This window comes from Helicobacter pylori (genome assembly GCF_017594925.1).
Lineage (GTDB): Bacteria > Campylobacterota > Campylobacteria > Campylobacterales > Helicobacteraceae > Helicobacter > Helicobacter pylori_DP.
Genome location: NZ_JAALNT010000011.1, coordinates 1 through 50,859 on the forward strand (window position 1 = coordinate 1; position 50,859 = coordinate 50,859).

General features: G+C 39.4%; 56 protein-coding genes and 1 tRNA gene. 33 read left to right on the forward strand and 24 right to left on the reverse strand.

Annotated elements, in window-relative coordinates; all coding sequences use genetic code 11:
- The 4 genes from G6069_RS05015 to thiE form a co-directional block, all read left to right on the forward strand.
- A partial coding sequence (locus G6069_RS05015; RefSeq protein ID WP_414735855.1) for a type I restriction endonuclease subunit R, EcoR124 family occupies nucleotides 1–667 on the forward strand: 667 nt, incomplete at its 5' end.
- 91 nt (nucleotides 668–758) lie between these two features.
- Nucleotides 759–1,538 carry a hydroxyethylthiazole kinase gene (thiM, locus tag G6069_RS05020; protein ID WP_197293569.1) on the forward strand — a complete coding sequence of 260 codons (780 nt, stop codon included), beginning with the start codon at nucleotides 759–761 and terminating at the stop codon, nucleotides 1,536–1,538.
- The gene (thiD, locus tag G6069_RS05025; protein ID WP_197293570.1) at nucleotides 1,535–2,344 is read left to right on the forward strand and encodes a bifunctional hydroxymethylpyrimidine kinase/phosphomethylpyrimidine kinase; all 810 of its coding nucleotides are present in this window, start codon (nucleotides 1,535–1,537) and stop codon (nucleotides 2,342–2,344) included. Before thiM ends, thiD begins: the two co-directional genes overlap by 4 nt.
- Nucleotides 2,337–2,987, forward strand: a complete 651-nt coding sequence (thiE, locus tag G6069_RS05030; protein WP_197293571.1) for a thiamine phosphate synthase — start codon at nucleotides 2,337–2,339, stop codon at nucleotides 2,985–2,987. The genes thiD and thiE overlap by 8 nt, the downstream gene beginning before the upstream one ends.
- Nucleotides 2,988–3,040: 53 nt before the next feature.
- Here thiE and G6069_RS05035 read toward each other — a convergent pair whose 3' ends face one another.
- The 9 genes from G6069_RS05035 to der all read right to left on the reverse strand — a co-directional run bounded on the left by G6069_RS05035 (nucleotide 3,041) and on the right by der (nucleotide 11,469).
- Nucleotides 3,041–3,778 carry a hypothetical protein gene (locus G6069_RS05035; RefSeq protein ID WP_197293572.1) on the reverse strand — a complete coding sequence of 246 codons (738 nt, stop codon included), beginning with the start codon at nucleotides 3,776–3,778 and terminating at the stop codon, nucleotides 3,041–3,043.
- Nucleotides 3,778–5,055, reverse strand: coding sequence for a bifunctional phosphopantothenoylcysteine decarboxylase/phosphopantothenate--cysteine ligase CoaBC (coaBC, locus tag G6069_RS05040; RefSeq protein WP_197293573.1), 1,278 nt, complete (start codon nucleotides 5,053–5,055; stop codon nucleotides 3,778–3,780). The genes G6069_RS05035 and coaBC overlap by 1 nt, the downstream gene beginning before the upstream one ends.
- On the reverse strand, nucleotides 5,052–6,035 hold the full coding sequence (gene pseB, locus G6069_RS05045) for a UDP-N-acetylglucosamine 4,6-dehydratase (inverting) (protein WP_014533428.1): 984 nt from the start codon (nucleotides 6,033–6,035) through the stop codon (nucleotides 5,052–5,054). The genes coaBC and pseB overlap by 4 nt, the downstream gene beginning before the upstream one ends.
- A gap of 21 nt (nucleotides 6,036–6,056) precedes the next feature.
- Nucleotides 6,057–7,820 (reverse strand): OmpP1/FadL family transporter, encoded by a 1,764-nt coding sequence (locus G6069_RS05050; protein WP_197293574.1) that lies wholly within the window; start codon nucleotides 7,818–7,820, stop codon nucleotides 6,057–6,059.
- Nucleotides 7,817–8,434: an HP0838 family lipoprotein gene (locus tag G6069_RS05055; protein WP_001268507.1), complete on the reverse strand. Its 618-nt coding sequence runs from the start codon at nucleotides 8,432–8,434 to the stop codon at nucleotides 7,817–7,819. The genes G6069_RS05050 and G6069_RS05055 overlap by 4 nt, the downstream gene beginning before the upstream one ends.
- Nucleotides 8,435–8,453: 19 nt before the next feature.
- Nucleotides 8,454–9,059, reverse strand: coding sequence for an LPP20 family lipoprotein (locus G6069_RS05060; protein WP_050839938.1), 606 nt, complete (start codon nucleotides 9,057–9,059; stop codon nucleotides 8,454–8,456).
- A gap of 469 nt (nucleotides 9,060–9,528) precedes the next feature.
- Nucleotides 9,529–9,605 (reverse strand) — tRNA-Arg (locus G6069_RS05065).
- A 51-nt stretch (nucleotides 9,606–9,656) separates the two neighbouring features.
- On the reverse strand, nucleotides 9,657–9,941 hold the full coding sequence (locus tag G6069_RS05070; RefSeq protein WP_001029077.1) for an HU family DNA-binding protein: 285 nt from the start codon (nucleotides 9,939–9,941) through the stop codon (nucleotides 9,657–9,659).
- A 139-nt stretch (nucleotides 9,942–10,080) separates the two neighbouring features.
- The gene (der, locus tag G6069_RS05075) at nucleotides 10,081–11,469 is read right to left on the reverse strand and encodes a ribosome biogenesis GTPase Der (RefSeq protein ID WP_197293575.1); all 1,389 of its coding nucleotides are present in this window, start codon (nucleotides 11,467–11,469) and stop codon (nucleotides 10,081–10,083) included.
- 76 nt (nucleotides 11,470–11,545) lie between these two features.
- Between der and G6069_RS05080 the strand changes: the two genes are divergently transcribed.
- The 7 genes from G6069_RS05080 (at nucleotide 11,546) to G6069_RS05110 (ending at nucleotide 18,144) form a co-directional block, all read left to right on the forward strand.
- The gene (locus G6069_RS05080; protein ID WP_197293576.1) at nucleotides 11,546–12,433 is read left to right on the forward strand and encodes a hypothetical protein; all 888 of its coding nucleotides are present in this window, start codon (nucleotides 11,546–11,548) and stop codon (nucleotides 12,431–12,433) included.
- A gap of 84 nt (nucleotides 12,434–12,517) precedes the next feature.
- Nucleotides 12,518–13,306 carry a spermidine synthase gene (locus G6069_RS05085; protein ID WP_197293577.1) on the forward strand — a complete coding sequence of 263 codons (789 nt, stop codon included), beginning with the start codon at nucleotides 12,518–12,520 and terminating at the stop codon, nucleotides 13,304–13,306.
- Between the two features lies 1 nt (nucleotide 13,307).
- Entirely contained in the window at nucleotides 13,308–13,898 is a 591-nt protein-coding gene (gene coaE / locus G6069_RS05090; protein WP_197293578.1) for a dephospho-CoA kinase, read from the forward strand.
- Between the two features lie 58 nt (nucleotides 13,899–13,956).
- Nucleotides 13,957–15,318, forward strand: a complete 1,362-nt coding sequence (gatA, locus tag G6069_RS05095) for an Asp-tRNA(Asn)/Glu-tRNA(Gln) amidotransferase subunit GatA (RefSeq protein WP_197293579.1) — start codon at nucleotides 13,957–13,959, stop codon at nucleotides 15,316–15,318.
- A 9-nt stretch (nucleotides 15,319–15,327) separates the two neighbouring features.
- Nucleotides 15,328–16,773 carry an IMP dehydrogenase gene (gene guaB, locus G6069_RS05100; protein ID WP_001221705.1) on the forward strand — a complete coding sequence of 482 codons (1,446 nt, stop codon included), beginning with the start codon at nucleotides 15,328–15,330 and terminating at the stop codon, nucleotides 16,771–16,773.
- A 121-nt stretch (nucleotides 16,774–16,894) separates the two neighbouring features.
- Nucleotides 16,895–17,575 carry a F0F1 ATP synthase subunit A gene (locus G6069_RS05105; RefSeq protein ID WP_000401209.1) on the forward strand — a complete coding sequence of 227 codons (681 nt, stop codon included), beginning with the start codon at nucleotides 16,895–16,897 and terminating at the stop codon, nucleotides 17,573–17,575.
- 320 nt (nucleotides 17,576–17,895) lie between these two features.
- The gene (locus tag G6069_RS05110; protein WP_000790557.1) at nucleotides 17,896–18,144 is read left to right on the forward strand and encodes an RNA-binding protein; all 249 of its coding nucleotides are present in this window, start codon (nucleotides 17,896–17,898) and stop codon (nucleotides 18,142–18,144) included.
- Nucleotides 18,145–18,365: 221 nt separating this feature from the next.
- Here G6069_RS05110 and G6069_RS05115 read toward each other — a convergent pair whose 3' ends face one another.
- From G6069_RS05115 to G6069_RS05145, 7 genes are all read right to left on the reverse strand, one after another.
- Nucleotides 18,366–19,187, reverse strand: a complete 822-nt coding sequence (locus tag G6069_RS05115) for a glycosyltransferase family 25 protein (protein WP_197293580.1) — start codon at nucleotides 19,185–19,187, stop codon at nucleotides 18,366–18,368.
- A 370-nt stretch (nucleotides 19,188–19,557) separates the two neighbouring features.
- On the reverse strand, nucleotides 19,558–20,493 hold the full coding sequence (trxB, locus tag G6069_RS05120) for a thioredoxin-disulfide reductase (protein WP_197293581.1): 936 nt from the start codon (nucleotides 20,491–20,493) through the stop codon (nucleotides 19,558–19,560).
- Between the two features lie 5 nt (nucleotides 20,494–20,498).
- Nucleotides 20,499–20,819 (reverse strand): thioredoxin, encoded by a 321-nt coding sequence (gene trxA / locus G6069_RS05125; protein WP_000020199.1) that lies wholly within the window; start codon nucleotides 20,817–20,819, stop codon nucleotides 20,499–20,501.
- Nucleotides 20,820–20,910: 91 nt separating this feature from the next.
- A complete protein-coding gene (locus G6069_RS05130) occupies nucleotides 20,911–21,255 on the reverse strand; it encodes a YraN family protein (RefSeq protein ID WP_197293582.1) in 345 nt (114 codons plus the stop codon).
- A complete protein-coding gene (locus tag G6069_RS05135; protein WP_078303259.1) occupies nucleotides 21,255–22,520 on the reverse strand; it encodes a homoserine dehydrogenase in 1,266 nt (421 codons plus the stop codon). Before G6069_RS05135 ends, G6069_RS05130 begins: the two co-directional genes overlap by 1 nt.
- 9 nt (nucleotides 22,521–22,529) lie before the next feature.
- Entirely contained in the window at nucleotides 22,530–24,314 is a 1,785-nt protein-coding gene (uvrC, locus tag G6069_RS05140) for an excinuclease ABC subunit UvrC (RefSeq protein ID WP_197293583.1), read from the reverse strand.
- The gene (locus tag G6069_RS05145) at nucleotides 24,315–24,776 is read right to left on the reverse strand and encodes a hypothetical protein (protein ID WP_000437179.1); all 462 of its coding nucleotides are present in this window, start codon (nucleotides 24,774–24,776) and stop codon (nucleotides 24,315–24,317) included.
- Between G6069_RS05145 and G6069_RS05150 the strand changes: the two genes are divergently transcribed.
- On the forward strand, nucleotides 24,768–24,947 hold the full coding sequence (locus G6069_RS05150; protein WP_001926337.1) for a hypothetical protein: 180 nt from the start codon (nucleotides 24,768–24,770) through the stop codon (nucleotides 24,945–24,947). The genes G6069_RS05145 and G6069_RS05150 overlap by 9 nt on opposite strands.
- Before the next feature lie 2 nt (nucleotides 24,948–24,949).
- On the opposite strand, the gene egtV is transcribed toward G6069_RS05150, so the two are convergent.
- The 7 genes from egtV to G6069_RS05185 form a co-directional block, all read right to left on the reverse strand.
- On the reverse strand, nucleotides 24,950–25,600 hold the full coding sequence (gene egtV, locus G6069_RS05155; RefSeq protein ID WP_021173629.1) for an ergothioneine transport ATP-binding protein EgtV: 651 nt from the start codon (nucleotides 25,598–25,600) through the stop codon (nucleotides 24,950–24,952).
- Between the two features lies 1 nt (nucleotide 25,601).
- Nucleotides 25,602–27,263 carry an ergothioneine transport permease/ergothioneine binding protein EgtU gene (gene egtU / locus G6069_RS05160; protein WP_197293584.1) on the reverse strand — a complete coding sequence of 554 codons (1,662 nt, stop codon included), beginning with the start codon at nucleotides 27,261–27,263 and terminating at the stop codon, nucleotides 25,602–25,604.
- Nucleotides 27,264–27,331: 68 nt separating this feature from the next.
- Nucleotides 27,332–27,778: a hypothetical protein gene (locus G6069_RS05165; protein ID WP_001081241.1), complete on the reverse strand. Its 447-nt coding sequence runs from the start codon at nucleotides 27,776–27,778 to the stop codon at nucleotides 27,332–27,334.
- Nucleotides 27,775–28,548, reverse strand: coding sequence for a flagellar motor protein MotB (gene motB, locus G6069_RS05170; RefSeq protein ID WP_001085355.1), 774 nt, complete (start codon nucleotides 28,546–28,548; stop codon nucleotides 27,775–27,777). The genes G6069_RS05165 and motB overlap by 4 nt, the downstream gene beginning before the upstream one ends.
- Before the next feature lie 2 nt (nucleotides 28,549–28,550).
- Nucleotides 28,551–29,324, reverse strand: a complete 774-nt coding sequence (gene motA, locus G6069_RS05175) for a flagellar motor stator protein MotA (RefSeq protein ID WP_000366185.1) — start codon at nucleotides 29,322–29,324, stop codon at nucleotides 28,551–28,553.
- Nucleotides 29,325–29,339: 15 nt separating this feature from the next.
- The gene (locus G6069_RS05180; RefSeq protein ID WP_197293585.1) at nucleotides 29,340–30,107 is read right to left on the reverse strand and encodes a HesA/MoeB/ThiF family protein; all 768 of its coding nucleotides are present in this window, start codon (nucleotides 30,105–30,107) and stop codon (nucleotides 29,340–29,342) included.
- Nucleotides 30,108–30,725, reverse strand: a complete 618-nt coding sequence (locus G6069_RS05185) for an MBL fold metallo-hydrolase (protein ID WP_197293586.1) — start codon at nucleotides 30,723–30,725, stop codon at nucleotides 30,108–30,110.
- Between the two features lie 131 nt (nucleotides 30,726–30,856).
- Here G6069_RS05185 and G6069_RS05190 point away from each other — a divergent pair, with 131 nt between their 5' ends.
- The 6 genes from G6069_RS05190 to G6069_RS05215 all read left to right on the forward strand — a co-directional run bounded on the left by G6069_RS05190 (nucleotide 30,857) and on the right by G6069_RS05215 (nucleotide 36,628).
- Nucleotides 30,857–31,867 carry an SAM-dependent methyltransferase gene (locus tag G6069_RS05190; protein WP_197293587.1) on the forward strand — a complete coding sequence of 337 codons (1,011 nt, stop codon included), beginning with the start codon at nucleotides 30,857–30,859 and terminating at the stop codon, nucleotides 31,865–31,867.
- A 347-nt stretch (nucleotides 31,868–32,214) separates the two neighbouring features.
- Entirely contained in the window at nucleotides 32,215–32,541 is a 327-nt protein-coding gene (locus G6069_RS05195; RefSeq protein ID WP_197293588.1) for a dihydroneopterin aldolase, read from the forward strand.
- Entirely contained in the window at nucleotides 32,520–33,122 is a 603-nt protein-coding gene (rsmD, locus tag G6069_RS05200; protein ID WP_197293589.1) for a 16S rRNA (guanine(966)-N(2))-methyltransferase RsmD, read from the forward strand. Before G6069_RS05195 ends, rsmD begins: the two co-directional genes overlap by 22 nt.
- A gap of 8 nt (nucleotides 33,123–33,130) precedes the next feature.
- Nucleotides 33,131–33,682, forward strand: coding sequence for a flagellar basal body-associated protein FliL (gene fliL, locus G6069_RS05205; protein WP_000797017.1), 552 nt, complete (start codon nucleotides 33,131–33,133; stop codon nucleotides 33,680–33,682).
- A gap of 6 nt (nucleotides 33,683–33,688) precedes the next feature.
- Nucleotides 33,689–34,045: a holo-ACP synthase gene (acpS, locus tag G6069_RS05210; protein WP_197293590.1), complete on the forward strand. Its 357-nt coding sequence runs from the start codon at nucleotides 33,689–33,691 to the stop codon at nucleotides 34,043–34,045.
- Between the two features lie 204 nt (nucleotides 34,046–34,249).
- Nucleotides 34,250–36,628 carry a TonB-dependent receptor family protein gene (locus G6069_RS05215; RefSeq protein WP_231628030.1) on the forward strand — a complete coding sequence of 793 codons (2,379 nt, stop codon included), beginning with the start codon at nucleotides 34,250–34,252 and terminating at the stop codon, nucleotides 36,626–36,628.
- A gap of 10 nt (nucleotides 36,629–36,638) precedes the next feature.
- On the opposite strand, the gene G6069_RS05220 is transcribed toward G6069_RS05215, so the two are convergent.
- Nucleotides 36,639–37,259 (reverse strand): M48 family metallopeptidase, encoded by a 621-nt coding sequence (locus G6069_RS05220; protein WP_197293591.1) that lies wholly within the window; start codon nucleotides 37,257–37,259, stop codon nucleotides 36,639–36,641.
- Nucleotides 37,260–37,339: 80 nt separating this feature from the next.
- Between G6069_RS05220 and G6069_RS05225 the strand changes: the two genes are divergently transcribed.
- The 15 genes from G6069_RS05225 to G6069_RS05295 all read left to right on the forward strand — a co-directional run bounded on the left by G6069_RS05225 (nucleotide 37,340) and on the right by G6069_RS05295 (nucleotide 50,756).
- The gene (locus G6069_RS05225; RefSeq protein ID WP_197293592.1) at nucleotides 37,340–38,194 is read left to right on the forward strand and encodes a glycosyltransferase family 25 protein; all 855 of its coding nucleotides are present in this window, start codon (nucleotides 37,340–37,342) and stop codon (nucleotides 38,192–38,194) included.
- A gap of 180 nt (nucleotides 38,195–38,374) precedes the next feature.
- Nucleotides 38,375–39,409 carry a bifunctional 3,4-dihydroxy-2-butanone 4-phosphate synthase/GTP cyclohydrolase II gene (locus tag G6069_RS05230; protein ID WP_003015215.1) on the forward strand — a complete coding sequence of 345 codons (1,035 nt, stop codon included), beginning with the start codon at nucleotides 38,375–38,377 and terminating at the stop codon, nucleotides 39,407–39,409.
- A gap of 149 nt (nucleotides 39,410–39,558) precedes the next feature.
- On the forward strand, nucleotides 39,559–40,335 hold the full coding sequence (locus tag G6069_RS05235; protein WP_241869592.1) for a DUF3943 domain-containing protein: 777 nt from the start codon (nucleotides 39,559–39,561) through the stop codon (nucleotides 40,333–40,335).
- Nucleotides 40,336–40,423: 88 nt separating this feature from the next.
- Nucleotides 40,424–41,002 carry a GTP cyclohydrolase II gene (gene ribA / locus G6069_RS05240; protein WP_000825061.1) on the forward strand — a complete coding sequence of 193 codons (579 nt, stop codon included), beginning with the start codon at nucleotides 40,424–40,426 and terminating at the stop codon, nucleotides 41,000–41,002.
- 84 nt (nucleotides 41,003–41,086) lie between these two features.
- Nucleotides 41,087–41,308, forward strand: coding sequence for a MoaD/ThiS family protein (locus G6069_RS05245; protein ID WP_021176657.1), 222 nt, complete (start codon nucleotides 41,087–41,089; stop codon nucleotides 41,306–41,308).
- Complete coding sequence (locus tag G6069_RS05250; RefSeq protein WP_079373769.1) at nucleotides 41,309–41,746, forward strand: molybdopterin synthase catalytic subunit; 438 nt, start codon at nucleotides 41,309–41,311, stop codon at nucleotides 41,744–41,746.
- A 12-nt stretch (nucleotides 41,747–41,758) separates the two neighbouring features.
- Nucleotides 41,759–42,289, forward strand: a complete 531-nt coding sequence (gene mog / locus G6069_RS05255; protein ID WP_001193317.1) for a molybdopterin adenylyltransferase — start codon at nucleotides 41,759–41,761, stop codon at nucleotides 42,287–42,289.
- 9 nt (nucleotides 42,290–42,298) lie between these two features.
- The gene (moaC, locus tag G6069_RS05260; protein WP_001131570.1) at nucleotides 42,299–42,775 is read left to right on the forward strand and encodes a cyclic pyranopterin monophosphate synthase MoaC; all 477 of its coding nucleotides are present in this window, start codon (nucleotides 42,299–42,301) and stop codon (nucleotides 42,773–42,775) included.
- Nucleotides 42,776–42,893: 118 nt separating this feature from the next.
- Complete coding sequence (gene hpaA / locus G6069_RS05265; RefSeq protein ID WP_000646638.1) at nucleotides 42,894–43,676, forward strand: flagellar sheath lipoprotein HpaA; 783 nt, start codon at nucleotides 42,894–42,896, stop codon at nucleotides 43,674–43,676.
- 28 nt (nucleotides 43,677–43,704) lie between these two features.
- Nucleotides 43,705–44,541, forward strand: a complete 837-nt coding sequence (locus G6069_RS05270; protein WP_197293593.1) for an outer membrane protein — start codon at nucleotides 43,705–43,707, stop codon at nucleotides 44,539–44,541.
- 111 nt (nucleotides 44,542–44,652) lie between these two features.
- Nucleotides 44,653–46,008, forward strand: a complete 1,356-nt coding sequence (tig, locus tag G6069_RS05275) for a trigger factor (protein WP_078303228.1) — start codon at nucleotides 44,653–44,655, stop codon at nucleotides 46,006–46,008.
- A 20-nt stretch (nucleotides 46,009–46,028) separates the two neighbouring features.
- Nucleotides 46,029–46,616 carry an ATP-dependent Clp endopeptidase proteolytic subunit ClpP gene (gene clpP / locus G6069_RS05280; RefSeq protein WP_000540576.1) on the forward strand — a complete coding sequence of 196 codons (588 nt, stop codon included), beginning with the start codon at nucleotides 46,029–46,031 and terminating at the stop codon, nucleotides 46,614–46,616.
- 4 nt (nucleotides 46,617–46,620) lie between these two features.
- Nucleotides 46,621–47,145 (forward strand): peptide deformylase, encoded by a 525-nt coding sequence (gene def / locus G6069_RS05285; RefSeq protein WP_197293594.1) that lies wholly within the window; start codon nucleotides 46,621–46,623, stop codon nucleotides 47,143–47,145.
- Between the two features lie 5 nt (nucleotides 47,146–47,150).
- Nucleotides 47,151–48,671 carry a YifB family Mg chelatase-like AAA ATPase gene (locus tag G6069_RS05290; RefSeq protein ID WP_197293595.1) on the forward strand — a complete coding sequence of 507 codons (1,521 nt, stop codon included), beginning with the start codon at nucleotides 47,151–47,153 and terminating at the stop codon, nucleotides 48,669–48,671.
- 24 nt (nucleotides 48,672–48,695) lie between these two features.
- Nucleotides 48,696–50,756 carry a heavy metal translocating P-type ATPase gene (locus G6069_RS05295; RefSeq protein ID WP_197293596.1) on the forward strand — a complete coding sequence of 687 codons (2,061 nt, stop codon included), beginning with the start codon at nucleotides 48,696–48,698 and terminating at the stop codon, nucleotides 50,754–50,756.
- Nucleotides 50,757–50,859: the final 103 nt, after the last annotated feature.

Consider the following 50,859-nt stretch of genomic DNA (forward strand, 5'->3'; position numbering starts at 1 on the left):
AAACAGCTTTGAAAATTTCAACAAAGACGATTACATCAATCCCAGGGATTTTCAAGACTATCAAAGCAAATACCTTGATTTTTACGATGAAATGAGATCAGAAAAAGGGAGGGATAAAGAAGAGATTAACGACGATTTGATTTTTGAAGTTGAACTCATTAAGCAAGTGGAAGTCAATATTGACTATATTTTGAATTTGATTGAAAAATTCGCTAAAGAGCATGGGGTGGAAATTCAAGGCGTTAAAACCCAAATAGAGCCGATCCTTAACTCCAGCATAGAATTAAGGAATAAAAGAGATTTGATCATGGGTTTCATTGACAAATACAACAAAGACCAAGAAGTCCATGCACATTTTCAAGATTATATCCACCAAAAAAGAGAAGAGGAATTCCAAAATATCATAGAAGAAAACCGCTTGAATGAAGAAAAAGCCTATTCGTTCATGCAGCATGCCTTTAAGGGGGGTGAAATCAATTTCAGCGGGACAAAATTCCCTGAAATCATTGAAGAAAAACCCTCCAGATTTGACAAAAATTCGCGCTATCAAGAGGTGAAAGAAAAAGTCGCTGCAAGCCTTTCTCGCTTTTTCCACCGCTTTTGTGATCTCACTAGCGCTGTATTTAAGAAAAATGGGGTTAAAAAAGATGAGGTTAATGAAAAATAGTTCATTGTTGAACGCTTTTGCATTAAATTTCAAAAAAAGCGCCGTTTAATGGATTTTTTGTAAAATAAAAGAAAGTTTAAGGAGGCTTGTGATGTTAAAAGAATTACGCCAAAAACGCCCTTTAGTGCATAATATCACCAATTATGTGGTGGCGCAATTTGTGGCTAATGGTTTATTAGCCTTAGGGGCATCGCCTTTAATGAGCGATGCCATTGCTGAAATGTCCGATTTAGCGAAAATTTCTGACGCGCTCGCTATCAATATTGGCACCCTTAATGATCGCACCATTTTATGCGCTAAAGAGGCGATCAAACATTACAAGGCTTTGGATAAACCCATCGTGTTAGATCCTGTGGGGTGTTCAGCGAGCGCTTTGCGCCATGACACGAGTTTAGAGCTTTTGAAAAGTGGTGGGATTAGCGCGCTTAGGGGCAATGCTGCAGAATTAGGCTCTTTAGTGGGTATTTCTTGCGAAAGTAAGGGGCTAGACTCTCATGATGCCAACACTCCTGTAGAAATAATCAAACGAGCGGCTCAAAAATATTCCGTGATAGCGGTAATGACGGGTAAAATAGATTACGTGAGCGATGGGAAAAAAGTTTTTAGTATTACTGGGGGGAGCGAGTATTTAGCGGTGATTACTGGGGCTGGGTGTTTGCATACCGCAGCGTGCGCGAGCTTTTTAGGTTTGAAAAAAGACCCCCTAGATTCTATGGTGCAACTTTGCGCTTTCTATAAACAAGCCGCTTTTAATGTGCAAAAAAAAGTGTTAGAAAATAACGGCTCTAATGGTTCGTTCTTGTTTTATTTTTTAGACGCTCTAAGCTTGCCCATAAAGTTAGAAAATAGCCTTATTAAGGAAGAGTTGTGAAAATTTATCCGCAAGTTTTAAGCATTGCTGGTAGCGATAGCGGTGGGGGCGCTGGGATACAGGCCGATTTGAAAGCGTTCCAAACTTTGGGCGTGTTTGGGACAAGCGTGATCACTTGCATCACCGCGCAAAACACACAGGGCGTGCATGGGGTTTATCCATTGAGCGTTGAGAGCGTAAAAGCGCAAATCTTAGCCATTAGAGATGATTTTTCTATCAAAGCGTTCAAAATGGGGGCGTTATGCAATAATCAAATCATTGAATGCGTGGCGGACACTTTAGAAACTTGCGATTTTGGGTTGTGCGTTTTAGATCCAGTCATGGTGGCAAAAAATGGGGCTTTGCTTTTAGAAGAAGAGGCGATTTTAAGCTTAAAAAAACGCCTTTTACCTAAAACCAATTTACTAACCCCTAACCTCCCTGAAGTTTATGCGCTCACAGGCGTTCAAGTGCGAGACGATAAAAGCGCTTCAAAAGCGATGGGCGTTTTAAGGGATTTAGGCGTTAAAAACGCTGTGATTAAAGGGGGTCATACAGAGCGTTTTCAAGGGGAATTTAGCAACGATTGGGTGTTTTTAGAAGATATTGAATTTATCCTAAACGCCAAGCGCTTTAACACCAAAAACACGCATGGCACGGGTTGCACTCTATCTAGCTTGATTGTGGGCTTACTCGCTCAAGGGCTGGATTTAAAAAACGCTATCACAAAGGCTAAAGAGCTTTTAACTATTATCATTCAAAACCCCTTAAACATTGGGCATGGGCATGGGCCTTTGAATTTATGGAGTATCAAAAAGCTTGTTTGATGCGAATTGTTTGAAACTCATGTTTGTGGCTGGTTCGCAAGACTTCTACCATATAAAAGGCGATAGGATAAACGCGCTTTTAGAGACTTTAGAATTAGCTTTACAATCTCAAATCACAGCGTTTCAATTCCGCCAAAAAGGCGATTTAGCCTTACAAGATCCTACTCAAATCAAACAATTAGCCCTAGAGTGTCAAAAATTATGCCAAAAATACGGCGCGCCTTTTATTATTAATGATGAGGTGCGACTCGCGCTAGAATTAAAGGCTGATGGCGTGCATGTGGGGCAAGAAGACATGGCCATAGAAGAGGTAATAACTTTATGCCAAAAGCGCCTTTTTATCGGTTTGAGCGTTAACACTTTAGAGCAAGCCCTAAAAGCGCACCATTTAGATGGCGTAGCCTATTTAGGGGTAGGCCCTATTTTCCCCACACCATCTAAAAAAGACAAACAAGTTGTAGGCGTAGAGCTTTTGAAAAAAATACGAGATAGTGGGGTAAAAAAACCCCTTGTAGCGATTGGGGGCATCACGATGCATAACGCTTCAAAATTGCGCGAATATGGGGGTATCGCCGTCATTAGCGCGATCACGCAAGCCAAAGATAAAGCCTTAGCGGTTGGAAAACTTTTAAACAATGCGTGAGGGATTCTAAAATTCCACAAAAAGCGTTTTTTAAAAAATCAAGTTTTAGTTTTCTACCCTATCGTGTCCAATAAGCGCTCTTCAAAGGCAAAAAGCATGGGGGTTTTTTCGCACACAATCTCCACAAAAGAAAAGCCTAAAAGGGTGTTTTGAGCCTCTTTTAAAATCTCTTTGGTCCTTTGGAGGGTGGTTTTTAAAAAAAGCTGTTTCTCTTTTTCTTTCAAGTAAATAACGCCGCCAATTTCGCCCAAGTTAGGATACAGAGCGTAAAAATCAACGCTTTGTTTTTTGGCTTTCATCTGCAAAAAAGCTTTTTTGCGTTCGTTTTCAACCACAAAGCTTAAAACCTGCGATTGCAAGCTTAAAAGCATGTTGGCCGTATTCAAAAACTCTTGCGAATTTTTAGCATGGACTAATTTTTCGCTCAAAAACTCTTTGTATTCTTTTAAGGGGGTGTTGTCTTTGGCGCTCAATATTTCTTTGATTTGTTTCATTTCAATAGCGGGCAAATCGTTTAATGCGTCTAAGATTTTTGGGGCAGGCACTAAATTTTTAAGCACAATATCGCCCAGCTGATTTCTTTGCATAGTCGCAAAATAAGGCTGATTGATTTTCAATTCCTGTTCGCTTTTGGTGGGGATAATTTTATTACCCACTTGCAAAAGAAAAAGATCTTTATCTTGTTTTTCTAAAACCTTTAAAAGAATGGGTAAAGTGGCGTTAAAATGGTGTGCGGCGTTTTTGGAATGAAGGGCGTTAAGCTGGTTTAGGGCGTTTAGGGCTTCTAGCATTAAAGGGCGTTGTCTTTGATAAAATCAAGGATTTTAAAGCTCGCTTCTAATTTGTTCATAGAAGGGATTTTTTGGGTTTTTTTATGGCTAAAAAGCCACAATTCATTTTCTAATGAACCAAAAGGGCGTGAATCTTTAATGAGATTCAAAGCAACCATGGAGCAATCCTTGCCGTTATCTTGAAAAGGTTTTAAAAGATTTTGAGCGTTTTTCATAGCGTTTTGTTGATCGTCTTCAGCTTTAAAACCGATTTTAACGAATTGATTAGGATTGATAGAAGCCAGTAAATCCTTATTTTGAACGCATTCAACGTTTAGGGTTTCGCCCAATTCGCTTTTTTTAAGCTTATGGTTAAAAGAAATTTTAGGCAAATAATCGCTAATGGCGGCTAAATTGAAGAGTAGGGGTTTTAAGGCATGCTTTTGCAGGTTTTTAGCGGCGTTATTTAAGGCGTTTTCATAAGAAGCGGTGTCGCTAACGGAAACGTTTGCGATTCCTTTAGGCAAAGGAGTGGGGAAGCTTGATGCAATCAAAGTTACTTTGGCTCCCTTAAAATATAACGCTAGAGCCAACGCGCTCGCTTGAATCCCGCTAGAAAGATTGCTGATGACTCTAACGCTGTCAATCTTTTCCACGCTCGCACCGCCCATGACTATGACTTCTCTGTTTTCAAAATAAGCGTCTTTTAAGAGCGTTTGAGCGGCTTTAAAAAGGATTTCTAAAGGCTCAGCCATCGCCCCATTACCTCTAGTATCGCATGCTAAAAGGCCGTTTTTAGTGTCTAAAATAATGTGGTTGGTATCTTTCAAGCGTTTTAAATGGCTTTGAACGATAGGGGAATTAAGCATGTTAGTGTTCATGCTGGGGGCTAGTATTTTAGGGGAAGCGCAAGCTAAAAAAGTCGCGCTGATGGTATTATCCGCTAAAGCGTGAGCGATTTTAGACAAGCTGTTAGCGCTTAAAGGGGCAAAGATGAGTAAATCAGCATTAGCAGCGCATGCGATGTGGTTGTGGTGTAATTTGTTTTGGTGGTTGTAATACCATTTTTCATTATAATCATGCAGGACTTTATGATGGCTCAAAGCTTCAAAGCTTAAGGGCGTAACAAATTTTTTCGCACCCTTACTCATCACCACTTGGATACTAGCCCCGCTTTTAAACAACAAGCGCGTTAATTCTAGGGATTTATACGCCGCAATAGAGCCACTCACGAGCAATAAAACACGCTTGTTTTCTAATAACCTTAAGGGGTAAAATAAATCTTCCAAAAAATTCATAATAATTTTAACAAATCATCAGGCTCTAGCCATTGGTTATTATTATGGCTGCTGTATTCAAAATCGGGGGCGACTTTTTGGCCTTTTTCGTGGAGTCTGGTGAGCGTGTAATCTTTAGGCGTTTGGAAGCTTATGGTGGGCTGAATAATAAAAAAGTCTTCAAATTCTAGGGCCAAATGGCTTTCATCTTTAGGGATCATCACTTCATGGAGTTTTTCGCCCGGGCGAATCCCTATGATTTTAGTAGGGGTATTGGGGGCTAGGGCTTTAGCGAGATCGGTCATTTTCATGCTAGGGATTTTAGGCACAAAAATTTCCCCCCCATGCATTCTTTTCAAGCTTTTAAGCACAAAAGAAACCCCCTCATCTAAGGTGATCCAAAATCGTGTCATGCGGATATCGGTAATGGGGATTTCACTCGCTTTGTTTTGGACTAATTTTTTAAAAAACGGCACCACGCTCCCACGACTCCCCACCACATTACCATAACGCACCACGCTAAATTGCGTTTGAGAAGAGCCTTTAAAGTTATTCGCACTCACAAAGAGCTTGTCGCTGCACAATTTCGTCGCGCCGTAGAGGTTAATGGGGTTAGCGGCTTTATCGGTGCTTAAAGCGATGACCTGGCTCACTTCATTTTTTAGGCATGCGTTAATCACATTGCTCGCTCCCATGATATTGGTTTTAATGCATTCTAGGGGGTTGTATTCAGCGATAGGGACATGCTTGAGCGCGGCTGCATGGATACAAATATCCACGCCCTCTAAAGCGTAATTCAAGCGTTCTAAATCCCTGACATCGCCGATAAAAAAACGCATCCTAGGATCGTTAAATTCCATGGCCATTTCGCTTTGTTTTAATTCGTCTCGGCTATAAACGATGATTTTTTTAGCGTTGGTGGTGTCTAAGACCTTACGAACAAAGCGTTTGCCAAAACTCCCAGTGCCTCCGGTGATTAAAATCGTTTGGTTATCTAGCATGTTTTGATGATTTGGCATGTTTTACCAGCGATAGCCCAAAGAGGCGCTAAAGATTCTCAATTGCCCAATACTTGGGGATTGATACAAACTGGAGCGGTTGCTCTTAAAAGTGAAACTTCCCGCTACGCCCAAATCAAAGCCCCTAAAATTGTATTTAGTCCCAAAAGCCACGGTATAGCCATTAGAGTCCGGGATACCTATCGCGTCTTGGGGGCTTGGGGCTTGGTCATAATCAATAGCACCCATTAAACGCAAGCTTTTGCCCATGTAAGTTACCCCTAATCTAAAGGTGTTGGTGTCCCTCCAGCCAGCCCCCATGTTCATCACGCTTTTAAAATTCGCTAGGCCTACCATTTTTTTAAGTGTCTCAGAGTCTAGTGAAGCCACCGTCCCGCTTAAGCCCTTGTAAGTGGCGTTCGCAAAATCAGGGGTGACTAAAAATTTATTCCCTTGACTCCAAAAGGTGCGCTCAAACACCCCTTCAACCCTTAGGCGATCTTTAAAAAATTGGTGGGCGTAGGCTAAGCTTAAAGTTTGGGGGAGTGAAACATTGATATTCAAGCTGCCTTTAGTCAAAACGCTCCCTAAAGAAGGGCCAAGCTCTGTGATAGCTACCAAACCGCCCTTCATGTTAAAGGTAACTGAAGAATTATACACCACAGAAAACATGCCATGATCAAACACACGCAAGCTCGAACCCACTCTATACCCCCCTGATACGCCTTGCCCGTTAGATTTTTGCACGACTTGAGTCGTGCCATAAAGATTAGCGCTCGCTTTGATTAAACCGCTATAACCCATGATTTTTTTCAAGCCGTTGTAAAACTCTTGACAGCTTTGATCGCTCATATCCCCACCGGCTTTTTGGCAATTAAGCGCTGGTTGGTAGCCAATATTGCCTAATAAAGTCATCATATTACTTGGCACTTGATCGGCAAAAACATTGTTGGGTAAGTTTAAAATTTGCTCCGCGCTCAAAACCGAAGCGCCCTCTAAAGGCACATAAACGGTGTTATTAAAGCTCCCGGTCGCATAAAGCCCCCTTAAGCCTACACCCACTGAAAAGCGCTTATTAATAGTATAACTCATGCTAGGGGCAAGCTCTACCATCATGATAAACACATCATGCAAAAATTCCCCCCCCTTACCATTCCATTTCATGCCTAACCCGCTAGGAGCGGTAAAACTCCCCCCAAAAGTGAAGCCGTTATGCGTGCGCGTTTTATAAAAGAATTTGGGTAAAACAAAATTAGTCGTGCCCGTCCAGCCATTCACGATTTGAGAATCAGGATTTGAAGCGAGGGTTACGACTTTTTGATTGGTTAGATTCATTAGCCCTTGAACACGACTGATTGCTTGTGATAAACCATTGGTAGCAGCCGTATTGCCAAGCACTTTAAGGATATTGCCAAGCCCTATAGTGTTGATGATGCCTAAAATATTTTGTTGGTTTTTATCAATTTCTAAACTCGTAACCGAATACAAGCCTTGATTAGTCGTAGGGACTTTAAAGCTAAAGGCTGGGATATTGATCACGGTGGTGGTCATTTCAAATTCGCTTCTGTTTTCACCCCAATCGTTAGTAAAGCCCATATTCGCCGGGTTATAAAAGGAAGCATCAGCCCCCCTAGCCCCAGCGACATACGCCGAGCCTAAAGCCGTGCCATTCAGGCTTTGCTCTTGGATTTTAAAGCCATTGGCATAAGAAAGCAAAGGCAAGCTCAAAGCGATTAAATGGCGTTTTTTGAGCTTTTTAAAACAACAAAGTGGGGAAAAGTTTTTCATTGAAGCTCGCTATCAGCGTTTTCATTATCTTCTAAATCTTGCAAAGAAGGCTCATAGGGTTCAATCCTAATAGCAATTTTTTGAGTCAAATTCTGGAAAGAAATCAGGCCATTTTTTCTTTCATAAAGGATAATTTCCCCGCTTTTTTGAAACCTTTGGATCACGTATTCAGGGGTTAGGTGGCGTTTCCCTAAGCCTTTAAAAATATCCCTCCCTAAAACAATGTCATCAAACAAATCCCCATAGCTCACCTTACCAAACAAATCCCTTGCAGCAATCCATTTAGCCGAACATTTTTGGCTAAAACAAATGTTTCGTTTAGTCATATAAATATCGCCCACTCTTTGGCTGAGCTTGTAAAGGGTTACTTCAATATTATGGTCTTTATCGGTTTTAATCGTGCCGTAATCATAAAAGCGAAAAACCGGTGTGTTAATATAAATAAGCCTGAATTGGCGCAAGGCATTCAAAGTCTCTTCTCTTTTTTTATTGGCTTCTTCTTGTCTGATCTGCTCCCTAGTTTTGGGGGTTTGCTTAGAAAAAGGGTGCTTAGAGCAAGAGACAAAAAAAAGCGTCATGAAAAATAATAAAAAAGCGTTTTTAAAATACCGCATGATTATAGAGTAAGAGGGTTTATCCTCTCGCTCCGCTCAAAATACGATACCAAATCCTGCCGTCTAATTTAAGCTCCATGCTCACTTGACACAAGCCGTCTTTATAGATGGTCTCAGTGATTTCAGCGTTACGAATGAGGGCATTGACTCTCGTTTTAATCACGGAATTTTGTAAAACCATGTCTTTGACGGTGTCTTGAGCGTTCACCCTAATACCATACATTTTTTCACCCAATTGGCGGTAGCCATCAACGATAGCCGCCCGCTTGGCCAAAGCTAGGGCTTGAGAGGGCGAAATGGTGGATTCTGGAGCCACGCCCATGCCCACTGCGTTCAATTCAATGACATTATTAGGCGTGAGAATGGGGGTGTTAGGGATAGCGTTAGTGGGATTAGAGCTAATAATGGGCTGATTGTTATTCTCAAAGCGTGGGCTTGGAAGAGGCTGAACGCTCTTTCTAGGGGTGAAATTGGTTGGGGGATAAATGGGGGCTTGCAAGCCGTTAGCTGAAGGGGGGATTAACTGAGCGTTAGTGTTACGCTTTTTAAAAAGACTGCAACCGCTTATCAAAAGAGTGGCGACAAGTAACGAATTAATACCAAAAAAGGCAGTGTGCAAACGCATGGGCATTTTCCTTAAAATGAGTTCATCAAGTCTATTATATCATTTTTGAAGGGATTTGTCATGCGGATATTCTCACTAATCTTATAAGGCTAGTGGGTTTTAATTTAAGATCTAGGGGGTTATGATCTGTTTTTGGCTTTCTTAAATTTTTAATAGGGATCACTCAATTTTTTAAAAAAGGGGGATTTTAATGGCTTGATTGTATTGTTTTAAGGTTTTATTTGATGATAAAACCCATTTTTTAAGTTTGATTTTTAAACCCATTTCTTAATTAGGATAGGGGGCATTTTGAAAATTCTCCCCCTACAACCCACAACTAAAAACCTCCAAAGAGTGCTTTTTTAAGAGGTTATGGCTTGTTTTTTGAAAGATCTTTTTAATTATAAAAAATGCTTTGAATATTTTTTAAATAAGATTGGAAATAAAATAAAATTTTTTTAAATTCCTATGATAGTAAAAATAGTGCGAATGGTGTCCTTGGCGGGATTCGAACCCACGACCTTACGATTAGGAATCATACGCTCTATCCAGCTGAGCTACAAGGACATAAGAAAGCAAGAAACTTTATTGATAAGCCCCTTGCTGAGTGGATCAGATTTATTTGCCTTCTTCAACTTTTTGTTTAAGGATTTTGCCGGGTTTGAATTTAGGAACTCGTTTGTCTTCAGTTTTATAAGTTTTATCGCTTCCTGGCACTTTACCTTCTTTGCCTTTTTGCTCTGCGGTCTCAAATTTGCCAAAACCAATCAATTCCACGCTTTCACCCTTGCTTAAAGCCGTTTCTACCGCTAGAGTAAAGGCACTGATCGCTTCTTCGGCTTCTCTTTTGCTGTTGTATTTGCCCGCTTCTTTAACCAAATCAATAAATTCCGCTTTGTTCATGTGGATAACCCCTTTTCTTAGATGCTAAAACCAAGCGATCTAAACGCTTAGCCTAGCTGATTGAGCGGTAATTATAATCAAATCCTAAAGATAAATCAAGCAAAAACGCTTTTTTAAGGGGGTTTCATGCATAAAAAACTTAATTCTGTTGAGCACTCTTTTTATCTTTAGCGTTAAGGATTAAAGGCGTGCCTAAAAAATTAAATTCTTTCCTTAAGGTGTTAATCAAATAGCGTTTGTAACTGAAATGCAAGGCTTTAGGGCGATTCATGACAAGAGAGATTTGAGGGGGTTTGGTGGCAAATTGCGTGGCGTAATACACTTTCACTAATTTCCCGCCATCGCTTGGCAAGGGGTGTTTTTGGGTGGCTTGATTGATCACGCTATTGAGCAAGCTCGTGGGAATGCGTTTGGAAAAACACTCATAGACTTCTATGATTTTATGCTTGATTTCATCTATATGGCGCGCTTTTAAGCAGCTGGTTGTGATAACGGGGGCGTATTCTAAAAAACGGAATTTCCTTTTTAAAGTCGCCATGATCTCTTCATAAGGGGCGTAGCGGATGTCCCATTTGTTTAAAATGAGAATGATGCCTAAAGAGTGTTTATCCGCTAAAGAGCTGATCTTTTCGTCCAATTCCACAAAAGGAGCGCTCACGTCTAAAACTAAAAGCGCGATGTGGGATTTTTCTAAGGCTTTTTGCGTGCGTTCTAGGGCGTATTTTTCAATGCCTAAGATTTTACCCCTATGCCTGATGCCAGCGGTATCCACGAAGCAGATTTTTTGATCGCCTATGAGAATAGTTTCATCTATGGGGTCAATGGTCGTGCCAGCCACGCTAGAGACAAGACTCCTTTCTTTTTTTGTGAGCGCGTTTAAGAGCGAGCTTTTGCCCACATTCACCCTCCCAATGATGCCTACTTGAATGATTTCTTCTTCTTTATTTTCTTCTAAAGCGTTATTAGGGGTTTCTAGGCTTTCTAAAATATCCGCATCCAAATCTTGCTCTATGATTTGGTTTAAATTCAGCGCGTTCAATACCGCATCAATTAACGCGCTAATGCCCCTATTGTGCGAAACGGAGATATTAAAACTCTTGGGAATGCCAAAAGAAGAAAACGCATAAGCTCGCTCTTTTTCTTTGTCGTTATCAATCTTATTGATCACTAAAAAGCAGTTAGGGTTGGTTTTAAAAACCTCTCTAAAAAGCTTGATGTCTTCATCGCTAGGGATAGACTTGCCATCCACAACATATAAAATCAAATCGCTCATTTGAGCGGCTTTTAAATTAAGGGCTTTGATTTCTTTAGACAAAAGAGCGTCTTTAGCCATGCCCCCTGTATCTAGCAATTCCACTTCATGGCCATTCAATGCGATTTTTCGTTTGTTAATGTCTCGTGTAGTGCCTGCAAAATCTGAAGTGATAGCGATCCTTTCTCTAGCTAGGCGGTTAAATAACGAGCTTTTCCCCACATTAGGCTGGCCTAAAATCGCAATGGTTTTTAAAGTTTTATGGCTTGTGTTCATCTTTTTTATCGCTTCAATTTAATCAAAATTAGATTACAATATTATAGTTATTTAAAGCTTAAATAAGGGTCTGGCATTGTTTTTAGTCAAAAAAATAAGCGTGGTAATAATGATTTTAATATGCTTTTTAGCTTGCTCGCAAGAGAGGTTTATTAAGTTGCAAAAAAAAGCCCAAGAGCAAGAAAATGACGGCTCTAAACGCCCTAGCTATGTGGATTCGGATTATGAAGTCTTTAGCGAAACGATTTTTTTACAAAACATGGTGTATCAGCCTATAGAGGAAAGAAATGCTTTTTTCCAACTAACTAAAGATGAAAACGATTCTTTTAACCCTGAAACTTCTGTGATTTTGTTGAATGAGCCAAGCGATAACGATGCAAAAAACCCGCCCTTAAACCAAAATGAGTCTAACAACAACGCTGCCAATAACGATGCAAAAAACCCGTTCCTTTACAAACCAAAAAGAAAAACAAAAGATCCAAAACTCATTGAATATTCCCAACAAAATTTCTACCCCCTAAAGGACGGGGATATTGTTATGAGTAAAAAAGGGGATCAATGGCTGATAGAAATCAAATCCAAAGCCTTGAAGCGTTTTTTAAAAGATCAAAACGACAAAGATCGCCAGATCCAAACTTTCACTTTTAATGACACTAAAACGCAAATCGCGCAATTTAAGGGCAAAATTTCTTCGTATGTTTATACCACCAATAACAGCGATTTGAGTTTAAGGCCTTTTTATGAATCCTTTCTCTTAGAAAAAAAGAGCGATGATTTTTATACGATAGGGGCGATAGGGGATAAGGCTTTAGATGCCATTGAAATTCAAAAGTGTCAAATGGTGTTAAAAAAGCATTCAACCGATAAATTAGACAGCCAGCATAAAGCCATCAGTATTGATTTGGATTTTAAAAAAGAACGCTTTAAGAGCGATACGGAACTTTTTTTAGAATGCCAAAGCTAGGCTTACAATATTTTAGATTTTTTGGGTAGCATGTTAGCTTTTCAAAGGCATGGATATTGTTAAAAAATAAGCTAAGGAGTGTTGATGTGGATCACCCAAGAAATCACGCCGTATTTGCGTAAAGAATACACCATAGAAGCGAAATTATTAGATGTTAGAAGCGAGCATAATATCTTAGAGATTTTTAAATCTAAGGATTTTGGTGAAATTGCGATGCTCAATTGCCAATTATTGTTCAAGAATTTTTTGCACATTGAAAGCGAGTTGCTCGCTCATATGGGGGGTTGCACCAAGAAAGAGCTTAAAGAAGTTTTGATTGTGGATGGGTTTGATTTGGAATTAGCCCACCAGCTTTTTAAATACGACACGCGTATAGATTTTGTGCAAGCGGATGAAAAGATTTTAGACAGCTTCATTAGTTTTTTCCCCCATTTCCATGAAGTGAAAAACAATAAGAATTTCACGCACGCTAAACAACTTTTAGATTTAGACATTAAAAAATACGATTTGATCCTTTGCTTGCAAGAGCCGGACATTCATAAAATGGATGGCTTAAAAAGAATGCTTAAAGAAGATGGGGTGTTTATTTCGGTAGCTAAACACCCGCTATTAGAGCATGTGAGCATGCAAAACGCCCTTAAAAACTTGGGCGACTTTTTTCCTATCACTATCCCTTTTGTAGCGCCTTTAAGGATTTTGAGCAATAAGGGTTATATTTACGCTTCTTTTAAAACCCACCCCTTAAAAGATCTAATGACGCCAAAAATAGAAGCGCTAAAAAGCGTGAGATACTATAACGAAGACATTCATAAGGCCGCATTCGCTTTGCCTAAAAATTTACAAGAAGTCTTTAAAGACAATATCAAATCTTAAAATGATCTTAAAAAACGCTATCGCTCTAACAGGGGGGATAGGCACCGGTAAAAGCACCACCCTTAAAATATTGGAATCGCAAGGCTATAAAATTTTAGATGCGGATAAGATCGCCCACCAATTATTGCAAGAGCATCGGCTAGAAATCGCCCAATATTTTGGATCAGATATTTTAGAAAAAGATATTTTAAACAGAAAAAAACTTGGCGCGATCGTGTTTCAAAATGCTAATAAATTAAAGTGGCTAGAGGATTTTTTACACCCCTTAATTCGTGAACGCATGCTTAAAAAAGCCTGTGAATTAGAAAAGGATCATCAAGCGTATTTTTTAGACATCCCTTTGTTTTTTGAAGTAGGGGGTAAAAAACGCTATCCTGTAAGTAAGGTAGTTTTAATCTATGCGCCTAGGGCTTTACAAATTGAGCGCCTTTTAGAGCGAGACAAACTCAAAGAAACTGAAATTTTGCAGCGCTTAGCTTGTCAAATGGATATAGAGCAAAAACGCGCCATGAGCGATTACATTATAGACAACAGCTCCAGTTTGAAAGATTTAAATAAGCAGGTTGAACGCTTTTTAAAAACGCTCTTATAAGCTCGTTTTATACCTAAGCATGTTAAACTACCATTAAATTTTTTGTAAGGCTAAAAACATGATCACTTTAAAACAAGCCCTTTCTTTATCCCAAGATGAATTAGAAACCCTTAAAAACGAAATTGACGCTAAGGTTAGAGCTTCGGATTTGAACGCTTATATTAAAGCCCCTAGCCTTAATGGCGCTAGCGCTAAGGGGGTGCCAATCCTTATTAAAGACAATATTAGCGTTAAGGGGTGGGAAATCACTTGTTCCAGTAAGATTTTAGAAGGCTATGTCGCTCCTTATCATGCGAGCGTGATGGAAAACTTACACCAAAACAGCATGGCAGGGTTTGGGCTTTCTAACATGGACGAGTTTGCGATGGGAAGCACCACGGAGTCTAGTTGTTATGGGATCACTAAAAACCCACGAGACAAAAACAGAGTGCCTGGAGGGAGCAGTGGGGGGAGCGCAGCAGCGGTAGCGGGTGGATTAGCGGTAGCGGCTTTAGGGAGCGATACGGGCGGGTCTATCAGGCAGCCAGCGAGTTATTGTGGGTGCGTGGGGTTAAAGCCCACTTATGGGAGGGTGAGCCGTTATGGCTTGATCGCTTATTGTTCTAGTTTTGATCAAATCGGGCCTATCACGCAAAATGTAGAGGATGCTTCTATTTTATTTGATGCAATTAGTGGGTATGATAGCAAGGACTCCACGAGTGCGAATCTCAAACCCACGCAAACCTTTAAAAACCTTAACAGAGACAAACGCTTTAAAATCGCTATCTTAAGGGATCACATTAAAGACGCGAGCAATGAAGTGCAACTCGCTTATGAAAACACCCTTAAAGCCTTGAAAGAAATGGGGCATGAGATTGTGGAAAAAAAGATGTTGGATTCGCATTATCAAATCTCTATTTATTATATTATCAGCATGGCTGAAGCGAGTTCGAATCTGGCCAGATTTGATGGGGTGCGTTATGGGAGGAGGGCTGAAAACGTTAAAGATTTGAAAGAATTGTATCTCAAAAGCCGCAGTGAAGGTTTTGGCGATGAGGTGAAACGGCGCATCATGTTAGGGAATTTTGTCTTAAGCAGTGGGTATTATGACGCTTATTATTTGAAAGCCCAGCAAATGCGTTTGATGATCAAAGAGCAATACAATAAGATTTTTGAAGAAGTGGATTTGATTTTCACCCCTGTTGCTCCTACGAGTGCTCATTTATTCAACTACCATGCAAGCCCTTTAGAAATGTATTTGAGCGATATTTACACGATTGGGGCGAATTTGAGCGGTTTGCCGGCCCTTTCCTTGCCGGTCGCTAAAGATCCTTTAGGCTTGCCCATAGGGATGCAATTCATTGCTAAGGCTTTTGATGAGCAAAGCCTTTTAGATGTTTCTTACGCTTTAGAGCAAGAATTAGATTTAAAATTAGATTAAGGATAGAAAATGAGAATTTTACAAAGGGCTTTGACTTTTGAAGACGTGTTGATGGTGCCTAGAAAGTCTAGCGTTTTACCTAAAGATGTGAGCTTAAAGTCTCGCTTAACTAAAAACATTCGTTTGAATATCCCCTTTATTAGCGCGGCTATGGATACGGTTACAGAGCATAAAACCGCTATCGCTATGGCGCGCCTTGGGGGTATTGGCATCGTGCATAAAAACATGGATATTCAAACGCAACTCAAAGAAATCACTAAAGTTAAAAAAAGCGAGAGCGGGGTGATTAATGATCCTATTTTTATCCATGCGCACAGGACGCTAGCGGACGCTAAAGTCATAACGGATAATTACAAGATTTCAGGCGTGCCTGTGGTAGATGATAAGGGGTTGTTGATTGGGATTTTAACCAACAGAGATGTGCGCTTTGAAACGGATTTGAGTAAAAAAGTGGGCGATGTGATGACTAAAATGCCTTTAGTTACCGCTCATGTGGGCATTAGTTTGGAAGAGGCTAGGGATTTGATGCACAAGCATAAGATTGAAAAATTGCCCATTGTGGATAAAGATAATGTTTTAAAAGGCTTGATCACGATTAAAGACATTCAAAAACGCATTGAATACCCTGAGGCCAATAAAGATGATTTTGGGAGGTTGAGAGTGGGGGCGGCTATTGGAGTGGGGCAGTTGGATAGGGCTGAAATGTTAGTTAAAGCGGGGGTGGATGCGTTGGTGTTAGACAGCGCGCATGGGCATTCAGCCAATATCTTACACACTTTAGAAGAGATTAAAAAAAGCTTGGTAGTGGATGTGATTGTGGGGAATGTGGTTACTAAAGAGGCCACAAGCGATTTGATTAGCGCGGGAGCGGACGCTGTTAAAGTGGGTATTGGGCCAGGAAGCATTTGCACCACTAGGATTGTGGCTGGAGTGGGAATGCCCCAAGTGAGCGCGATTGATAATTGCGTAGAAGTAGCATCTAAATTTGATATTCCTGTGATTGCAGATGGAGGGATCCGCTATTCAGGCGATGTGGCTAAGGCTCTGGCTTTAGGAGCATCAAGCGTGATGATAGGCTCTTTACTCGCTGGCACAGAAGAATCTCCTGGGGATTTTATGATTTACCAAGGGAGGCAATATAAAAGCTATAGGGGCATGGGTAGCATTGGGGCTATGACTAAAGGGAGCTCTGATAGGTATTTTCAAGAGGGCGTGGCGAGTGAAAAGTTAGTCCCAGAAGGCATTGAGGGGCGTGTGCCTTATCGTGGTAAGGTTTCGGATATGATTTTCCAATTAGTAGGGGGCGTACGCTCTTCTATGGGGTATCAGGGGGCGAAGAATATTTTGGAATTGTATCAAAACGCTGAATTTGTAGAAATCACTAGCGCGGGGTTAAAAGAAAGCCATGTGCATGGCGTGGATATTACCAAAGAAGCCCCTAATTATTATGGGTGAATTTTAAAAGAAAACAAGACAAATCGTTAGAAAACTCGTTAAAAAGCTTGATTTAATGAGTTTTTAAAACTTAATTGCTACAATTAAGGAAATTTTCAATAAGGCTTAGAGAAACTTTTTCATGGAACACAGAGTATTTACTATTGCTAATTTTTTTAGCTCCAATCATGATTTTATCACCGGGTTTTTTGTCGTTTTGACAGCGGTTTTGATGTTTTTCATTTCGCTTGGCGCGTCGCGCAAAATGCAGATGGTGCCTATGGGTTTGCAGAATGTGTATGAGAGCATCATTAGCGCGATTTTGAGCGTGGCTAAGGATATTATAGGCGAAGAATTAGCCCGCAAATACTTCCCACTAGCAGGTACGATCGCTTTGTATGTCTTTTTTTCTAACATGATAGGCATCATTCCTGGTTTTGAATCCCCTACAGCTAGCTGGAGTTTTACGCTGGTTTTAGCGCTGATTGTGTTTTTTTATTACCATTTTGAAGGCATTAGAGTGCAGGGCTTTTTTAAGTATTTCGCTCATTTTGCAGGCCCTGTGAAATGGCTCGCCCCTTTCATGTTCCCTATTGAGATCATCTCGCATTTTTCTAGGATCGTGTCTTTATCGTTTCGTTTGTTTGGGAATATCAAGGGCGATGACATGTTCTTGCTCATCATGCTCTTGTTAGTGCCTTGGGCTGTTCCTGTAGCGCCCTTTATGGTCTTGTTTTTTATGGGGATTTTACAAGCTTTTGTTTTTATGATTCTCACTTATGTGTATTTGGCAGGGGCTGTTTTAACCGATGAAGGGCATTAAGCAAAACATTCTTGTTCGGATTTAATATTGTTTTTTAAAACTTTGTTTTATGATAAAGCTTAAAAGGATAGGGGGGTGGTTTTGAAACCATGTTCCCCCTTATCCTTTGATAACGCTTTTTAAAATTACCGCTTGTGTGTAAGTTCTATTTTATTATCAATACCCAATTTTAATAGCTTTTATAATTTTTTAAGCAATTATTAGATAAAATCCACCATACTTCTGCTTTGGATGTGTTTGGGTTTTAGAAGTGTTACTTTTTTATAACTTTTTCATATTCTTATGGGTATGTTGTCATTTTTTTACCGGAGAATTTTATCTTGAAAAACATTTATGTAGGGAATTTGGTTTATAGTGCTACTAGTGAGCAAGTCAAGGAGCTTTTCAGTCAATTTGGCAAAGTGTTTAATGTCAAGCTGATCTATGACAGAGAAACAAAGAAACCTAAAGGTTTTGGCTTTGTAGAAATGCAAGAAGAGGGCGTTAGCGAAGCGATTGCTAAATTGGATAATACGGATTTTATGGGCAGAACGATTAGGGTAACCGAAGCCAATCCTAAAAAGTCTTAATCTTAAAGCATTAGAAAATTAGAAAATAATTTTCTGATGCACTTCATTTTCTTAATGCGTCTTATTTAGATTGTGCATAGAAGCTAAAAGGGGTTAAAAACCCTTTTAAAATCCATTTAAAGATTGTAATCCATTCTTAAAAGCGATTAAAAACTGGTTTTGTTCTAATCAAACAAGGACAACTAAAATTTTAAAACGCTCTTTAGTATTTTTATTATTGACTATACAAACTGCCAATATTTCAAATATTTAAAATGGAGTTCTCTCATTAAGGCGATTTTAGGGCTATAAGGTTCTTCTTTTCGCACTATCGTAGAGATCTGCTCATCATCAGCGATCACAAAAGGTTGTAACACCAGATTTTTCACGCCATGGATAAAAGTAGCGTCCATTATCGTATCCACAGGAACAACCCATTTTCGGCTGTGTTTCAAAAAAACTTTGGCAATCTTGGGCGTGATCACATAGCCTTGAGTCCCCACCCCATGACTATAAGCTTTAATGATCCCCACACGCTCTTGTATCTCGTGGTTTTTATGGCTCAATGGCTCACTTTTCGCACTGGCATCATACAATAAATGCATCAAGCGGATATAGCCTAACTCTTGGATGTGTTTTTCTAAAAAATCCAAGCCCTCTTTAAAATCCTCTTTCAAGGTTATATCGTCTTCTAAAATACAGATCGCTTCATTGAGCTCTATGCATTTTTGCCACAAGGAATAATGACTCGCATAGCACCCAAGCTCCCCCAAGCTCATAAACTTCGCATGGTATTTTAAAGCGTAATAAAACTTAGAAACCTCACTGATGAGATTGGTTGTAATCCCCATGTCTTTGATGTTTTGCGTGATGAAATAAGGGTGTAAATGCTTTTTCACTAAGGGGTGCAACCCGCCTTCAAAAGTTTTAGAATAAATCGCATCAAAAATTTGTGCTTGGTGGTGGGTGGCATTGATGCTATTGAGTAAAGTCGTGGTGTCTCTAAAAACCAAACCAAATTTATCGCACACTTTTTGATTTAAAGAAATGATAAAAACACGCAAAGCTTAGACTCCCATAATTTTTAATAGAGTATATCGTTTTTAGGCTCTGTTTTACAATAAAACTCTTAAGAGAATAGGGGGTATTAAAATAGTTCTCCCCCCTACAACCCCCAACTAAATCCCCACAACCCCCTAAGGAGCGCTTTTTTGATTAAACAAGTTCTTTTATTATATTGATTGTAAAAAATGTTTTGAGCGTTTTTAAATTTTGTGATCAATATTTAATTAAAACAAAGCAAGAGAACGAAATGACATTGTGGCTAAAATAAGATTAAAATAACAAAACCTAAAATACCTTACAAGTTTTGAAAATCCAATGAATATTGAAGCGAGAACTCATAACCCTAAAATCTAGGGCTATGAGCTTGATTTAATGGTGTTCTAAATAAGAAATCACGCTTAAAGCCGCCGTAGCGCCATCGCTTGCAGCACAAACCACTTGCTTAGGGGCAAAAATGCGAATATCTCCTGCCGCAAACAAGCCTTGAACATCCGTCTTCATGGAAAAATCCACGACTATAGAGCCGTATTCATCGCATTTGCATAGCATGGAGTTATCTTCTTGTTTCAACACGGCGTTATTCACATCATAACCCACAAAAATAAAAAACCCCGGCACAACTAATTCTCTTTTTTCGTTAGTGGCTGTGTTTTTAATGCTTAAAGAAGACACGCCAGAAGCATCGCCCTTGATTTCTTCCACCACATAAGGGGTTAAAAACTCAATCTTATCATTGTTTTTGGCATGTTCTAAAGTGATAGGCGCACACCTAAAACCATCTCTTCTGTGGATGAGATAGACTTTTTTGCAGATGTTGGCCAGATAAATCGCCTCTTCTACGGCGGTATCGCCCCCACCAAGCACCGCTACTTCTTTATTTTTGTAAAAGAAGCCATCGCATGTCGCACAAGTGCTAACGCCTTTACCCCAATATTCTGACTCGCCCTTGATTCCTGTGCGTTTAGGGCTACCACCGGTAGCGATAATCACGCTCTTAGCTTCAAAAGTCTTGCCATCTTCTGCCAAAATAACAAAATGAGAGCCTTTTTTAGAAACCCTTTGAATGGCGGTCATCTCATGCTTCAAACCAAAGCGAAAGCATTGCTCCTGCCATGGTTGCATGAAATCCAACCCACTCACCACTTCCTTAACGCCCGGATAGTTTTCAATCTCACTACTGCCAGTGATTTGCCCCCCAGGCACTCCTTTTTCAAATAAAACGGCGTTTTTAACACCGCCTCTAGTGGCATAAAGCCCCGCACTCAAACCCGCAGGACCACCTCCAATAATCGCACAATCTATCATGGCTACTAGCCTAAAAGTTTGTTCAACTGCTCTTTTAAAGCAACTTTAGTTTGCACACCCACCAACTGATGGACAACTTCGCCATCTTTTGTGAATAAAAGCGTAGGAATGCTTCTAATCCCAAATTTCGCGCTCAACTCTTCTTGCTCATCGGTATTGACTTTACAAATCTTAGCCTTACCTTCATATTCGCTAGCTAATTCATCAATCACAGGGGATAGCATCTTACAAGGACCACACCATGGCGCCCAAAAATCCACTAACGCAACCCCTTTTTTAATGGTGCTTTCAAAATTTTCTTCAGTTAATTCAATATAGTGACTCATTGGTTACTCCTAATTATTCTATGATTTTGATTAACGAGAACTATCTTATCCTAAGAATGTTAATGAAATCGCATGGGTTTTGGATAAAAATCTAAAAAGTGATATTTTCTAAAAGCTCAAATTTACCATTTTTCACAATAAGAGCGTCAATGCAAAAATCGCTATTGGGATCTTTTTGAGACAAATAACAGCGGATCGTTTTAATGATCTTTTTTAATTTACTCGGCGTGATCGCATAAATGGGATCAAAATTTTCCCCGCTTTTGACTTCAATGAAATGCAAAACCCCTTTTTTCAAAGCGATAATATCAATTTCGCCAAATTGTGAAAAAAAGTTCATCTCCACCATTTCAAAACCTAACGATTTTAAAAATCCGCAAGCTTCTTCTTCAGCCTTTAAGCCCTTTTCTCTATGTTTGTTATTCAAAAAGCGCATCAATTTTCCAAACGGATCATCTTAGGGGTATCCAACACGCTTTGTAGATTTTCAAGCTCTTTAAGGGCGTTCAGCATAGATTTTTCGTTGGTGGTGTGCGTGGAAAATAAGATTTTAGCCTTGTTGGAATGCGGGATTTCTTTTTGCAAGACATTGTTGAGCGAAATATCATTTTGAGCTAAAATCGCGCTGATTTGAGAAAAAACCCCTTTTTCATCGCTCACTAACAAACGCGCATAATAAGCGCATTGGATTTCTTCTTTGGGTTTTAGGGGGAGTTTTTGAGGGGTTTCAAAGCCTAGCATTAGAGAGCTTTTTTTCCTTGCGATTTCTATAATATCGCTAATGACCGCGCTTGCGGTAGGCTCTCCCCCAGCCCCAGCCCCATAATACAAAGTCTCGCCCACCTTATCCCCTATAACGCTGATAGCGTTCATTACTCCATCCACTTTAGAGAGCATGCATTCATTTTTAATCATGCTTGGATGCACCCTTAATTCAATGCAATCTGGGTGTTTTTTAGCGATGCCTAAAAGTTTGATGCTATAACCAAATTCTTTAGCAAACTCCATGTCGTCTGGCTCTATTTTTTCAATGCCTTCAATCAAGATTTCTTCTAATTTCGCATCAATACCATACGCTAAAGACGCTAAAATCAATAATTTGTGCGCCGCATCAATGCCCTTAATGTCAAATTCAGGGTTCAATTCCGCATAGCCTAAATGCTGCGCGTCTTTCAAAGCGTCCTTAAAGCTCGCTTGATTTTTAAACATCTGGCTTAAAATGTAATTGCTCGTGCCGTTTAAAATCCCTTTAAAAGAAAGGATATGATTAGCGCTCAAGCCGTCTTTTAAAGCCTTGATAATAGGGATACCCCCACACACGCTCGCTTCAAAGCCTATGGGGGTGTTTTTAGCGGTTTGTTCTAATTCATAGCGGTGGTACGCTAACATGGCTTTATTGGCTGTAACGAAGGCTTTTTGCTTGGCTAAAGTTTTTTTAGCTAAAAGATAAGGCGCTTCAACCCCACCCATAAGCTCCACGACAATATCAATTTCTTCATCTTCTATCAGGCTTTCTAAATCATTACTGATTTCAAAAGCATAGCCTTTGTGCTTTTTCATATCTCGCACCACCGCTTTTTTAATTTTAATTTCCACGCCGGCTCTGTCTTTAATGATTTCTTGATTTTCTTGTAAGATTTTAGCGACCGCGCTCCCCACGCACCCTAAACCCACAAGCCCTATATTTAATCTTTTTTTCATGTTTTTCCTTTAATTTCGTTTTCTTAACACGGTGTTTTTTTCCTGCTCGCTCGCTTTTTCTATCGCTTCAAAACTCCCAAAATAATCCAATAATTTTTTCACGCTGGCTTCTCCTATACCCTTTTCTTTTAAAAGAGCGATTTGTTTCATGTTTTTAAGTTTAGTGGATCTGTGGAAGTTTATCGCATACCGGTGGCTTTCATCGCGCAATTTTTGCACCCATTGCAAGCGTTTGTCGCTAGGGAGCAATTTAAAAGTATTGCTAGGCGTATGGATAATGTCTTTAGCGCCCCCTTTAGAGCGATAAGTTTTAGAATCCCTTTTTTCTTTAGAAATAGCGATCACTTCTACAAAACTCCCGCTGCTTTTTAAAATTTCTAAAGCGATGTTTAATTGCACCCTCCCTCCATCTATTACCCACAAATTGGGCGGTGGCTCTTTGGCAAAGTCTAAAGCCCTTCTGGTGAGCAACTCGCTCATTTGAGCGTATTCATTAGAGCCTTTTAGATGGTAGCGCCGGTAAGAGTTTTTTTGGAAGGCGTTGTTTTCATACACGACCATTCCCCCCACGCATTGGCTGTTTGAATGGTGGCTTGTGTCAAAGATCTCCACCCTATAAGGCACGCACTCTAACTTGAATAGCGATCGCGCTTCTTCTAAAATCAGATCTTCATTAGAGGTTTTTTCTTGGCTAAAAATCTCTTGAGCGTTTTTCATAGCGATTTCTATTAAAGCGAGCTTGTCGCCTTTTTTAGGAATGCTAAGAGCGATTTTTTTAGAGTGTTTATGACTGATAAATTCTTGCAGTTCTTTAAGCGTTTCATTAGAGCAAGCGTTTAATAGAATTTGTTCAGGCATCAAAGGCAAATGCGATTGGTAATGGTTGATAATGGCTTGTTTCATTGCCTCATCAGTGTCAAACCCATTAAGGGAGTGGATTTTTTCAAACGCTGAAGAAATGATTTTACCCCCACGCATGAACATTTTCACTAACACCGCCTTATTGTTCCCACTATAAAAAGCAAAAATATCCAAATCGTAGAGTTTGGCCAAATCCATGCAAGTGAAAGGGGCGATTTTTTGGATTTTTGCAATCCTATCCCTATAAATTAGGGCTTCTTCAAAACGCAAGTTATTAGAAAGGCGCTCCATTTTCAATTCAAGCTCTTTGATGAGCCTGTCTTTATTTTCAATCATTTCTAAACATTTTTTAGCGATTTTTAAATACTCTTCTTTGGTGATTTTATTCTCGCATGGGGCTTTACAACGCTCTATTTGATAAAACATGCATGCCTTTTTATCCTTGATGCAATTTTTCTTTTGAACTAAAGGGAGCAATTCATACAAGCTGTCTAAAATATCCTTAGCCCCGCTCGTAAAAGGGCCAAAATATTTAACGCCAGGCTGTTTTAAGATTTTTCGTGTGATTAAAGGGATAGGGAAATCAGTGGAAAAATCCATATAAATATAAGGGTAAGTTTTATCGTCTCTTAAAAGAATGTTGTATTTAGGCTTGAGCTGCTTGATTAAAGAATTTTCTAAAATCAAAGCGTCTTGCTCGTTTTCCACTAAAATGGTTTCTAAAAAAGCGATTTGTTTGACCATCATTTGGATGCGTAAGCTTGCACGAGGATTGGGCGTGATTTCATTATTGCGGATGGAAAAATAGCTTTTGATGCGCTTTTTTAAATTTTTCGCCTTACCGATATAGAGCAATTGGCGGTTTTTATCAAAATATTGATACACGCCACTGCTATTAGAAAGGTTTTTCAAACTGGACAATAAATCAGCCATTCATTCCTCAAAAAAACTTCGTTGGTAGTGGATCAAAGCGCGCGCTTTTTCAAAACATTCATGCAAACGAGCGTCTTTAATGGGGTTATGGAACAACCCTAAAGCACTAGGGCGAAAAAAACGGGCTTGTTTTTTAATGGGGGCATAAAAATTGGCTTTTTTTAGCGCGTCTTTAGGCACATAACCTAAAATTTCTAACCCATTCAACCCGTCAAACCCATAAGCATGCCCTTGCGTGTTCAAAAAATGGCTGATTTCTTTAGCGAATCGCTGGTTAAATTCTTTAGAAGCCCAAAGATCTTTAAACGCAAAAAGCAATTTAGAGTCTTTTATAAAGATAAAAAGCAAATTTTCTTGTAAACTTAAAGGCATAAAAACCTTAAGCTTTTTGAGTTTCAAAAGAGTTTCAAGCTTTTTATAAGACTTTTTTTGAATGAGTAAGGAGAAAATATTTTGTTCCATAAACTGATCTTAACATGCTTTTTAACGCTTGTGGCAATAACGATTCAAGCTTGCGGCTATAAAGCCCCCCCATTCAACGAAAAACCCGCTAAAAAAACTTTAAACAGCTCTAATTCTTCTATGCAAACGCCCACCAACAACACCACGCCAGAATTTTTAAACGAGCCTTAAAATCATTGCTCTTGTTTAAGGGCTTTGATTTCTAGGGTTTTTGTGGCTAACTTTTGCGCCTCTTCCTCATCATGCGTTACCATAATGAAAGTAGCGCAAGAATTTTGGTGTATCTCTTTGATGAGATCCTGCAAATTCTTACGATTAAAACTATCTAAAGCGCTAAAAGGCTCGTCTAATAAAATGAGTTCTGGCTTGTGGATAATCCCCCTAATAATGCCCACTCTTTGGGCTTGCCCTCCGCTCAATTCGTTAGGGAATTTATCCATAAGGCTCTCATCTAACCCCATTTTTAACGCTAAGGCTTTGGCTTCTTTTTGAGCGGCTTGTTTGTTTATGCCTTGTAAATTAAGGCAAAAGGTCATGTTTTGCATGGCGTTTAAATGAGAAAATAAGGAATTGCCTTGAGCGATATAGCCTATTTTTTGGCGTAAAAAAGCGTTGTTTGAAAGGGTCTCATTAAAGATTTTAACGCTCCCAAAACTGGGTTTTAAAAGCCCTAAAATCAAGCCTAAAAGCGTGCTTTTACCGCTCCCGCTCTCCCCTAAAACGCATAAAAAATCCCCTTCTTGAATGCTTAAATTAAAATCCTTAAAAACAGCGCGATTGTGGTAGTTAAAAGACACATTCTCTATTTTGACAATTTCTTTCATGCTATAACCCCAAGCTTTCTAAAAAATCTTTAGCGACTATTTGGGGGCTTTTTTTCAACGCTTCCACCTGATAGTTTAAATCCTGCATTTTCTCATCGTTAATTTTTGAATCCAATTTTTCTAAGATTTCTAGTGCTTCAGGATACTTTTTGATAATTTCTTTTCTCATAACAATACCGGCTTGATAATTAGGAAAAAACCCTTTATCGTCCTTAAGCACCTTTAAATCCAGCTCTTTGATTTGAGCGTCTGTGGTGAAGACATCTAAAGCGTTGATCTTATGGGATTCAAAACTTTTATAACGCAAATTAATATCCATTTCATGCAAACTTCTAAAATGAAAGCGGTAAGCTTTCACTAAGCCCTTAAAAGCGTCCTCTCTTTCAAAAAAGTCAAACTCCGCACCAAAATCAAAATTTGGGCTATGAAGGGCTAAATCGCTGAAAGTTTCAATCGCGTATTTTTGAGCGTCTTCTTTAGAAATCTCTAAAGAATAGGTGTTATTAAAGCCCAAAAGCCCCACCCACAAAAGATTAAATTCCTTCTCATAACGCTTTTTAATCGTTTTAAAATCCACTTTTTGTGTCAAAGGGTTTTTGAGCGTGTTCACCCAAGCGGTGCCGGTATATTCCACATACAAATCAAAATCGCCCCTAAGTAATGCCGGATGGATATTCATCGTCCCCCCACCAATGCCAAACGCCCGCTTGATAGGGATATGGTGTTTTTCTAACAAAAGGCTTAAAATCTCGCCCAAAATATACTGCTCACTGCTAGGTTTTGTCGCTACGACTAAGGGTTTTTCTTCTGTGGCGTTTCTAGGAATGAGCCATAAAGCGCTCGCTAGCAATAAAAAAAGAAACACCGCTAAATTAAGATAAACTCTTCTTTTTTGTTTTTGGGTGGCGTTTTGAGAAAATAGGCGTTGCAAAGCGTTTTCATGCTGAAAGACGCTCACAAATTGATCCGCTAAAACACTAAAAAGAGCTATGATCAAACTGCCCGCCACTAAAAGCGTGGTGTTTTGCGTGTTTAGCCCTCTAAAAATCGCCTGCCCTAAGCCTCCAGCCCCAATGAGCGCCCCAATCCCAGCCATCGCCACTAACATCACCACCGCAATCCTTAAGCCCGCTAAAATTTGGGGGATAGCGAGCAAGAAGTGCACCCTAAAAAACAACTCTTTGGGGTTACACCCCAGCCCAATAGCGGCCTTAATCACCTCTTCTCTCACCTCTTTTAAAGCGTTATAAGTGCTATGGACAATGGGTAATAAGCCGTATAAGACCAACACTAAAAGCGCGTTTTTTAACCCCACCCCAATCACAGGAATGAATAACGCGAATAACGCTAGCGATGGGATGGTGTAGAGGAAATTCACCACAGGGAGCAAGAACGCTCTAGCCTTTGAGTTATAAAACACAAAAACCCCAATCAAAACCCCAAACACCAACACGAGAAGACTAGAAAGCGCAACGATGATAAAATGCTGCACGAGCAAGTCTATAAAGTAAATGAAGCGATCATGAAATTCTTTTATCAAATATTTTACCACGCTTATTTTTAATACTATGGCAACTAAATGCTGCGTAGCCACATCTATAGAATGGAGCAACCATTCATACAATTCTTTGATCAATTGTTTAAAAACGCCCATGCTTGGCATTATAACCAAACTTATTTGAATAAAGGGGTTTTAAAATGCTAAAGGCATTCTTTAATGTTGGTTGTAGGTTAAAACTGAAAGGTGCGTTTGCCTAAATTCGTGCTCACTTCTATCCATAGCGGCTGGTTTTCGCATAAAATTTCATAGGCTACGCTTTGATTCCTCACTAAAGAAACACTTTTAGGCGTGGGATAGAGCGAGCAAGAACGCCCTTGATTGATGTCAATCTTTAAAATAACCACGCTCTCCACCACAGCACTCACCTTTAAATAATACGACTCCCTAGCCCCTTGCCATTCTAAATAGGGCGTTTCTTGGGGGACAATTTCTAACGCCACCAAAGGGCTTTGAGCCAGTTTCAAGCGCGTTTTTTGCTCCTGCTCTTTTAATTCTTGTTCTCTGTTGATCCCTTTATCAATCAAATCAAAAAGGTTTGAAGAAGCGTCCTTCTCTCTAGCAACAAGACTCGCTAACAACAAAAAGATTAAAAGATAATTTTTATTCATGCGATTCATTCTTGCTGTTTGTGGGGATTGAATTCTTCATCTAAAATAGAATGGATCTTACTCAAATCGTTCGCATCGGTTGAAAAAAAGATTTCCACACGATTGTTTTTCATTCTGTTTTCTAAGGAATCGTTAGGCGCGATAGGGTTGGTAGAGCCGTAAGAAGAAAAAGACAATTGGTTAGGATTTACGCCGTATTGTATAAGGACTTTCATCACCCTATAAGCACGATTAGCGGCTAATTCATAGTGGCTTTTAAAACGGGTTTTATTTAAAGGCGTATTATCCGTAAAACCCCTTACATTGATATGCACCCTTTTAGGGAGTTTTTGAATGATTTTAGCGATCCGCTCAATATAAAGCATCATGTCTTGATTGATAGCATCTGATGTGGCGTTTTCAAACAGCAAACTAGAGGGGAGCTTTAAAACAGAGCCTTGATCAATTTGCTCTAAAACACTGCCTTCGCCTTTGCGAGCGATAGTGGCTTTTGTTTCGGTATTTTGCGAAGCCGGCTTGGAGCTTTCGCTCGCCATTTGCTCTTCTTCTTTCCCTGAATCAGGGGGGATCACTACAACCGGTTGCATCGCCTCTGGCTTAGGAGCGTAATTAAAAATCTTAATAAATTCGGTTTTTAAGGCTTCCACTTTGGATTTATTGACCGCTGAAATGGCATAAAGAGCGATAAAAAGCGCGAGCAACAACGACAAAAAGTCCGCATAAGGAACCGCCCATTTTTCGCCGGCAGGGCATTCGGTGGGTTTGTTTTTCTTAGCCATGTTTAGCCCTCAAATTGAGATTTTTTAGGCTCACCGGGAGCGATGTAGTTTAAGAGTTTGTTTTCTAAATCCCTTGGATTTTCCCCATTAGCGATGCCTAAAATCCCCTCTAAAAGAACGGTTTTTTCTTTGATAATGTCTTTAGACTTAGCCTTGAGCTTATGCCCAAAAGGGCCAAAAATCGCATAAGAACACATAATCCCTGTAACAGTAGCCGTAAAAGCCCCAGCGATCCCTGCTGCCATTTCAGCCGGATTGTCTAGTTTTTGCAAGGCCAACATAAGCCCCATAACCGCCCCCACTAACCCCATAGTAGGAGCGGTCTCACCGGCCGTCTCCCAATAATGAGCGGCGCCGTGGTAATACTCTTCCATTTCTTCAATGCTGATTTCTAAACTTTCCTTAACGGATTTTAAATCCTTGCCATCTATGATCATAGACAAGCCGTTACGGGTGAAATCGTCTTCAATTTGTGCCACTCGCCCCTCTAAACTCAACACCCCATCTTTTCTGGCTAAAGTGGCTAATTCCACTAAATTTTTAATGGTTTCGTTTAAATTGATTTTAGGGTTTAAAAAAACAATTTTTATTTCTTTGTAAGCGGCTTTCACGTAACGAGCATGCGTGCCTGTCATGGCGGCAAAAAGCGAAGTAGGCACGATGATAATGACTGAACTCAAATGGATAATGTGCAACGGGTTGCCATCTTCTAAAATATCGCCTAGCGAAATAGAAGCGACCGCCAATACCAAGCCTAGTATGGTTGATAAATCCAAAACTTACCCCTTAATCTAAATTTCATAATCCTGTAAATGCGTGATTTTATGCGTGCCACAAACCCTACATTCAGGGTTTTTGGGTGCTTGAATTTTTTTAAAATCCATCGTTTTAATATCGGCTATAAGTAAAGTATTTATAAGTAAAGTTTCAAACCCTAAAAAATATTTAAGGCATTCGCTCGCTTGGATACACCCTAAAACTCCGGGTAAGACCCCAAAAAGCCCTGAAAGTGGATTTAATCCCTTTTTAGGAGGCTTATCAAAAACACACGCTAAGCATGCGCTATGGGGTAAAACGCTCATGCTTTGCCCTCTGTATTTTAAAACCCCGGCATGCGAATAGGGTTTTTGGGCTAACACGCAAGCGTCATTGATCAAAAATTTAGCGTTGAAATTGTCTGTAGCGTCTATGATAAAATCGTAAGGCTCTATGAGAGAAAGAGCGTTATGGGCCTTAAAGCGTTCTTCAAAAGCCTCTATTTCAATACCGGCATTGAGTTGTTTTAAGCGCGCTTTCGCGCTAGAGGTTTTGGGTTGGTTTAAAAAATCCTGTGAATGGATGATTTGGCGTTGCAAATTACTAATATCTAGCACATCAAAATCCACAATGCCTATTTTTCCTACCCCAGCGGCACACAAATACATCAAAACCGCTGATCCAAGCCCACCGGCTCCAATGACTAAAACGCTGGATTTTAAAAGCTTCAATTGGCCTTCTTCGCCCACATCTTCTAGCATGATATGGCGCAAATAACGCTCTTTTTCTAGCCGGCTTAACAATTAAGCCATCCTTGAAACCCAAATTTTAGAATGCTCTCTTTCGGCAAAAAAACTTGTCTTATCCCCATGCCCTGGATAAATCTCTATGTCTTTAGAAAAATCTAAATTTTGAAACCTTATCAAGGACTCTTTCATGTCTTTTTCATTAGAATAAGGGAAATCATAACGGCCAATGCTGCGATAAAAAATAAAATCCCCGCTAAAAATCACCCCTTCAATTTCTATGATAGAACAACCGGGCGTGTGTCCGGGAAAATGCCAGTATTTAATGGTAGTGTTTGCTATCTCTAAAGTGGTGCAACCCTTATTGCAAGGCACGCTAAAATTGGGGCTAAAAACCGGCATGCCCAAATGGAAAATATCATTTTCTAGCATGAACACATCGTCTTTGGGAGCGTAAATGGGGGTGTCTTTAAGGATCTTTGACAATTGAGCACTATCCCACACATGATCATAATGCCCATGCGTGATTAAAATCGCCTTAGGGTTCTTGGCGTTTTCTAACACCCATTCGCTACTAGAAAATCCGGGATCAATAATAAAATCCACCCCACCAGAAAGCTTCACAATATAAGCGTTTTCTTCCACCGCCCCGCACTCTCGCCTTAAAATTTCCAAACTCCAAACTCCCTTCAAACTAGCCTAAAAGTCATTATAATTATAATATCATAGCGCAAAAATAAGGCGATTTTGACTAAAATAGCGCTTCTATTATTGTTGGTTGAGATGAGTTTAATGAAAGGAAAATCGTGCGATCGTTTGGGAATTACATGCAAGAGTGGCTTTATGGAGAAAAGGGGTATTACCGAAAGGCACTAATCGGTCAAAAAGGGGATTTTTACACTTCGGTGTCTTTGAGTAAGTTTTTTGGGGGCGCTATGGCGTTTTATATCATTAGGCTTTTAGAAGAAGAAAAATTATTTTTGCCTTTAAAAATTGTAGAAATTGGCTCTCATCATGGGCATTTTTTGAGCGATATAGCCAGTTTTTTAAACGCTTTGAGCGTGGGCGTAATGGAAAAATGCGAATTTGTCAGCTGTGAGCCTTTAAAGGAATTGCAAAATATCCAACGAACTATTTTCAAACAAGCCACGCAATTGAATCTAATCAGTTGCGCTCTAGAAGAGCTTGATTTTAAAGAAAAAAAAAGCGCGTTCGTTGTCTCTAATGAATTGTTTGACGCGTTCGCTTGCGAGATTGTTAAAGACAATCAAATGCTTTTTATCACCCATGATCATCAGGGCGTTTGGGGCAATATTGATGAACCCACTAAAGAACTTCTTAAAAATTTGAATTTAAAAGAAGGGTGTGCGCCGTTATTTTTGAACGCTTTCATTAAGGATTTGTTAGAAAAATTGAACGAGGCTTCTTCTTGGGTGTTTTTGAGCTTTGATTATGGCGATGAAACAGAGCGAAAAGACATGCATTTAAGGGCTTTTAAAAACCACCAAGCACTGGATTTTAAGGATATTTTAAATAATTTAGCTTCTTTGTATCAGCAAAGCGATTTGACTTATGATGTCAATTTTTCTTTGGTGCGCTTTTTGTTTGAAAAACACCATGCACAATTTTCATTTTTTAAAACGCAGGCTAACGCTTTGATTGATATGGGGCTTATGGGATTGTTGGAGGTATTTTCAAAGAGCGTGGGTTATGAAAGGTATTTAAAAGAAGCGGCTAAAATCAAGCCCCTAATTAGCCCTGGGGGCTTGGGGGAGCGTTTCAAAGCGTTAGAGTTTGTGAAAAAAAATAAAATGTAAATTAAAAGCATTTTGACAATCTAATAATAATTAATAATAATAACAAAGAGCTTGCGTTTTTTAAGGAGGAAAGGTAAGAGCGTCAGGACATTTTAATGAAAAAGTTGATTAAAATGCTAAGTTATAGTAAAGAAGGAAGGAATATAATACGCCCTTCGCTCTTACCTTAAGCGGCATTATACCAAAAAAAAAAAAAAGATGTTACTTGAGCTTTATTTTTAACATTCTGTTTTTCTTTTTTACAAAATGAAACACTTTTTAAGTTTATTTATTTAATATTGGTGTTTAAAAGAAAGAATCGCTATAATTTGAAACCATTTAAGTCTATTTGGGATAAAGGGGGTTTTTTGAAAATTTTTCTTTCTTGCAAGTCTTTGTTGATTCAAAGGAGTTTGGAATTTTATTTGAGCGATTGCCTTTCTTCTGTGGAAGTTTGCGATTTTGTTTTAAGCGATGATGAAACGCTAGAGATTAATAAGCCCCTATGCTTTATAGAAGAGCATTTAAGAAAGCCTTTCACTAAACAGAGCGTGAAAGAAGATGTAAAAAATTTTTATCGCGCTTTAAAGACGAGCGAAAAACCTTGCGAAGAAATCCAACTTTCTAAAGAGCAAAAGATTCAGCAATTACTAGAAGAATACACCCAAAAATTATGCCAAATCATCAGCCAGTAAAAAAATTTAAGATTATTGGGGGGGCTTGTAAGGGATTGGGCTTGAATTTGCCTAACGTTTCTAGCACGCGCCCCACCAAAGCGATCGTAAGAGAGTCGTTTTTTAACACCTTGCAAGCAGAAATTAATGGAGCGCACTTTATAGAAGTGTTTTCAGGCAGTGCTTCTATGGGTTTAGAGGCTTTGAGTAGGGGGGCTAAAAGCGCGGTGTTTTTTGAGCAAAATAAAAGCGCTTATAAGACGCTTTTAGAAAATATTTCCCTTTTTAAAAACCGCTTGAAAAAGGAAATGGAAATTCAAACCTTTTTAGATGACGCTTTCAAGCTTTTGCCGGCGCTGTGTTTAAAAAATGGCGTTTTGAATATCCTTTATTTGGATCCTCCTTTTGAAACGAGCGGGTTTTTAGGGATTTATGAAAAGTGTTTTCACGCTTTAGAAAGGTTATTAAACCGCTCTCATTCAAAAAATCTTTTAGTGGTTTTTGAGCATGAAAGCCTGCATGAGATGCCTAAAAGTCTTGTAACTTTAGCTATAATCAAACAGAAAAAATTCGGGAAAACCACTTTAACTTATTTTCAATAGGAATAGACATGGCAGAAGAACAAGAAAATACCGCGCAACAACCCCCAAAAAAAAGCAAAGCCCTTTTATTTGTCATCATTGGAAGCGTGTTAGTGATGCTTTTATTGGTGGGGGTGATTATCATGCTGCTTATGGGGAATAAGGAAGAATCTAAAGAAAACGCTTCTAAAAACACTCAAGAAGTTCAAGCTAATCCTATGGCGAACAAAAATCAAGAAGCTAAAGAAGGCTCTAATATCCAGCAATATTTGGTGCTTGGGCCTTTGTATGCGATTGATGCGCCTTTTGCGGTGAATTTGGTCTCTCAAAATGGCAGACGCTACCTTAAGGCTTCTATTTCGTTAGAATTGAGCAATGAAAAGCTTTTGAATGAAGTCAAGGTTAAGGACACAGCGATTAAAGACACGATTATAGAAATTCTATCGTCTAAAAGCGTGGAAGAAGTGGTTACTAATAAAGGCAAAAACAAGCTTAAAGATGAAATTAAGAGCCATTTGAATTCGTTTTTGATTGATGGCTTTATTAAAAATGTCTTTTTCACTGATTTTATCATCCAATAGTTTTAAATGATTGGCGTAGATATTGTCTCTATTGCTAGGGTAGAAAAGTGCGTGAAACGCTTTGAAATGAGGTTTTTAGAGCGTTTTTTATCGCCAAGTGAGATTGTTTTATGCAAGGATAAATCTAGCAGTATCGCCGGGTTTTTTGCACTTAAAGAGGCTTGCTCTAAAGCCCTTCAAGTGGGTATTGGTAAGGAATTGAGCTTTTTGGATATACGCATTTCTAAAAGCCCTAAAAACGCCCCCTTAATCACCCTTTCTAAAGAAAAAATGGACTATTTTAATATCCAAAGCTTGAGCGCGAGCATCAGCCATGACGCTGGTTTTGCGATAGCGGTTGTAATGGTTTCTCCGTCAAATTGATAAATAACGCATTCTAAAACCCCCTAACATTCTGTTTTAAAAAAAAACGCTTAGTAGCTTGTTTAAAAAACACAAAAAACCTTTTTCAAATCATTTTGATAACGAATTGTAAATCAATAGAATCAAACTTCAAAATTTAAGTTAATTATAATAATTATTTGTATAATATGCATCGGTTTGAATTAAATAAGAAAGGTTATCATAATGAAAGGTTATTTGAGGGTAAAAACCCCGTATTTTTTAGCGTTGGTCGTTTTGACTTTTTTATCTTTTAATTCTTTTGTAGGCGCGAAAGATAAGCACCATTTTTTAAAAAAAGTTACAACCACCGAGCAAAAATTCAATCCCAGCGCCCCAATTTCATGGCAAAGCGAAGAGGTGCGCAATTCCACAAGCTCTCGCACGGTGATTTCCAACAAAGAACTCAAAAAAACGGGGAATTTGAATATTGAAAACGCCTTGCAAAATGTGCCAGGGATTCAAATCAGAGACGCTACAGGCACGGGCGTGCTACCTAAAATTTCGGTGCGCGGTTTTGGTGGGGGCGGTAATGGGCATAGCAACACCAACATGATTTTAGTCAATGGTATCCCCATTTATGGCGCGCCGTATTCCAATATTGAATTGGCGATTTTCCCTGTAACTTTCCAGTCAGTGGATAGGATTGATGTGATTAAGGGGGGAACGAGCGTCCAATACGGGCCTAACACTTTTGGAGGCGTGGTGAATGTCATCACTAAAGAAATCCCTAAAGAGTGGGAAAATCAAGCGGCTGAAAGGATCACTTTTTGGGGGCGCTCCTCTAATGGGAATTTTGTAGATCCCAAGGAAAAAGGCAAGCCCTTAGCCCAAACTTTAGGAAACCAAATGCTGTTTAACACTTATGGGCGAACGGCCGGGATGTTGGGTAAATATATAGGCATTAGCGCTCAAGGCAATTGGATTAATGGGCAAGGTTTTAGGCAAAATAGCCCTACAAAGGTGCAAAACTACTTGTTGGATGCGATTTATAAGATTAATGCGACCAATACTTTTAAAGCTTATTACCAGTATTATCAATACAACTCTTATCATCCAGGCACTTTGAGCGCGCAAGATTACGCCTATAACCGCTTCATCAACGAGCGCCCTGACAATCAAGATGGAGGGCGAGCCAAGCGCTTTGGGATCGTGTATCAAAACTACTTTGGCGATCCGGATAGGAAAGTGGGGGGCGATTTTAAATTCACTTATTTCACGCATGACATGAGTAGGGATTTTGGCTTTTCCAATCAATACCAAAGCGTGTATATGAGCAGTCAAAATAAGATTTTACCCTTTAAAGGCAAAGGAGAAATCAGCGCGACTAACCCCAATTGCGGTTTGTATTCTTATAGCGATACGAATAGCCCTTGTTGGCAATTTTTTGATCAGCTCCGCCGCTTCGTGGTGAATGCTTTTGAACCAAAACTCAATCTCGCAGTCAATACCGGTAAAGTCAAGCAAACTTTTAACATGGGAATGCGGTTTTTAACCGAAGATTTATACCGCCGATCCACCACCAGGAAAAACCCTAGCATGCCTAATAATGGCAGTGGGTTTGATGCAGGAACTTCACTCAATAATTTCAACAATTATACCGCCGTGTATGCCAGCGATGAAATCAATTTCAATAACGGCATGCTAACGATCACGCCGGGATTGAGATACACTTTTTTAAATTACGAAAAAAAAGACGCTCCCCCTTTTAAAGAAGGTCAAACAGGAAAAACCATTAAAGATCGTTATAACCAATGGAATCCGGCGCTGAATGTCGGCTATAAACCCATTAAGGATTGGTTGTTTTATTTCAATTATCAAAGAAGCTACATTCCGCCACAGTTCAGCAATATCGGTAATTTTGTAGGCACAAGCACGGATTATTTTCAAATCTTTAATGTCATGGAAAGCGGCTCAAGATATTATTTTAACAATCAAGTGAGTTTTAACGCGAATTATTTTGTGATTTTTGCGAATAATTATTTTACCGGGCGCTATGGGGATAATAGAGAGCCGGTCAATGCGAGATCGCAAGGCGTGGAGCTAGAGTTGTATTACACGCCAATTAGAGGGCTTAATTTCCATGCGGCTTACACTTTTATAGACGCTAATATCACAAGCCACACAATGATCACTAACCCTGCTAATCCTAAAGGGCCTAAAAAAGATATTTTTGGCAAAAAACTCCCTTTTGTCAGCCCGCACCAGTTTATTTTAGACGCGAGCTACACTTACGCTAAAACCACGATCGGGTTAAGCTCTTTCTTTTATAGCCGCGCTTATACAGATGTGTTAAACACCGTGCCTTTTACAGAATACGCGCCCACGATTAAAAACGGGGCTATCACTACAAGAACAGCGGGCATGACGCCGTGGTATTGGGTGTGGAATTTGCAAATTTCTAGCACTTTGTGGGAACGCAAAAAGCAAAGCGTTAATGCGAGCTTGCAAATCAATAACATTTTTAACATGAAATATTGGTTTAGCGGGATAGGCACTAGCCCTAACGGGAAAGAAGCCGCGCCTCCTAGAAGCATCACAGCGTATGTGAGTTATCATTTTTAAGGTTTAATCTTTAGGGCTGTAGTTGCTTGAGAAGTTGGGTGTAAAAAACAACCCTTTGTTTTAAACGCTCTCTTAGAGCGCGGTAATTAGGGCAAAAGATTTGAACGCAACGCCAGAAATTTTTGGAATGGTTTTTGTGGATCGTGTGGGCGAGCTCATGGATAATGACATAATCAATCGCTTCTTTTTGGGCGCAAACCAATAAAAGAGCGAAACTCAAGCGGTTATGATAAGAGCAGCTCCCTAAAACTTTGGCGTTGTTCCTAATACTAAAATGGGTATAGGAAGTTTGCATTTTTTGAGCGATCAAAGGGAGTTTTCGCTCCAAATAAGTTTTTAAGATTTTTTTAAGATCTGTTAGGGTGTAATCGTTGGCGTTTTTTACCTCATCAAACACAAGGATTTTGTTTTGATAGGTTTCTAGGCGCGAGCATAAGAGCGAGTGTTTTTCTTGCATGGCTGAAAGGGTTTTTTTTAGCCAAGCTTCTTGCTCTTTTAAAAAAGCGCTCGCTCTAGCTTGAGGGCAAGAATTGGGCATTTTTAGAATCACTTCTAAAGAGGGCGTGATATTCAAGCTCAGGGTTTTGATTTTTTCACTTTTTTGAATGGTAATAGGAATATCATCTAACATAATGCGTATTTTACTAAAATTTGCGCTAGAATGTAAGTCTGTTTATATTGATTTTATTTGTATTAAGAATTAAGGCTAACATGCGTGTTTTTATTATTCATTTAAGCCCCAAAACCTGTCAAAATTTTTCTTTAAAAGAAACTCATATAACCCCCCTTTTAGAGAGCCTTAAACTTCAAGGGGTCTCTTATGAAATTTTTGATGCGATCTATTCTAAAAGCTCTCCCACTCAATTACACCCCTTGATTTTAGAGCATTTGCACCCTTCTTTTGTGATTGAATATTTATTGGCTTTTTGTGAAAATAAAAAACACCCCCCTTGCGCGTTAAAAAATTTCTTTCATGCGATCAAGCATTGCGGGAAGAGGATGGGGTTTGGGGAGCTTGGGTGCTATGCGAGCCATTATTCCTTGTGGCAAAAATGCATAGAGCTCAATGAAGCGATCTGTATTTTAGAAGACGATATTGTTTTAAAAGAGTGTTTTAAAGAAAGCCTGGAGTTTTGTGATAAACACATCAACGAGTTAGGCTATATCCGCTTGATGCATTTAGAAGAAAATGTGGCTAAACAAAAAACTTCCGTTAAAGGGGTTTCTCAAATCTTAAATTTTAAAGATGGCATTGGCACTCAAGGGTATGTTTTAGCCCCCAAAGCCGCACAAAAATTATTGAAATACAGCGCGAAAGAATGGGTGATGCCCATAGATTGCGTGATGGATAGGCATTATTGGCATGGGGTCAAAAACTATGTGTTAGAAGAATTTGCGATCACTTGCGATGGAATGAATTCCCAAAACTCCAACACAGAAAAACAAAGGCCTAAAAAATTACCTTTAAGCATCAGGATTGGCCGTTTTTTGCACAAAAGCGCGGTTAAAATCTTGGATAAAGTTTTTAGGTATAGCCCAAAATTAATCAGAATTGGCAAACATTAGAATAAGTCTTTGAGTATTTCTTGCATGATAGGGGAAGTTTTATTCAATTGATTTAAAGGCTTAGCGGTTTGCTAAATGCGGTTTGCTAAATAAAGCAATAAAGTAATAATCGTTATTAAACATGCTATATTTCTTTTTTCTATAAAACTAAATATTATTGAATAAAACTAGGGAGTTAGAATGATCTTAAGAAGAGTTACTGAAGCTTTAGAAGCGTATAAAAATGGCGAAATGCTTATTGTTATGGACGATGAAGACAGAGAAAATGAGGGGGATTTGGTTTTAGCTGGGATTTTTTCTACCCCTGAGAAAATCAATTTCATGGCCACGCATGCTAGGGGGTTGATTTGCGTGTCTTTGACTAAAGATTTAGCGAAAAAATTTGAATTACCCCCTATGGTTAGCGTGAATGATTCTAACCATGAGACCGCTTTCACGGTTTCCATTGACGCTAAAGAAGCCAAAACCGGGATTTCTGCTTTTGAAAGGCATTTAACGATTGAATTATTGTGTAAGGACACCACCAAACCGAGCGATTTTGTGCGCCCGGGGCATATTTTCCCTTTAATCGCAAAAGATGGAGGCGTGTTAGCGCGCACGGGCCATACGGAAGCGAGCGTGGATTTGTGTAAATTAGCTGGATTAAAGCCGGTGAGCGTGATTTGTGAAATCATGAAAGAAGACGGCTCTATGGCGAGAAGGGGGGATAAATTTTTGAGCGACTTTGCCCTTAAACACAACCTTAAAACCCTCTATGTCTCTGATTTGATTAGCTATCGTTTGGAAAATGAAAGTTTGCTGAAAATGTTTTGCCAAGAAGAAAGGGAATTTTTAAAACACCAAACGCAATGCTACACTTTTTTAGATCACCAGCAAAAAAACCATTACGCTTTTAAATTTAAAGGCGCAAAAACCCATGATTTAGCCCCTTTAGTGCGTTTCCACCCTATCAAAGAGGATTTTGATTTTTTGACGACTGATGCGTTTGAAGTGTTTTTTAAAGCGTTAGAATATTTGAAGCGCGAAGGGGGTTATTTGATCTTTATGAACACGCATTCTAAAGAAAACAATATCGTTAAAGATTTTGGGATCGGGGCGTTGGTGTTAAAAAATTTAGGGATAAAGGATTTTAGGCTTTTAAGCTCTTCTGAAGACAGGCAGTATAAGGCTTTGAGCGGGTTTGGGCTTAAGCTTGTAGAAACGATTAGCCTTTGAGGTCTGTTAAGCTTCATTGAATGCGTTGTAATGTTTTTAAGGTATAATAAGCTCTTTTTAAGTCAAGCAATAAAGTTTGCAACCTGATGAAAGTAATAATAGAGTTTATGCTGATTTCATTAAAAACATTCCTAAAAATATTGTTGAAAATATTCCTAAAAACCTTTCAAAAGATTTGGGTAGTTTGCGTTATTATTTGGGGGTTAGGCTGTAGTTTTTTAAACGCTAATAGCGTTCAATTAGAAGAAACGCTGAGACGCCCTTCTAAAAATCTCTCATGGCATTATTTTAAAAAGAAGTTTAAAAAGAGCAACACGATCCCTTATGCCCCAAATAGCCGTTGGAAATATTTAGGCACGAGTGTTGGGATTTTGGGCGTGTCGTTGGTGATAGGGATTGTGGGGTTGTATCTCATGCCAGAGAGCGTAACGAATTGGGATAAAGAAAAGTTTGGGATCAAAAGTTGGTTTGAAAATGTCCGCATGGGGCCAAAACTAGACAATGATAGTTTTATTTTCAATGAAATTTTGCACCCTTATTTTGGGGCTATGTATTATATGCAACCGCGCATGGCTGGGTTTAGTTGGATGGCCTCAGCGTTTTTTTCTTTTATCACTTCCACGCTTTTTTGGGAATATGGCTTGGAAGCGTTTGTGGAAGTGCCTAGCTGGCAGGATTTAGTGATCACGCCTTTATTGGGTTCGATATTGGGGGAAGGGTTTTACCAGCTCACGCGCTATATCCAACGCAACCAAGGCAAGCTTTTTGGCTCTTTATTTTTAGGGCGTTTGGTTATCGCTCTTATGGATCCTATCGGTTTTATCATTAGGGATTTAGGGCTTGGGGAAGCTTTAGGGATTTATAATAAACATGAAATCCGTTCTAGCTTAAGCCCCAATGGTTTGAATTTAACCTACAAATTTTAAGAATTTAAAATTTAAGAAAATTATAAAGAGTTTTGATAGAATACCTTTTTTTAAAAGATGCGTTTTAAAACTAATTTTAGGAGTATCCTTGAAACGATTAGAAGTCTCTAACCAAGCCAAATTACCCACTCAATTTGGGGAGTTTTATATCCAGTGTTTTAGAGAAAAGGGTTCTAATGGCTCTAAAGATCATTTAGTCATTTTCACCCCTAATTTTTCTCAAAACCCCTTAGTGCGTTTGCATTCAGAATGCTTAACGGGTGATGCTCTAGGCTCTCAAAAATGCGATTGCGGGGGGGCGTTGCAAATGGCGTTAGAAAGGATTTCTAAAGAAGGGGGGCTTGTGATTTATTTGCGCCAAGAAGGGCGTGGGATAGGGCTATTTAACAAAGTCAATGCCTACGCTTTACAGGATAAAGGCTATGATACCATTCAAGCCAATGAAATGATAGGGTTTAAAGACGATGAAAGGGATTATAGTGTTGCGGGTGAGATTTTGGAATATTACCGCATTAAAAAAATGCGCTTGCTCACGAATAACCCTAAAAAAATCGCCGCTTTAGAAAAATACGCTGAGGTAACAAGAGAGAGCTTGATCGTGTGCGCTAACGAACACAATCAAGGGTATTTGGAAGTCAAAAAGCTCAAAATGGGACATTTATTGTGAAAACTAAAAGCGCTTTTCAAAGAGGTTTTAAAAATATTAAAATCATGCTTTTAAAAGATTTAATATAAGGGTAAAGGGTAAATGATGGTAGAAGTACGATTTTTTGGACCCATAAAAGAAGAAAATTTTTTCATCAAAGCGAATGATTTGAAAGAATTAAGGGCGATTTTACAAGAAAAAGAGGGCTTAAAAGAGTGGTTGGGCGTTTGCGCGATAGCCCTTAATGATCACTTAATAGACAATTTAAGCACGCCTTTAAAAGATGGCGATGTGGTAAGTTTATTGCCACCGGTTTGTGGGGGCTAGATGTTAAAAATCGTTCAAGGGGCATTAGATACTGACAAGCTTTTGAAAGCCTACCAAGAGGAAGCTTGCATTAAAAACTTTGGAGCGTTTTGTGTGTTTGTGGGGATTGTGAGGGAAGAGGGTAACATTCAAGGCTTGAGTTTTGATATTCATGAAGCGCTATTAAAGACTTGGTTTGAAAAATGGCACCATAAAGCTAAAAATTTGGGCGTGGTGTTAAAAATGGTGCACAGCCTGGGCGATGTTTTGATAGGACAAAGCTCATTTTTATGCGTTTTAATGGGAAAGAATAGAAAAAATGCCTTAGAACTATACCAAGATTTTATTGAAGATTTTAAGCGTAACGCCCCTATTTGGAAATACGATTTGATTGATAATAAACGCATTTACGCTAAAGAAAGAAGCCACCCTTTAAAAGGGAGTGGGCTTTTAGCTTAAAAAGGAGTTCAAATGCAAACGATTCATATAGGCGTTTTGAGCGCGAGCGATAGAGCGTCAAAAGGGATTTATGAAGATTTAAGCGGCAAGGCGATACAAGAAGTGTTGAGCGAATACCTACTCAATCCTTTAGAATTTCATTATGAAATTGTCGCTGATGAAAGGGACTTGATTGAAAAATCGCTCATTAAAATGTGCGATGAATACCAATGCGATCTAGTCGTTACTACAGGAGGCACAGGCCCTGCTTTAAGAGACATAACCCCAGAAGCCACAGAAAAAGTGTGCCAAAAAATGCTTCCTGGGTTTGGAGAGCTTATGCGAATGACTAGCTTAAAATACGTGCCTACAGCGATTCTATCGCGCCAGAGTGCTGGCATTAGGAATAAGAGTTTGATCATCAATCTTCCTGGTAAGCCAAAAAGCATTAGAGAATGTTTAGAGGCGGTTTTTCCAGCGGTTCCTTATTGCGTGGATTTGATTTTAGGGAATTACATGCAAGTGAATGAAAAAAACATTCAAGCGTTTCGCCCCAAACAATAGGATAAAAAAATGCCGCTCACTCATTTGAATGGAGAAAATCAGCCTAAAATGGTGGATATAGGGGATAAAGAAACCACTGAAAGAATCGCTCTAGCAAGCGGTCGTATTAGCATGAATAAAGAGGCTTATGACGCTATTATCAATCATTGCGTCAAAAAGGGTCCGGTGTTGCAGACCGCTATTATTGCTGGGATCATGGGGGCTAAAAAGACAAGCGAGCTCATTCCCATGTGCCATTCAATCATGCTCAATGGGGTGGATATTGACATTTTAGAAGAAAAAGAGACTTGCAGTTTTAAACTCTATGCCAGAGTCAAAACTCAAGCTAAAACGGGCGTAGAAATGGAAGCACTAATGAGTGTGAGCATAGGGCTTTTAACCATTTATGACATGGTGAAAGCCATTGACAAGAGCATGACAATTAGCGGTGTGATGTTGGAGCATAAAAGTGGAGGTAAAAGCGGGGATTATAACGCTAAAAAATAGAAAAAGACTGATAATCTAAAGATGTTAGGCTAAAATAACATTTTGACAACAAAAGCGTGTTGGTTGCTTCGGGTTTGTTGTTATAGAAGTCTAAAATATTACAATCAAGGATAGAACGATGAAAGCAAATAATCATTTTAAAGATTTTGCATGGAAAAAATGCCTTTTAGGCGCGAGCGTGGCGGCTTTATTAGTGGGATGCAGCCCGCATATTATTGAAACCAATGAAGTCGCTTTGAAATTGAATTACCATCCAGCTAGCGAGAAAGTTCAAGCGTTAGATGAAAAGATTCTACTTTTAAAGCCAGCTTTCCAATACAGCGATAATATTGCTAAAGAGTATGAAAATAAATTCAAGAATCAAACCGTGCTCAAGGTTGAAGAGATCTTGCAAAATCAGGGCTACAAGGTTATCAATGTGGATAGTAGCGATAAAGACGATTTTTCTTTTGCGCAAAAAAAAGAAGGGTATTTGGCTGTCGCTATGAATGGCGAAATTGTTTTACGCCCCGATCCTAAAAGAACCATACAGAAAAAATCAGAACCCGGGTTATTATTCTCCACTGGTTTGGATAAAATGGAAGGGGTTTTAATCCCGGCCGGTTTTGTCAAGGTTACCATACTAGAGCCTATGAGTGGGGAATCTTTGGATTCTTTTACGATGGATTTGAGCGAGTTGGACATCCAAGAAAAATTCTTAAAAACCACCCATTCAAGCCATAGTGGGGGGTTAGTTAGCACTATGGTTAAGGGAACGGATAATTCTAATGACGCGATCAAGAGCGCTTTGAACAAGATTTTTGCAAATATCATGCAAGAAATAGACAAAAAGCTCACTCAAAAGAATTTAGAATCTTATCAAAAAGACGCCAAGGAATTAAAAGGCAAAAGAAACCGATAAAAACAAATACGCATAAGATAAAGAACGCTTGAACAAACTGCTTAAAAAGGGGTTTTTAGCGTTCTTTTTGAGCGTGTATTTAAGGACTGATGATCTGGTTACTTACACCATCATCAAAAAAGAAGATCTAGGGTACCAGCGGTTTTTAGCCAAGAAGTGTTTAAGGGGCAAGGCCCACCCTCCATGTTTTGCTGAGCCTAAAAAGCCCAAGAGAAAACCTTTTAACACAGACAAAAGCTCCCATTATTATGGCACAAGCGTGGTGCAAATGTCATGGCTGCAGAGCAGGGAAAAATTTGAAAACCATTCAAAATACCGAGACATTCCTTTTGCTGAAGTCAGTTTGATTTATGGCTATAAACAATTTTTTCCTAAAAAAGAGCGCTACGGCTTCCGTTTTTATGTCTCTTTGGATTATGCTTATGGGTTTTTTCTTAAAAATAAAGGCGTTTTAGGCGATAGTTTGAGAGAGAGTTCGCAGATCCCTAAAAGCTATAGAGAAAAATTGCAAAGAAAAGAGACTTTTATTAACGCTATTTTTTATGGCGCGGGAGCTGACTTTTTATACAAACGCGCTTTTGGGACGCTGATTTTAGGGATGAATTTCGTGGGAGAAACCTGGTTTTATGAAACAAAGATTTTTAAAAAGTGGGCTAAAGATCCTTTGAGTGTTTATCACCCTTACATGTTTCAAGTGATGCTGAATGTGGGGTATCGTTACCGCTTTTCAAGGTATAAGAATTGGGCGATAGAATTTGGCGCGCGCATCCCTTTTTTAACCAATGATTATTTTAAAACCCCTTTATACACCCTTCATTTCAAGCGCAATATTTCTGTCTATCTCACTTCAACTTATGATTTTTAGTTTTTTAAATTTTTGAAAACCAGAATTAAAACCGCTTTTTATCAACCGGAATTAAAACAAATTAAGCTATAATGATACAAAACTTTAATTTTTTAACCATTAAGGAAAAAAATGAATCTTGAAGTGAAAAAGATTGACACCGCTAACGCCCGTTTGAGCGCTAAACCTTCCATTGAGAATTTAGAAAAGCGTTATGATAAAATCGCTCAAAAAATCGCCCAAAAAGTTAAAATTGATGGCTTTAGAAGAGGTAAAGTCCCCCTTAGTTTAGTGAAAACCCGTTATCAAGCCCAAATTGAACAAGACGCTCAAGAAGAAATGATTCAAGAGGTTTTAAAAAACGCTCTTAAGGAATTAGGGATTGAAAATAAGGATCTCATCGGCAGCCCCAATCTCACTAAATTTGAAAAAAAAGACACGCATTTTGAAATAGAAGCGGATATTGGCTTAAAACCCACGATTGTTTTAGACAAGATCAAAGAGTGTGTGCCTAGCGTGGGAGTGGAAGTTCCAAATGAAGAAAAAATCAATGAGCGTTTGAAACAGCTCGCTAAAGATTACGCGAAATTTGTGGATGCTGACGCTCAAAGAAAAGCCCAAAACGACGATAAATTGACGATTGATTTTGAAGGCTTTATAGATAATGCGCCTTTTGAAGGGGGCAAGGCTGAGAATTTCACTTTGATTTTAGGCAGTAAGCAAATGCTAGAAGATTTTGAAAAGGCTCTTTTAGGCATGCAAGCTAGCGAAGAAAAAGAATTCCCTTTGACTTTCCCTAGCGGATACCACGCAGAGCATTTGGCCGGCAAAGAAGCCCTTTTTAAAGTGAAATTGCACCAGATTCAAGCGCGTGAAGCGTTAGAAATCAATGACGAACTCGCTAAAATCGTGCTAGCCAATGAAGAGAATGCGACTTTAAAGCTTTTAAAAGAAAGGGTTGAGGGGCAGTTATTTTTAGAAAATAAAGCTAGGCTCTATAACGAAGAGCTGAAAGAAAAATTGATTGAAAATTTAGACGAAAAGATCGTTTTTGATTTGCCTAAAACGATCATAGAGCAAGAAATGGATTTGTTGTTCAGGAACGCTCTTTATTCCATGCAAGCTGAAGAAGTCAAATCCTTACAAGAAAGTCAAGAAAAAGCCAAAGAAAAGCGTGAGAGCTTTAGGAACGATGCGACAAAAAGCGTGAAAATCACTTTTATCATTGACGCTTTAGCGAAGGAAGAAAAAATTGGCGTGCATGACAATGAAGTCTTTCAAACCTTGTATTATGAAGCGATGATGACAGGGCAAAACCCAGAAAATCTCATTGAACAATACCGCAAAAATAACATGTTAGCGGCGGTGAAAATGGCGATGATTGAAGATCGGGTGTTAGCTTATTTGTTAGATAAAAACCTGCCTAAAGAGCAACAAGAAATTTTGGAAAAAATGAGGCCTAACGCTCAAAAAACTCAAGTGGGTTAAACGATTAAAAGGGAAAAATGATGGGATACATTCCTTATGTAATAGAAAATACAGAGCGTGGCGAACGCAGTTATGATATTTACTCGCGCCTTTTAAAGGATCGCATTGTTTTATTGAGCGGTGAGATTAATGACAGCGTGGCGTCTTCTATCGTGGCCCAACTCTTGTTTTTGGAAGCCGAAGACCCTGAAAAAGACATTGGCTTGTATATCAATTCTCCCGGTGGGGTGATAACAAGCGGTCTTAGCATTTATGACACCATGAATTTTATCCGCCCTGATGTTTCCACGATTTGCATCGGTCAAGCGGCTTCTATGGGGGCGTTTTTACTGAGCTGTGGGGCTAAGGGCAAGCGCTTTTCACTGCCCCATTCAAGGATTATGATCCACCAGCCTTTAGGGGGGGCTCAAGGGCAAGCGAGCGATATTGAAATCATTTCTAATGAGATTCTCAGGCTTAAGGGTTTGATGAATTCTATTTTGGCTCAAAACTCAGGGCAGAGTTTGGAACAAATCGCTAAAGACACGGACAGGGATTTTTATATGAGCGCTAAAGAAGCTAAAGAGTATGGCTTGATTGATAAAGTGTTACAGAAAAATGTAAAGTGATTGCATGGCGTTATTAGAGATTATCCATTACCCTTCTAAAATCTTAAGAACGCTTTCTAAAGAGGTCGTTTCTTTTGATTCAAAACTCCACCAACAACTAGATGACATGCATGAAACCATGATTGCTAGTGAGGGGATAGGCTTAGCCGCAATTCAAGTGGGCTTACCCTTAAGAATGCTCATTATCAATCTCCCGCAAGAAGACGGCGTGCAACACAAGGAAGACTGCTTGGAAATCATTAACCCTAAATGGATAGAAACTAAGGGGTCAATGATATATAGAGAAGGGTGCTTGTCTGTGCCGGGGTTTTATGAAGAGGTGGAGCGTTTTGAAAAGGTTAAAATAGAGTATCAAAACCGCTTCGCTGAAGTGAAAGTTTTAGAAGCGAGCGAGCTTTTAGCCGTAGCCATTCAGCATGAGATCGATCACCTCAATGGCGTGTTATTCGTGGATAAATTATCCATTTTGAAGCGTAAGAAATTTGAAAAAGAACTCAAAGAGCTGCAAAAACAACAAAAACACAAGTAACCACCATGATTAACACGATATTTTGCGCAACCATGCAAAGGGGGGTGGCAGAAATCGTGGCTGTGGAAGCGACTTTCACAAGGGCTTTGCCGGCGTTTGTGATTTCGGGCCTGGCTAATAACTCTATCCAAGAAGCCAAGCAGAGGGTCCAATCGGCTTTACAAAATAACGATTTCACTTTCCCGCCTTTAAAAATCACCATCAACCTTTCCCCTTCAGATTTGCCTAAATCCGGGAGCCATTTTGATTTGCCTATCGCTCTTTTAATCGCTTTGCAAAAACAAGAGTTGGCTTTTAAAGAGTGGTTTGCTTTTGGGGAGTTAGGGCTTGATGGCAAGATCAAACCCAATCCTAACATTTTCCCCATGCTTTTAGACATTGCTATTAAGCGCCCCCATGCCAAAATCATTGCGCCTAAGGCTAATGAAGAGCTTTTTTCGCTCATCCCTAATTTGCAATGCTTTTTTGTGGAGCATTTTAAAGAAGCGTTAGAAATTTTGCAAAACCCTGAAACCAAAGCAGACACTCACACGAAAAAACTACCCTTTAAAACGATAGAATTGAACGATAAAGAGTATTATTTTTCAGACGCCTATGCCTTAGATTTTAAAGAAGTCAAGGGGCAAGCTGTCGCTAAAGAAGCCGCTTTGATCGCTAGCGCTGGGTTTCATAACTTGATTTTAGAAGGAAGTCCAGGGTGCGGGAAAAGCATGATTATTAATCGCATGCGTTATATCTTGCCTCCATTGAGCCTGAATGAAATCTTAGAAGCGACAAAATTACGCATTTTAAGCGAGCAAGACAGCGCCTATTACCCTTTAAGAAGCTTTAGAAACCCTCACCAGAGCGCTTCAAAATCCAGCATTTTAGGCTCAAGCTCTTTAAGAGAGCCAAAACCTGGCGAAATCGCGCTAGCACATAACGGCATGCTTTTTTTTGATGAATTGCCTCATTTTAAAAAGGATATTTTGGAAGCTTTAAGAGAGCCTTTAGAAAACAATAAATTAGTGATCTCACGAGTGCATAGCAAGATTGAATACGAAACCTCTTTTTTATTTGTAGGGGCTCAAAACCCTTGTTTGTGCGGGAATTTACTCAGCGCGACCAAAGCATGCCGTTGCCAAGACAGAGAAATCACGCAGTATAAAAACCGCTTGAGCGAGCCTTTTTTGGACAGGATTGATTTGTTCGTGCAAATGGAAGAGGGGAATTATAAAGACACGCCGTCGCATTCTTGGACTTCAAAAGAGATGCATGAATTAGTATTATTAGCTTTCAAACAGCAAAAGTTAAGGAAACAGAGCGCTTTTAATGGTAAGCTTAATGAAGAGCAGATAGAACGATTTTGCCCTTTAAACGCTGAAGCAAAAAAGTTGTTAGAGCAGGCGGTTGAAAGGTTTAATCTGTCCATGCGCTCTGTGAATAAGGTCAAAAAAGTCGCTAGGACGATTGCGGATTTAAACGCTTGCGAGAATATAGAAAAATCTCACATGCTTAAAGCGCTGAGTTTTAGAAAGATTTCTTAAAAGGATTTTTATAAGGGAGAGAAAATGCAAGAATACCACATTCACAATTTGGATTGCCCTGATTGCGCGTCTAAATTAGAAAGGGATTTAAACAAACTAGACTATGTGAAAAAAGCTCAAATCAATTTCAGCACCAGTAAGTTGTTTTTGGATACGAGCGATTTTGAAAAAGTTAAGGATTTCATCAAGCAGAATGAACCGCATTTGAGCCTATCTTTTAAAGAAGCCGCAGAAAAGCCCTTGAGTTTTACCCCACTCATTGTTACGATCGCTGTCTTTTTGGGCGCGATTTTAATCTTGCACCTAGATCCTAGCCCTTTGATTGAAAAAGCGGTGTTCGTGGTGCTTGCTTTAGTGTATCTCATAAGCGGTAAAGATGTGATTTTAGGGGCGTTTCGTGGGCTTAGAAAAGGGCAATTTTTTGATGAAAACGCTTTGATGCTCATTGCGACTATTGCGGCTTTTTGCGTGGGGGCTTATGAAGAGAGCGTCTCTATCATGGTGTTTTATTCAGCGGGCGAATTTTTGCAAAAACTCGCTATCGCTCGCTCTAAAAAATCCCTTAAGGCTTTAGTGGATGTCGCTCCTAATTTAGCCTACTTGAAGAAGGGCGATACATTAGTGAGCGTTGCGCCTGAAGATTTAAGAATTAATGACATTGTGGTGGTGAAAGTCGGCGAAAAAGTGCCTGTGGATGGCGTGGTAGTTAAGGGCGAAAGCTTGCTAGATGAAAGGGCGTTGAGTGGGGAGTCCATGCCTGTTAATGTCAGCGAACGCTCTAAAGTTTTAGGGGGGAGCTTGAATTTAAAAGCGGTCCTTGAAATCCAAGTAGAGAAACTTTATAAAGATTCTTCTATCGCTAAAGTGGTGGATTTAGTCCAACAAGCCACGAATGAAAAGAGCGAAACAGAGAAATTTATCACTAAATTTTCACGCTACTACACCCCAAGCGTTTTATTCATCGCCTTAATGATCGCCATATTACCGCCCTTATTTTCTATGGGGAGCTTTGATGAGTGGATTTATAGGGGGCTTGTGGCTTTAATGGTGAGCTGCCCTTGCGCGTTAGTGATTTCTGTGCCTTTAGGGTATTTTGGAGGCGTGGGAGCGGCGAGCCGAAAGGGCATTTTAATGAAAGGCGTGCATGTTTTAGAGGTGCTTACCCAAGCTAAAAGCATCGCTTTTGATAAAACCGGCACTTTGACTAAAGGCGTTTTTAAAGTAACAGATATTGTGCCGCAAAACGGGCATTCTAAAGAAGAAGTTTTGCATTACGCTTCTTGTTCGCAACTCCTATCCACGCACCCTATCGCTTTATCCATTCAAAAAGCATGCGAAGAAATGTTAAAGGACGATAAGCACCAGCATGACATTAAAAATTACGAAGAATTGAGCGGGATGGGGGTTAAAGCGCAATGCCATACGGATTTGATTATCGCAGGGAATGAAAAAATGCTCGATCAATTCCATATCGCGCACAGCCCTTCCAAAGAAAACGGCACGATCGTGCATGTGGCTTTTAACCAAACTTATGTGGGCTATATCGTCATTAGCGATGAGATTAAAGATGACGCCATAGAGTGCTTAAGGGATTTAAAAGCGCAAGGGATAGAAAATTTTTGCATTTTGAGCGGGGACAGAAAAAGTGCGACTGAGAGCATCGCTCAAACTCTAGGCTGTGAATATCATGCGAGCTTGTTGCCTGAAGAAAAAACGAGCGTGTTTAAAACTTTCAAAGAACGCTATAAAGCCCCGGCGATTTTTGTAGGCGATGGCATCAATGACGCTCCGACTTTAGCGAGCGCTGATGTGGGGATTGGCATGGGGAAAGGCTCAGAATTGAGCAAGCAAAGCGCGGACATTGTGATCACTAATGACTCCTTAAATTCTTTAGTGAAAGTTTTAGCGATCGCTAAAAAAACTAAAAGCATTATTTGGCAAAATATCTTGTTCGCTTTGGGGATTAAGGCGGTTTTTATCGTGCTAGGGCTTATGGGGGTAGCGAGCTTGTGGGAAGCGGTCTTTGGCGATGTGGGGGTTACGCTTTTAGCTTTAGCCAATTCCATGCGCGCGATGAGGGCTTAAAAAAGAGCCTTTTTATCGCTAGCGTTTTAGAAATTTAAAGGGGGCCAAATGCATAAAATAGAGCGCTTACTCCAAACTTTAGCACCTAAGGGGGTGGAGTTTA

What these genes read in the sequence shown, in the direction of transcription:
- G6069_RS05070 (WP_001029077.1), bottom strand. Translation starts at nt 9,941, where the DNA reads ATGAACAAAGCGGAATTTATTGATTTGGTTAAAGAAGCGGGCAAATAC.
- def (WP_197293594.1), top strand. Translation starts at nt 46,621, where the DNA reads ATGGCGTTATTAGAGATTATCCATTACCCTTCTAAAATCTTAAGAACG.
- hpaA (WP_000646638.1), top strand. Translation starts at nt 42,894, where the DNA reads ATGAAAGCAAATAATCATTTTAAAGATTTTGCATGGAAAAAATGCCTT.
- G6069_RS05295 (WP_197293596.1), top strand. Translation starts at nt 48,696, where the DNA reads ATGCAAGAATACCACATTCACAATTTGGATTGCCCTGATTGCGCGTCT.
- thiM (WP_197293569.1), top strand. Translation starts at nt 759, where the DNA reads ATGTTAAAAGAATTACGCCAAAAACGCCCTTTAGTGCATAATATCACC.
- gatA (WP_197293579.1), top strand. Translation starts at nt 13,957, where the DNA reads ATGATCACTTTAAAACAAGCCCTTTCTTTATCCCAAGATGAATTAGAA.
- G6069_RS05055 (WP_001268507.1), bottom strand. Translation starts at nt 8,434, where the DNA reads ATGCGGTATTTTAAAAACGCTTTTTTATTATTTTTCATGACGCTTTTT.
- mog (WP_001193317.1), top strand. Translation starts at nt 41,759, where the DNA reads ATGCAAACGATTCATATAGGCGTTTTGAGCGCGAGCGATAGAGCGTCA.
- uvrC (WP_197293583.1), bottom strand. Translation starts at nt 24,314, where the DNA reads ATGGCTGATTTATTGTCCAGTTTGAAAAACCTTTCTAATAGCAGTGGC.
- coaBC (WP_197293573.1), bottom strand. Translation starts at nt 5,055, where the DNA reads ATGAATTTTTTGGAAGATTTATTTTACCCCTTAAGGTTATTAGAAAAC.
- egtU (WP_197293584.1), bottom strand. Translation starts at nt 27,263, where the DNA reads ATGCCAAGCATGGGCGTTTTTAAACAATTGATCAAAGAATTGTATGAA.
- G6069_RS05230 (WP_003015215.1), top strand. Translation starts at nt 38,375, where the DNA reads ATGATCTTAAGAAGAGTTACTGAAGCTTTAGAAGCGTATAAAAATGGC.
- G6069_RS05145 (WP_000437179.1), bottom strand. Translation starts at nt 24,776, where the DNA reads ATGGAACAAAATATTTTCTCCTTACTCATTCAAAAAAAGTCTTATAAA.
- G6069_RS05290 (WP_197293595.1), top strand. Translation starts at nt 47,151, where the DNA reads ATGATTAACACGATATTTTGCGCAACCATGCAAAGGGGGGTGGCAGAA.
- G6069_RS05130 (WP_197293582.1), bottom strand. Translation starts at nt 21,255, where the DNA reads ATGCGCTTTTTGAATAACAAACATAGAGAAAAGGGCTTAAAGGCTGAA.
- G6069_RS05225 (WP_197293592.1), top strand. Translation starts at nt 37,340, where the DNA reads ATGCGTGTTTTTATTATTCATTTAAGCCCCAAAACCTGTCAAAATTTT.
- G6069_RS05245 (WP_021176657.1), top strand. Translation starts at nt 41,087, where the DNA reads ATGGTAGAAGTACGATTTTTTGGACCCATAAAAGAAGAAAATTTTTTC.
- G6069_RS05105 (WP_000401209.1), top strand. Translation starts at nt 16,895, where the DNA reads ATGGAACACAGAGTATTTACTATTGCTAATTTTTTTAGCTCCAATCAT.
- G6069_RS05215 (WP_231628030.1), top strand. Translation starts at nt 34,250, where the DNA reads ATGAAAGGTTATTTGAGGGTAAAAACCCCGTATTTTTTAGCGTTGGTC.
- fliL (WP_000797017.1), top strand. Translation starts at nt 33,131, where the DNA reads ATGGCAGAAGAACAAGAAAATACCGCGCAACAACCCCCAAAAAAAAGC.
- coaE (WP_197293578.1), top strand. Translation starts at nt 13,308, where the DNA reads ATGATCTTAAAAAACGCTATCGCTCTAACAGGGGGGATAGGCACCGGT.
- egtV (WP_021173629.1), bottom strand. Translation starts at nt 25,600, where the DNA reads ATGAAAGAAATTGTCAAAATAGAGAATGTGTCTTTTAACTACCACAAT.
- G6069_RS05250 (WP_079373769.1), top strand. Translation starts at nt 41,309, where the DNA reads ATGTTAAAAATCGTTCAAGGGGCATTAGATACTGACAAGCTTTTGAAA.
- G6069_RS05060 (WP_050839938.1), bottom strand. Translation starts at nt 9,059, where the DNA reads ATGCGTTTGCACACTGCCTTTTTTGGTATTAATTCGTTACTTGTCGCC.
- moaC (WP_001131570.1), top strand. Translation starts at nt 42,299, where the DNA reads ATGCCGCTCACTCATTTGAATGGAGAAAATCAGCCTAAAATGGTGGAT.
- G6069_RS05050 (WP_197293574.1), bottom strand. Translation starts at nt 7,820, where the DNA reads ATGAAAAACTTTTCCCCACTTTGTTGTTTTAAAAAGCTCAAAAAACGC.
- G6069_RS05135 (WP_078303259.1), bottom strand. Translation starts at nt 22,520, where the DNA reads ATGAAAAAAAGATTAAATATAGGGCTTGTGGGTTTAGGGTGCGTGGGG.
- pseB (WP_014533428.1), bottom strand. Translation starts at nt 6,035, where the DNA reads ATGCTAGATAACCAAACGATTTTAATCACCGGAGGCACTGGGAGTTTT.
- guaB (WP_001221705.1), top strand. Translation starts at nt 15,328, where the DNA reads ATGAGAATTTTACAAAGGGCTTTGACTTTTGAAGACGTGTTGATGGTG.
- G6069_RS05220 (WP_197293591.1), bottom strand. Translation starts at nt 37,259, where the DNA reads ATGTTAGATGATATTCCTATTACCATTCAAAAAAGTGAAAAAATCAAA.
- clpP (WP_000540576.1), top strand. Translation starts at nt 46,029, where the DNA reads ATGGGATACATTCCTTATGTAATAGAAAATACAGAGCGTGGCGAACGC.
- motB (WP_001085355.1), bottom strand. Translation starts at nt 28,548, where the DNA reads ATGGCTAAGAAAAACAAACCCACCGAATGCCCTGCCGGCGAAAAATGG.
- trxA (WP_000020199.1), bottom strand. Translation starts at nt 20,819, where the DNA reads ATGAGTCACTATATTGAATTAACTGAAGAAAATTTTGAAAGCACCATT.
- G6069_RS05035 (WP_197293572.1), bottom strand. Translation starts at nt 3,778, where the DNA reads ATGCTAGAAGCCCTAAACGCCCTAAACCAGCTTAACGCCCTTCATTCC.
- tig (WP_078303228.1), top strand. Translation starts at nt 44,653, where the DNA reads ATGAATCTTGAAGTGAAAAAGATTGACACCGCTAACGCCCGTTTGAGC.
- rsmD (WP_197293589.1), top strand. Translation starts at nt 32,520, where the DNA reads ATGCCAAATCATCAGCCAGTAAAAAAATTTAAGATTATTGGGGGGGCT.
- der (WP_197293575.1), bottom strand. Translation starts at nt 11,469, where the DNA reads ATGAACACAAGCCATAAAACTTTAAAAACCATTGCGATTTTAGGCCAG.
- acpS (WP_197293590.1), top strand. Translation starts at nt 33,689, where the DNA reads ATGATTGGCGTAGATATTGTCTCTATTGCTAGGGTAGAAAAGTGCGTG.
- G6069_RS05165 (WP_001081241.1), bottom strand. Translation starts at nt 27,778, where the DNA reads ATGAATCGCATGAATAAAAATTATCTTTTAATCTTTTTGTTGTTAGCG.
- trxB (WP_197293581.1), bottom strand. Translation starts at nt 20,493, where the DNA reads ATGATAGATTGTGCGATTATTGGAGGTGGTCCTGCGGGTTTGAGTGCG.
- G6069_RS05085 (WP_197293577.1), top strand. Translation starts at nt 12,518, where the DNA reads ATGTGGATCACCCAAGAAATCACGCCGTATTTGCGTAAAGAATACACC.